A 56,724-nucleotide genomic window follows, 5' to 3' on the forward strand; every position below is an offset into this window, starting at 1 on the left:
CATCGTGTCACAAGCGAGATCGAAGAGTCGTCGCCGGCTCTGTCAGAGGAATTCGGTCTGACAACCGCCGAACTCTCCTTCCTTGGGGACAGGCGCCGGGCCTACACCAACTTCGCTGACCGCACGGGGCTGGCATCGGCCAAGGCCCTGGCCGTCACGCTCCTTCAGTCGGAAAAATACGGAACATCGATCAGCAATGCGTTGAAGGTCCTGTCGCAGGAAAACCGAGACGAGCGTATGTCTCGAGCCGAACGGAAGGCGGCCGCCCTGCCGGCACAGTTGACGGTGCCGATGATCGTGTTCTTCCTGCCAGTCCTTTTCGTGGTGATCCTGGGTCCGGCGGGGTTGAGGATCTCGGACATGTGACCGATCGGCGCACGGCGGCGGGCCAGCCGGCCCGCCGGTTCGGATCGGTGTCGTTCGATGGGGGGCGTTCCATTTGCCCGCTGTCATGACAGCGGGACAGGCTCATGTTATAACATATATCGATTGACCAGGGGTGGTTCGGGATCTGATCCTAGCCGTGGTGAGAAACAGTGGCTTGGGCTCAAAGGAGCCCCGGCTTGGGAGGTGATCCTGCACCATGATCAACCCATGTTTCGCCGGGTGGCGCCTGCGGGGACGAGGCCGGGTCTCCGCGCTCTTATTGGCCATGTCGGTGCTCGTGACGGGGTGCGATGGTGAGACCCCGATCATGATCGGGGCGGTTCTGCCTTTGTCGGGGCCTGGGGTGTCGGTCGGCCAGGACATTCGCGACGGTCTCGATCTGGCGATTGAGCGGGTCAATGATCGGGGTGGGGTCAACGGGCGACCGCTGGTTCTGTCGGTCCAGGACGGTGCGGGTGGGCCACAGGCCGCCTGGGACGCGATTCTGGCGGGGGACCAGGAGCCTCTGCTGACTGTTGCGGGGACGAGTTCGGTCGCCGTGGCCCTGAAGCCTTTGGCGGAAGACCGGGAACGCATTCTGTTCGGCCTCGTGGCCACGGCGCCGGCACTGACGGAGGGTGCCGAATGGGTGTTCCGGTATTGGCTGACGGCCGAACAGGAACTGCCGATCATGACCTCCGTTTTGCCCGATGATGTTGGCGGCGTCGCGGTCTACTATCTCGACGATGCCTACGGTCAGTCCGTGTACGGAAATGTGCGCGAGGTGTTCACCGGGACCGAGGTGGTCGTCACGGGCGTGCCGTTCGCGCCCGCGGATACCGCGTTCGGTGCTGTCGTCGAGGCCGGTCAGGGTGCCGATGTCGCGGTCGTCGTCGGGTTTGCATCGCATATTCGGGGTGTGCTGGCGGCCCTTAAGGACAGCGGTTTCCCGGGGGTGATTGTGTCAACGACGGCGGCAGCCTTGCCGGAGGTTGTGAGCGATCCGGTGTCCGATGACGTTCTGGTGGCGGCGCCCGCGATCTTCAATCTTAGCTTCAGGTTCGCGGACGACGTGAAGCGTCTTTACGAGAGCCTCCATGGCAGACCGTTCAATCAGTACGTGGCCAACGGATATGATTTTATCATAATGCTGGCGGGACTCCTGGACGGGACGCCCGCCGACCGGGATGCATTGCGGGAACAGTTGCGGAAGGGCTTCGTTTACTCCGGGGTGTTCGGGAACGTGACGTTGCCCGCCGGGGCCCATGACATCGCCTTCCCTCTGTTTCCGGCTCGGATCCGAGACGGTGAGATCGTCTATCGGTAAGACAGCGCATGGCGACTCCACTGAATAGACTGAGTATCCGCGCGCGGCTGGTTCTGTTGGTCGGGGGCGCGCTGATCGTGTTCGCTCTGACGGGCGCTTACGCCGTGCGGTCGAGTATCGACATGCTGGAACGGATGCATGGCGAGCGCGTGGTCGAGACGGGCGAGGTGATTCTGGCCCAGATCGGGGCGAACGTGGCGTCGCGTCTCGATCAGATCGTCCGAACCGCGCGCACGCCGGCTGTGGGGGCGGCGCTGCGCGTGGCCAACGCGACGGACGGCGGACGGTCTGTGGATCCCCGGATCGGCCTGGGGGCCGAGGCCTCCCGCTCTCTGCGAGAGACGTTCATCGAATTCGATGAGCGCATCTTCGCGCGGACGGTGTTCGCGTCGGTTCTGGTGACAGGGCGGGACGGGGTCGTGGTGGCCGACACCGCCGCGTCCGAGGGACCGACGGATTTTGCGGATGCGGTCTGGTGGCGCGAGGCTCGCGAGTCCGGCCGCTACGTCGGGGGCATGGTCTCATCGTCCAACACCGGGACGGCAGGTTTGGAAGTGGCGATGCGGCTGGATGATGGCAACGGGCGCATGGTGGGGGTGGCGCGTGCCGTTCTGTCGGCGACCTGGATCACCCGGGAGGCCGCCGCCGCGACTCAGTTGCGTGACCTGGTGGATATTCTGCTGACGACGCGGGACGGGCGCCTGATCTTCTCTCGCCGGCCGTTCCGGTTCCTGGAGGATGTCTCCGATCAGGCTTTTTTCCGGCAGGCTTCCGGGCCGCGCGCGGCGGTCACTCTGACCACGGGAGGGCGGTCCCGTCTCGTGGCGCATGCGACCAACGCCAATGCCCAGGCCATCGGACCGCTGGGATGGTCGCTCTTCATCGTGGCGGATCGCGATGTGGTGTTGAGGGAACCGCATGACCTTTCGGTGCGGTTGACGATTCTTCTGGCGGTGGGCGCGGTCGTGGCGTTGCTTCTGACCGCGCTGTTGTCCGTCTCTCTGCTGAGCCCACTCGCCGCCTTGCGCGGTGCGGCGCGCGCCATGGCCGGCGGGGATCTGAGTGTCAGGGTGGAGCTGTCGGGCCGCGATGAACTGGCGGACCTGGGCGCGGCGTTCAACAACATGGCTGATCGGTTGCAGGCAAACGAGGCGGCGTTGCGCAGTCTGGCCACGACGGACGCCCTGACCGGCGTTCTGAACCGTCGCGGGTTCGTCGCTCGGGGGCGGGCGGAGTGGGGACGGTGCCGCCGCTATGGTCGGTCTCTGGCGGTGCTGGCCGTGGACATCGACCACTTCAAGGCCGTCAACGACACCCATGGCCACGATGTCGGCGATGCCGTTCTGGTGCATGTGTCGGCCCTGTGCGCCGGCGGTATGCGCACGTCGGATCTGTTCGGGCGTCTGGGCGGAGAGGAATTCTGTGCGATCCTGCCGGAAACCTCGCTGGAGGCCGCGCGCGTCCTGGCCGAGCGGCTGCGGGCCGGCGTGGAGCACGCACCGTGTCCGGTGTCGGGACTGATGGTTTCGGTGACGATCAGTATCGGTCTGGCTGTCGGGGCGGAGTCCGATGCCACGTTGGAGGCCCTGATGAAACGGGCCGATCAAGCCCTGTATGCGGCGAAACGAAACGGGCGCAACCGTGTCGAGACTTCGTCCTGACAAGAGATGGAGCGCAGAAAAACGAACGGGGCGGCGGAAGGGAGTTGCTCGCGCCGGCCCCTATCATGTGGTGCGTGATGGTTGAACCGGCTCACGGCATCCCGTTCAGACGCAGGACGGCATGGCCCCAGTCGGCGGAGGCCGGCGCCGCGATGGCGCTGCCCTGCGCTGTCAGCACATGTTCGGGGCCCGAGAGCAGACCGTGACCTGTGGTGATGGCCACATGCAGGACCATGCTCAGGCCGATGACCGCGACAACACCTCCCAGGTGTTCGAGCGGTGTGCAGGCTTCGCGTCTCATTTCCATCTCCGTTCGCATGCGATCTCCGGGCTTGGGCAATCCAACGCAATTCGGTTGGTTTTTATTTCATTTTGTCATTTGAGCAACGGTACCGGTTCGGGGCGATGTGTGCAACCCTCTGAAATGCCCAATGTTTCCAGGCGTGGCCCGCGAGGACGACGGGAAGAGGGCGATGAGGGCATCGCAGTATTGAGGCGGCTGAAAAGCAGTGATTTTTATTTGTTTCCAATGCATTGATATACCCTGTTGTGTTTCCAGATAAATCCACGAATCCACGCACGGGATCTGCTGCTTTTCCCGCCTCTGTCGGTGGTCGGGGCGGGGCTGTCGCGTGTCGAGTGACGCCTCGGCCGCCCCTGAAAAGCGCATGGCAGCCAGAACCCATTGGAATGAGTTAACGGGGTGTTCTGGCTTGTATTCAGGGTACCGAAGAGCGAACCTGTGCAGTTAAGATCATGTATCAATCGAAAACGGCGTCCGAGTCGCTTTCGAACGCGTTTCCTAAATCCGCAAGTCGCGTGGGGGAAATGCTTGGCTTGATCCCTGAGGGCCGGGGCGCGTTTCTGTCCGTGCGCCGGTTGCTCCCGTCATGCGCGACGGATCAGCCGGTCAATGACGAGACGGACGAGGGGCGGGCGCATCATCGCCACACGGCTGTCAAACGGATCATACCCGGCGCGGCGCAGGGTCCGCAGGCCGTGGCGGGCCAGAATGATCTGGCGAGCCATGGGGCGCGCCCGGGGGTCGCTGACGGTTGCCCGGTTTCGTGCGGACGCGAGGTCTTCCTCGGCCACGGCCGCCATGGCCTCCACGCCGGCCCGGATGCCGCGTCGGTCCCGGTCCTCCCCGGCCAAGACGGCGGCGGGCGTGATGCCGGCGTTCAAAAGGGTCTGCTCGGGCAGGCGCGGGCGTCCGGCGGCGATCAGGCCGGGTGTCGCGCGCGCCATGGCCACCAAGCCCCAGGCGGTCCCGGCGTGGCGGGCCATCTCGCGGCTGGCGGCATCCTCCACCCCTAGAAGGCGAACGGCCAATTCGCTCAGCATGCCGGATGTCCGTTCGGCGAGGCGCCTGACGCCCTCGGCGTCGCCCGGGGGATCCGGGGCGAGATCGTCGGCGCAGGCGTCCACAAGGTCCACCAGCAGGGTTTCGCCCCTGACGTTCAGCGCGGGCAGCACATGCGCCGCCACGGCCTCGGCGACCGGATTTCCGCGCGCCGCCGCCGCCGGGTTTCCGGCGGACACGAGATCGCGCCAGTACTGTAGGCGGAAGGCCCCGGCCATCGGTTCACTGGCGACGATGGGCACGCGCGCCAGTTCAACATGGCAGGCGAACAGGGCGAACAGGGCCGGCTGCGCCGGGGGCGGCGCCAGAAGGGCGAGGATGAAGCGGGCGTGATCCTGGCGGCGGACCTGTTCGGCGGCCGGGGACAGCACGGCATGTCCGGTGTCGCGGCGAACCGGAATTGCGGGGCCGCCACCTTCACAGGTCGGGGAGGGGCGACTATGTACGTTGGTGTTCCGATCCGTCACCGTTTGGTTTCACCCTTTCTTTCAGACGAGGTTGATAATGCCGTTCGAACTGCCTGCCCTGCCGTATGACCGATCCGCGCTGGAGCCGCACATGTCGGCGCAGACGCTGGATTTCCATCATGGAAAGCACCATCAGACCTACGTCACCAACCTCAACAACCTCACCAAGGACACGCCGATGGCCGGCATTGGCCTTGAAGAGGTGATCATGCAGTCTTGGGCCGACAAGAACACCGGCGTGTTCAACAATGCCGCCCAGGTCTGGAACCACACCTTTTTCTGGGCCGGCATGAGGCCGGGCGGCGGCGGCGCGCCAACGGGGGCGATCAAGGACAGGATCGACGCCGCGTTCGGCTCCTACGACGCCTTCAAGGATGCGTTCAAGCAGGCCGGCGCCACTCAGTTCGGGTCCGGCTGGGCATGGCTGGTGCTGGAGGGTGGCGAACTGAAGGTCACCAAGACGCCGAACGCCGAAACGCCGATGGTGAATGGTCAAACGGCTCTGCTGACCTGCGATGTCTGGGAGCACGCCTACTACCTGGACTTCCAAAACCGCCGGCCGGACTTCCTGACCACGTTCCTGGACAATCTGGTCAACTGGGACTTCGTGAACGAAAACCTGGCCAAGGCGTAAGGGGCCGCCGAAGCGGTTTCGGGCGGGAGGACATCTCCCGCCCGGCGCCAAGGCGTTGCCGCGTTACGGTGACGCCGCGTCGGCGGTCCACCCGGGCGTGGGGACGCCCCAGATGTCGGCGGCGTAATCCGCCACCGTGACGTCGCTGGAGAACTTGCCCATCCGGGCGACATTGAGGATCGCCATCCGGGTCCATGCGTCCGTATCCAGGTAGGCGCGCCCGACCCGGTCCTGACAGGCGATGTAGTCGGCATAGTCGGCGAGCAAAAGGTAATGGTCGCCATGCCGGGTCAGGCTGTCCACGATGGGGCGGTAGCGATCCGGCTCGGCATGGCTGAACCCGCCCTGGCCGATCATGTCCAGCACGGCGTGCAACTCCGGATCGCCGGTGTAGTATTGCCACGGATCGTGGCTGCCGTTGTTGCGCAGGTGCTCGGCCTTCTCCACCGGCAGGCCGAAGAAGAAGATATTTTCCTCGCCCACTTCCTCACCGATCTCGACGTTGGCGCCGTCGCGCGTGCCGATGGTCAATGCGCCGTTCAGCGCGAGTTTCATGTTGCCGGTGCCGGAGGCCTCCGTGCCGGCGGTGGAGATCTGTTCGGACAGGTCGGCGGCCGGGATGATGTGCTCGGCGACGGAGACGTTGTAGTCGGGAATGAACACGAGACGCAGGCGGTCGTTGGTGGCCGGGTCGGCGTTGATGACGCGGGCCACGTCGTGGATCAGACGAATGATTAGCTTCGCCATGTAATAGGCCGGGGCCGCCTTTCCGGCGATGATGACGGTACGCGGCGGGGCGTCGCCGGCGCGGCCCTCCTTCAGGCGCAGATACAGCGTGATGACGTGCAGGACGTTGAGAAGCTGGCGCTTGTACTCATGGATGCGCTTGACCTGGACGTCGAACAGGGTCTCCGGGTCCAGTTCCATGCCTAGGCGGGCGTCGATGTAGCGGCACAGCGCTTCCTTGTTGAGGCGTTTGACGGCCCGGAAGTCCTCCTGGAACGTCGCGTCCTCGGCCAGCGGCAGCAGGCCGCGCAGGTCGTCCAGGTGCGCCACCCAGCGGTCGCCGATGTGTCGTGTGATCAGGGCCGACAAGGGGCGGTTGGCCGACCGCAGCCAGCGCCGGGGCGTGATGCCGTTGGTCTTGTTGACGATGCGGTCGGGGAACTCGCGGTGCAACTCGGCGAAGATGCCGGCCCGCATCAGGTCGGTGTGCAGGGCCGCGACGCCGTTGACCCGATGACTGCCGACGAACGCCAGATGCGACATGCGCACGCGCCGCTCGCCGCCCTCGTCGATCATGGATAGGCGACGGACGCGGTCGTCGTCCACTTCCTTGGCGCGCGCCCGCACGCCCTCCAGGAACTGGTGATTGATCCGGTAGATGATCTCCAGGTGCCGGGGCAGCATGTTTTCCATCAGGCCGACCGGCCATGTCTCCAGGGCCTCCGGCAGCAGGGTGTGGTTGGTGTAGGCGAAGGTGCCGTTGCAGATCGCCCAGGCTTCATCCCAGCCCAGACGGTGCTCGTCCACCAGGATGCGCATCAGCTCGGGCACCGCCAGGGCCGGGTGGGTATCGTTGAGCTGGATGGCGACCTTGCGGGGGAAGGTGGTGAAGTCGTCGTGCGTGGACAGGAAGCGCCGCACGATGTCGCGCAGCGAGGCGGCGACGAAGAAATACTCCTGCTTCAGACGCAATGCCTTGCCCATGCTGGTGGAGTCGTCGGGGTAGAGCACATGCGACAGGCTCTCGGAGAAGCTTTGTTCGGCGACGGCGTTGATGTAATCGCCCTGGTTGAAGTGGCGCAGGTCGAATTCCCGGCTGGCCTGGGCCGACCACAGGCGGATGGAGTTCACCGTCCAGCATTCGTGACCGGCCACCATCAGGTCGTGAGCCTCGGCCAAGACTTCCTCGCCGCCCGCCCAGCGGCGGCCGACATGGCCGTGTTGGTCGCGGGTGTCCTCCACATGGCCATGGAACCGAACCGGCATGATGACGTCCGGGCGGTCGAAGGCCCAGACGTTGCCATAGCGCAGCCAGCGTTCCGGCATCTCCACCTGCTGGCCGTCCTCGATGTACTGCGAGAACATGCCGTAGTCGTAATAGATACCGTAGCCGAAGGCCGGGATGGACAGCGTGGTCATGCTTTCCATCAGGCAGGCCGCTAGCCGTCCAAGCCCGCCGTTCCCCAGCGCGGCTTCCGGCTCGCACTCTCGGATGGCTTCGAAATCCAGGTCCATGTCGGCCAGGGTGTGGCGGGCGAGGTCCAGCGAACCGGTGGCCAGCAGGTTGGCGTCCAGCGAGCGGCCGACCAGGAACTCCATGGAGAGGTAATAGACCCGCTTGGCATCGTTGGAGTAGGCGCGGCGCGTGCTGTCCATCCAGGTTTCGACCATCAGGTCGCGGGTCGCCAGCGCCAACGCCAGATACCAGTCCAGGTTGGTGCTGCCCACCGGCCCTTTGCCGAGAGAATGCCTGAGGTGGTCGTGGAGCCGTCGCTTCAGGTCGTCGATGTCCGCTCGGGGTGGTGCCGGGCTCTCGTCGTGCAGGGCCGTCCGCAGTGAATCGTCCGCCATGTCCCACTCCCTTCGCACACCGACACACCCCGATCTGGCGGGGTTCGACTACCCTACTCCCGGCGCGGGCCGGGATCACCCGAAACGTGCGGCTCCGAGGTCACGAGATAACCTTTCAGGGCTGCGCGGACATGGTCGGGCAGGGGGCGCGACTGCCCGGCGTTGGTGTCGGCCCAGACGCACACGTTTTCGGCGGTGCCGAAACACTGGTCGCCGATGAACAGGCCTTGTCCGATGACGCAGGACGTGCGTCCGATGCGCAGAACGCGGGAGCCGATGTCCACGTCGGCCGGATAATAGGCGATGCTGATGAAGTCGAGGGTCAAGCGGGCGATGACCCAGCCGATGCCGGTGCCCTCGACGGAGCCGGGTGTCAGGGTGTCGAGGAAGTGGACCCGACCGGACTCCAGATAGATGGCGAACGAGACGTTGTTGACGTGCCCAAGGCGGTCGAGGTCCTGGAAGCGCACGATGTCCCGGGTCCAGAAGCGGTACGCGGCCCGGTCGCGCGCGTCGGGCAGGCTCGCGGCCGCGGGGCCGCTCTCCGGTCCCTCGGGCGCGCGAGGAAGGGTGGGCAAACAAGGCGAGCGTCCGTGCATGAGGGCTCTCCGCGAAAGGGGGTGGTCGCGCCGGGACCGACGATCTACATCGAAGGGTGATCAGTACTCTTTCAGCGCGAGGTCCCGCAACGTGCTCTTGCATCTGTCCACATGGCCGGAGGTGGAAACGTATCTGTCCCGGCGCCAATCGATCATCCTGCCGATCGGCTCGACCGAGCAGCATGGTCCCACCGGCCTGATCGGCACCGACGCGATCACCGCCGAGGCCATCGCGGCCGAAGTCGGCCGCCGCTCCGAAACCTTGGTCGGCCCAACGATTCCCGTTGGCATGGCTCACCACCACATGGCCTTTCCGGGCAGCATGACGGTGCGACCCAGCACCTTGATCGCCCTGATCCGGGACTATGTGGTCGCGCTGTCGGCCCATGGTTTCCGGTCGGTCCTGTTCATCAACGGGCACGGCGGCAACATCAACAGCGTCCAGGCCGCGTTCTCGGAGGTCTACGAGGAGATGCGGGCCGCGCGCGGCTCCGATGCCCCGTCTCTGCGGTGCGCGTTGAGCAACTGGTTCATGCTGCCGGGCGTGCAGGCGGTGCAGAAGGAACTGTTCGGCGACCGCGAGGGCTGGCACGCGACTCCCAGCGAGGTGTCCGTGACCTGGGCGGTGCATCCGGATCAGGTGCGCGACGCGCCGCTGGATCCGCTTCCGGAGACGTCTTCCACCTTTTTCGACAGCCGCGATTTCCGCGCTCGATTCCCGGACGGGCGCATGGGCTCCGACCCCGCGCTGGCGACGGCGGAGCATGGCCGGCGCTTCATCGACGCGGCGGCGGCGGAGATTCTGGGGCGTCACGGGGCTTTCCTGGACGGAGCGTGATTGATCGGGCCCTTTGCGGTGGCAGGGCGCGGTCCCATATGCCTCGCATGAGCACGACCACGGACCAGACCCGGCCCCCCGAGACGCCGGCGGAGAACGCGCCGCGCGGGGATCTGACCACGTACTACAACGGCGCCTGCCCGGTGTGCCGCACCGAGGTGGAGCACTACAAGGGGATCGATGCCCGCCAGGGGCTCGGCCTGGGCTGGCACGACGTCAGTCAGGGTGTCGGCCCGTTGGCGGCGCACGGCATCGATCCGGATTCGGCGACGAAGCGGCTGTACGCGATCGATGAGGGCGGGCGCCTGCATGCCGGCGTGGACGCGTTTATCATGGTGTGGCGACGCTTGCCGCGCTATCGCTGGCTGGCCCGCGTTGTCGCGGCGCCCGGCGTTCGGCAGATCGCCGGCGCGGTTTACGAGGGCCTTCTGGCGCCCGCGCTGTACCGCTGGAACCGCTGGCGCCGCCGCCGCTGATGTGGCTGACGGCCTGATTTAACGGGGAAATCCAGTAGAATTTGACAATTCCCCGATTGTTCGCTGGATTAAGGGCGACTCGTTCCGGGGGCGCGTTGACCCCGGGTTCGTTCCGATGATCCGCAACGGAGGCAACCGTGCCCATCCAGTCCAAGCATCCCGAGACCCTCGCCGTTCACGCCGGGTTCCGCGACGCGCCCGGCACCCACAGCGTCGCGGTGCCGATCCACCAGACCACGTCTTATCAGTTCGAGAGCACGGAACACGCCGCCAACCTGTTCGCGCTCAAGGAACTCGGCAACATCTATAGCCGGATTATGAACCCGACCTGCGATGCCCTGGAGCAGCGCGTGGCGGCCCTGGAGGGCGGCGCGGCGGCGCTGGCGTTGGCCTCCGGGCAGTCGGCCAGCACCTACTGTGTGCTCAATCTGTGCGAGGCTGGGGACAACTTCGTCACCTCCACCGACCTGTACGGCGGAACCTGGAACCTGTTCGCCAACACGCTGCGCCAGATGGGGATCGAGGCCCGGTTCGTCGACCCGAGCGATCCGGAGGCCTTCCGCCGCGCGGTGGACGACCGCACCCGGTTGTTCTACGCGGAAACCCTGCCGAATCCGAAGCTGAACGTGTTTCCCATCGCCGAGGTGGCGGCGATCGGCCGCGAGCTTGGCATCCCCCTGGTCGTGGACAACACCGCCGCGCCGGTCATCTGCAAGCCACTGGAGATGGGCGCGGCCATCGTCATGTATTCGGCGACCAAGTACATGGGCGGTCACGGCACCAGCATCGGCGGCATCGTCGTGGACGGCGGCAATTTTGACTGGGAGGCTTGGGGTGATCGCTTCCCAACCCTGAACAGGCCCGATCACAGCTATCACGGCGCGGTCTGGACCGAGGCCGTCAAACCGCTCGGCCCGATTGCTTTCATTATCCGCATGCGGGTGATTCTGCTGCGCGACATCGGTGCGGCCCTAAGTCCGTTCAATGCCTTCCAACTGATCCAGGGCGTGGAAACGCTGCCGTTGCGGATGCGTCAGCACTGCGAGAACGCCATGCTGGCGGCGCGGTTTCTGCGCGACCACCCAAAAGTCTCGACGGTCATCCACCCCAGCCTTCAGGACGGCGAGGCGCGCCGCCGCGCCGATTCGGCCTTCAAGGACGGGTTTGGCGCCCTGGTCGGATTCGAACTGGAGGGCGGCGCCGAGGCCGGCCGCCGATTCATCGAGGCGCTGGAGATGTTCTATCACGTCGCCAACATCGGGGACGCGCGCAGTCTGGCGATTCATCCCGCGACCACGACGCACTCGCAGTTGGGGCCGGAGGACCAGCTTGCATCCGGTGTCTCGCCGGGCTATGTCCGTTTGTCGATCGGGATTGAGCATCCCGACGACATCATCGCGGACTTGAGCCAGGCATTGGAGAAAGTGTGAGCGGACTGACCGTCGTCAATGGCCTCGGGCGTTTTCCGAGGACCCGGCCGCGGCGCCTGCGCGGCGCCGCCTGGTCGCGCAATCTCGTCGCAGAGACCCATCTCAGCGTTTCGGATCTGATCTGGCCTGTCTTTGTGCTGGACGGTGAGGGCCAGCGCGAGACGGTGCCCTCCATGCCCGGGGTGGAGCGGATGAGCATCGACCTCCTGGTCGATGCCGTGGGTGAGGCCTCGAACCTGGGCGTCAAGGCACTGGCGTTGTTCCCTAAGGTGGACCCGTCGCTGAAGACATCGGACGGGCGCGAGGCCACCAAGGCGGACAACCTGATGTGCCGGGCGATCCGGGCCCTTAAGGCAGCGCATCCCGATGTCGGGCTGTTTTGCGACGTGGCGCTGGATCCGTACAACAGCGACGGCCATGATGGCATCGTGCGGGATGGGATCATCCTCAACGACGAAACCGTCGAGGTCTTGGTCAAGCAGTCGCTGGTCCAGGCCGCCGCCGGGGCCGACGTGATTGGGCCGTCCGACATGATGGACGGGCGCATCGGCGCGATTCGTGACGCGCTTGATCAGGCCGGGTATACGCACGTCCAGATCATGGCTTACGCCGCCAAGTACGCGTCGGCCTACTACGGGCCGTTCCGGGATGCGATCGGATCCGACGGAGCGCTCAAGGGCGACAAGAAGACCTACCAGATGGACGCGCGCAACACCGACGAGGCGCTGCGCGAGGTGGCCATGGACCTCGACGAGGGTGCCGACTCGGTCATGGTCAAGCCGGGCATGCCGTACCTGGACATCGTCCAGCGGGTGCGTGAGACGTTCGCCGTGCCGACCCTGGTCTATCAGGTCAGCGGCGAGTACGCGATGATCAAGGCGGCCGCCGGCAATGGCTGGCTCGACAACGATTCGGCCGTTCTGGAAAGTCTGATGGCGTTCAAACGGGCCGGCGCCAATGCTATTTTTACCTACGCCGCTGTCGAGGCCGCGCGCCTGTTGAGGCGGGAATAGGCCGGCGGGCGCAGCACCTGAGTCGACACCTCTGTTCATAATGGTTCGAATCTCTTAGGGTCTGGGAACTTTGGCGTCCCGTCTCGCGGAGGGCAGGGCGCCGGGTCTTCTCCGTTGGTGACGCCGGACTGTCGTGTGATGCGGATCGATATCGTTTTCGACACGGTGTGTCCGTGGTGCCTCGTCGGCAAGCTTCGCCTGGGACAGGCCTTGGCGATGCGGCCGGGCGTCGCGGTTGACCTGCGATACCATCCCTTCCTGCTCAATCCGGACATGCCGGAGGAGGGCAGCGACCGCTCCGTCTATCTGGAACGAAAGTTCGGTGGCCCGCACCGAGCGCGCCGCGTCCTGGAGGCGGTGGCGCTGGCTGGCCGCGAGGCAGGGGTGACCTTCAACTTCGACGCCATCCGGCGCATGCCCAGTTCTGTCGGAAGTCACCAGTTGCTCCAGGTGGCGTGGGCCGTGGGCGCGGTCGAGCCAACGCTGGACGCCGTGTTCCGTGCTTTCTTTCAGGAAGGACGGGACATCGGTGAGCGCGCGGAACTGGAGCGGATCGCCCGATCCGTCGGTCTTCCGGAGGCCGTCGTGGCGGAGGAGTTCGAGCGAGCCTCCGGCGCGGCCGAAGTGAAATCGGCCAACGCTCGGGCGCATGCCATGGGCATCAACGGTGTGCCCAGCTTCATCTTCAACGACAGCTACGCCATTGCCGGAGCCCAGGAACCGGATGTACTCCTGCGGCTGATTGACCTCGCGTTGGAAACCGAGGTGCGCGATCCGGTGACGGTCATGTGAGGGAACTGCCGGCCGCCGGCGTCTCTTCGATCCGCTCCATCTCGCCATGTTGTCCCAGGCCGGCGATCAGGGCGGCGACGCTTCGTCCGCTGACCGGATGCCGCCAGTCGGGTACCACATCGGCAAGCGGAAGAAGCACGAACGCGCGATCCGTCATGCGCGGGTGCGGGAGGATCGGCGCATCGTCGCGGACCAAGCCATTCATGTCGAGCAGGTCAAGATCCAGCGTCCGGGCGGCGTTGGGGGTGCCGTCGCGTTTGCGGCCAAAGTCGGTCTCCAGGGCATGCAGACGGCACAGCAGGTCGGCGGGGTCGGCGGTGTCGCATGTCGCCCGCGCCACGCCATTGACGAACCAGGGCTGATTCGACGGCGGCACCGGCGCGCTGCGATACCAAGGCGAACGCGCCAGCAGGCGCAGGCCGACCTCCGGAAACGCCGCCAGGGCGCGCTCCAGCGTCTCGCGGGGGCCGCCGGCCGGTCCCGGCAGATTGGAGCCCAGGGCAATCAGGATCATGGACGTGTGAACCAACCGCAGAACCACCTTTCACTCTTGCGCAACGCCGGCGAACTCCCTAATTTTGTTCCGGTATAGCCAGCATGTCCGCTGGTCCGGCGCATTACCGCGCGATATTTCTCGAACATTGTCGACAATTTTATTGTCGCAAAGTCGTGCATTAGGGATCTTTCTGTATGATTTTCTATCCTCAGGAACGGATTGGCCTGTTCATCGACGGCTCCAATCTGTACGCCGCCGCCCGCTCCCTTGGGTTCGACATCGACTACAAACGCCTGCTTGATCTGTTTGCGGCCAAAGGTCGCCTGATCCGAGCCTTCTACTACACGGCGCTGGTCGAGGACCAGGAGTATTCGCCCATCCGGCCTCTGGTCGACTGGCTGGATTATAACGGATACACCATGGTCACCAAGCCGACCAAGGAATTCACGGATGCCATGGGCCGGCGCAAGATCAAGGGCAATATGGACATCGAACTGGCCATCGATGTCATGGAAATGGCCCCGCATCTGGACCATATCGTTCTCTTCTCGGGCGACGGGGACTTCCGTCGTCTGGTGGAGGCGGTGCAGCGAAAGGGCCTGCGTGTGACCGTGGTCAGCACGGTGCGCTCGCAGCCGCCCATGGTTGCCGACGAACTGCGCCGGCAGGCCGACAATTTCCAGGAACTGCAGGACCTGGAGCCCAGCATCTGCCGCAGCCAGGTGCAGCGAGAGCCGCGCGAACCCCGTGAACCGCGCGAGCCGCGCGCCGAAACGCGGGAACCCCGCGAGCGCGCCGAATCTCGCGAGCCATCGCCGATCCTCAGCAGCCAGGATGTGGACACGACGCCTCGGTGAGGGGTGAAGCTGTGGAGCAGGGGAGGGTGCCCGCAGCGGACTGCACGCTGTGTCCGCGTCTGGCGGCCTTTCGTGCCGGAAACGCGGCGGCGCATCCCGACTGGTTCAACGCCCCGGTGCCCTCGTTCGGGCCGGCGGACGCGGGACTGCTGGTGGTCGGTCTGGCGCCGGGGGTGCGCGGCGCCAACCGGACCGGACGGCCGTTCACTGGGGACTTCGCGGGTGACCTTCTGTATGCGACGTTGCTGGAGCACGGTCTGGCCGACGGGGTCTACGCGGCCTGCGCCGACGATGGGCTGACGTTGTCAGGCTGCCGCATCACCAACGCGGTGCGCTGTGTCCCGCCGGAGAACAAGCCGACGACCGATGAAATCAACACCTGCCGGACGTTCCTGAAAGACGAAATCGCCAGCTTGCCGCATCTGCGGGTGATTCTGGCGCTGGGCAAGATCGCTCACGATGCCGTGGTGCGGGCCTTGGGCCTGCGGCTGAGCGCCCACCCGTTCGCCCACGGCCGGGACCATGCGCTGCCGGACGGGCGGCACCTAATCGACAGCTACCACTGCTCCCGCTACAACCAGAACACGCGACGCCTGACGCCGGAGATGTTCCGGCAGGCAGTTCGCCGAGTGCTCGCCTATCTGTAGGTAGAGAAAAGACCGCTGAACAGGGAAGCCCCTCGCGCGACTGGGATCGCGGCCCGGCTGTTGACGGTCACGCTCAGGCACACCGGTGTTCCATCGGCGCGGACGCCCGCTGCCGTGAAGTTCAAGACACCGAACTCGGATCCACCCTTGTAGCCGACCCAGGCCCAATGCTCCGCCGTGACCGGCGCGGCGGGGGTCGCGGCCAGGATGGGGCTTCCTTTCAGGGCTTCCATCAGGTCGCACAGTTCGCGTGTCGACGCGAACCATTCGACGGTCCATGTTGGTCCGGCGACCAGCTTGTCGACAGATGGAATAGGATGGCTGCGGGCCGCTTTCACGATCTCGCGCCGCTCGTCCTCCGCGGCCGTTGCGTAGCGGCGGCGCAGATCGGCGGCCATGTCGGTCTTCAGCCTGAACGCTTCGCCCGTTGTCAGGAACGGCCTGTTGTGCGCACTGAGGTTCTCCACCCGGTTGCGCCCGAGAACACGGATGAGCGCGTCGGTGGCTGTGTTATCGCTCTGTTGGATCATCAGCGCGGCGAGCGTTTCCAGCGTCACCGGGGTTCCCACCGGAACGGTTTGCAGCACGCCGGTCGGCAGCGAAAGGTCGTCCGCTGCCAGCCGAACGACATCGTCCCGGCGAATGTCGCCGCGAGAGACCGCCTGCTCGTAGGCCGTCAGGACAAAGAGCTTGAAGGCCGATCCCACGGCAAGCCGCTCGTCGGCGGAGCGGGTCACGCGCTCTCGGCCATCGACCCGCGCGAAGACCGAAACGGTGTCGCCCAGCCCGGAGAGCGAGTCGATGATCTCGCTCGTGTTCGACGCCGTTGCGGCGGGCCGCCCGAAGTACAGGACCCCGATTTGTCCCCGCGCGTTGAGTTTGATCCGGACCGGAATCGTGGCGTGTTCGAGGCCAATCACGCCGGCTCCCCTATTGACCTCAACCGAAACGACCGGTCCGAAGTCTCGGGTCAATTGCGCAACGATCTCTGAGAGCTGGAAGAGGGGAAGCTGTGCGCGGAATGTTGGCGTGAACCAGGTCTCCCGGATGGGATCGTCCCGGAACAGCCGCTCGATGGCCGCTGTTTCGGACAGGTGCCCGCCGATCCCAGGGGCCGGGCTCATGAGCAGAACAAAGGCAAGGAAAGCGCCGGCCACCCGCGACTGGTTTCGGCTTGCCATGTGAACGTGGTCTCCACCCTGCACAAGTCTTTTCGGGTGCTGGCAGGGCTGGGTCCCGTGCTGACGCTTGTCAAGGAACCCCTCCAGATTGTGCTTCAGCCCGACGCCCCAGGGACGCAGCCAGTGGGGCTGGCGCGCCCTACAACCGCTTGATCGCAATGCCGTGCCGGCGCAGGGCGTAACCCACTTGGCGTGGTGTCAGGCCGAGCAGGCGGGCGGCCTTGGCCTGCACCCAGCCGGTCTTTTCCATGGCTGCGACCAGCCGTTCGCGATCGGGCAGGCGGCCGGAGGACCCGCCGCCGTCGTCGGCGTTCGGCGCGGTGTCATGGGGCGCCATATCGCGCGGGCGCTCTGCCGGTGTCGGGATCGGCGGGGCAGGGCGCGCCGGTCCCTGGCTTGCGGGTCCCGGGCTCGCGGGGCCCTGGACGGCCGTGGTCCCGGTGGTGCACGAGGCACATCCGGGTCCGGTGCCGCCCGACGTGCCGGACGGGCAGGGGGCACCCGGAGTCGGCGATGCCAACCCGCCGACGGCTTGCGTGGGACCCTGTACCTCGCGCCACAAGGCCGAGGACAGGCACCCTGCCTCGCGGCAGGCGAAGTCCTGGGCGCCGATGACATCGCCGCGCACCATGGTGGCGACCCGGGTGATGCAGTTCTCCAACTCGCGGACATTGCCGGGGAAGGCGCAGCCGCGCAGCAGGTCCAGGGCCTCCGGGGCCAGCCCCAAGTTGTCGCCATTCTCCTGGTTGAAGCGGTCGAGGAAGTGCCGGGCCAGGGGCTCAACGTCCTCCGGCCGGTCGCGCAAAGGCGGCAACACCAGGGTCACGACGTTGATGCGGTAGTACAGGTCGGCGCGGAACTCGCCCCGAGCCACGGCTTCTTCGAGGTGGCGGTTGGTGGCGGCGATCAGGCGCACGTCCACCTTGCGGGTCTTCGACGAGCCCAGGCGCTCGAACTGGCCTTCCTGGAGCACGCGCAGCAGCTTGGCCTGGAAGGCGGCGGAGATCTCGCCGATCTCGTCCAGGAACAGGGTGCCGCCGTCGGCCATTTCGAATCGGCCCTTGCGCTCGCTGTTGGCGCCGGTGAAGGCGCCCTTGTCGTGGCCGAACAGTTCCGACTCCAGCAGCGTATCGGGCAAAGCGGCGCAGTTGACGCAAACGAAAGGCTTGTCAGACCGAGGACTAACCTGATGGATGGCGCGGGCGACCATCTCCTTGCCGGTGCCGCTCTCGCCACGCACCATCACCGATGCGCGCGTCCGCGCCACATGGCGAACCTGATCGAGCACGGCCCGCATGGCTGGGCCGCGCCCCACGATTTCCTTGAAGCGTGGCGTGCGGCCATTGCTGCTCCCCGTGGCCGTGCCGCCGCCGCTGCGAGCCTCATGACGGGCCAGCTTTTCCAGGCGCGCGGCGTCGGCCATCAGGGTGCGCCGGTCGGCAGCCACAAGCCGATGCAGCTGCACCGTCTGGCCGATCAGGTTGCCGACCATGCTGAGGAATCGCAGGTCCTCGTCAAAGGAACGGGGCGGCGGGCCGTCCCATTCGCGTTCCACGGACAGCGTGCCCAGCGCGCTGTCCCCCGCCCGAATCGGAACGCACAGAAAGGAGACGCGGTCGGTTTCCAGGCTGCCGGAGTGGTCGGCATAGGAGGAAAAGCGGTCGTCATCGCTTAGGCGGCCTACGAGGAGCGGCAGATTGGAGCGGTACACCTGATCGGCGGCCTCCAGGGGATAGGCGCCCCGGCCCTTACGGGCGGTTTCCAGGGATTGGCCGACGATGGCGACGAGGCCGAGAGGCGCGTCTTCGCCGGGGCTCTCTGTCGCCGGCTCCGTGGCAAGGGCGATGGTGCCGCGTCGCATGTCCAGGTACGACGACAGGACGTTCAATACATCGCGCAGGGTCTGGTCGAGTTGCAGCGTGGCCGACAGGATTTTGCTGATTTCGTACAGCGTCAGCAGCGGCAGGCTGCCGGACACCACTGTCGTTTCGGTGGGGGCCGAGGGGGCGGGCGATGTGAACGGAGGGGCTTTGGCATCCATCAGCGATGCTCCGGGACAGGTCGATTGTGCACTGCACCATGGTGCGACGATTCTGCCTTAATATCAATCACTGTTGAGGGCGCTTGGCAATCTTGCCTAAGCCATAGGCAGAATCCGGCTTTTCAGACGAGAGCGCGCGTGCTCGGACCCTGCCGCCAAAAAAAGGAACGGGTGCGAGCTGCCGACACCGAGCCTAAGGACAGCCGCCAGTCTGACAAGAATAGCCGCTGATTGGGTCGCCCACCAGTCCCACCAGTCCAGCCGGGAACAGCCTCCGGCCACGTCTGGTGTCGGGTGCGCTCGACGGCCGCGACGCGTTCGCATCGCATGGCGGAGACCACGGCCCAAGTCCGGGGCGTCGCGGCTCGGTCGGGGCCCCGAAGATACGGCAGAGTCGGAAGAATGGCCCGGGGGCCAATCCCAATGGATGTCCAGACCCCTGGCCCGAAGCACGAGCGCACTCTCCGAAACGCGCCTTGGAGCCGCCTGTTTCCGTATCGCCGCCGTTCCGGAGTCGCCGCCCAGGGGCGCGGGAACGCGAACGGGGGCGCCCATGGCGCCCCCGCTGGAGTGAACCGACAGAGCGGCCCTGTTTACCCGAACTTGAACTGGATGCCGTAGCCGCCGCGCGGATAGTTCCAGTCCAGTTCGCCGCTCTCGGCGGTCAGGACACGGCAGGTGCCGCATTCCATGCAGCCGTCCGGCATCACCTCGACCTTGCCGTCCTCCGACATCTGGTAGCAGCCGGCCGGGCAGACCTTGACCAGGGTCTTGAGAACCTCCGACGGGACTGTGTGCGGTGCAATGCAGACGTGCGGGTTGCCTTCGTCCACTTTGTAACGGTTCTGGAAGAGCTTGTCCTCGACCTTCACCGACGGGCTTTCCAACATCACGCACCTCCTTGTGAATGGGCCGAGGGTCGGCCGATTTGAACCATCGTTGAGACCCAATCTGTCACATTCCCCTCGAGGGGGGACCCTTTGTGTCTCCGTATCCCGGTACCTTGTAATAAACAGTCGCGCCCATGGGAAGCCCTGTTCGCTCCGGTTTGAGTTCGGAACTGGACTGGGAAGCAACGGCGCGGCCGGGGATGATGCTTCTGTGTACGCCAAATGCGGATTGAACTCAATTATTTTCTTTCGCGGGTGCGGTACGCGGGCGGTGATGAACCGCCCGCGTGCGCGCCCTCTTACCGGGTCAGGTCGTAGCTGATTCCGGTCTCTTCGGTGTCGCGGTCCAGCTTGTCCAGAACCGCGTCGAGCAACGTCACCAGAACCCGCAGGCCGCCCTGATAGCCCAGGGTGGGGAAGCGGTGGTGGTGGTGCCGATCGAAGATCGGGAAGGTCAGCCGGATCAGCGGAATGCCGAGATCCTGTTGCAGGAACTTGCCGTGCGAGCTGCCGATGACGAACTCGGCCGGCTCGGTGGCCAACAGCGAGCGCAGGTGCCACAGGTCCTTGCGCGGCCACACCTGGGTCTCGGTGCCGAACGGCGAGTCGGCGAGCAGCGCCTTCATCTTCTTTTCCCACGCCGGGCCGCCGTTGGTGGACAGGCAGTGGACCGGCTCGACGCCCAGTTCCAGCAGGAAGGCGGTCATGCCGTAGACGAAGTCCGGATCGCCGAACACCGCCATCTTGCGGCCGTGCAGCCAGGACTGACTGTCCGTCATGGCATCGACCAAACGCCCGCGCTCCAGCTCCAGGCTTTCCGGAATGGCCTTGCCGGTGATCTCCGAGACGGTCATCAGGAAGGAGTCGGTGGCGCTGACACCCATCGGGTAGTGGAACGACTGGGTTTTCTGGCTGGTGCTCTCCTGGACCATCTCCAGGGTCTTCTCGCTGCACCAGTGCTGCAGCGACAGGGTCGCCTTGGCGTTGCGCGCGGCCTTGATCTGCTCAATGGTCGTGCCGCCCGCGTACATGCGGAAGGTGCCGTCGGTGGGCGTGTCGAACACATCCGAGACGTCGGAGAGGAACGTGAATTCGACCCCCATCTGGTCCAGGATCCGGGTCAGTTCGCGGTTGTTGGCGACCGCGTAGCCGTCGAAGCCGGGGACGATGTTGATGGCCTCGCCCGGGGTCGCGTCACCCTCTTCCTGCTCCCAGAAGTAGGAGACGATGTTCTTGACCATGACATCGTAGCCGTTGGTGTGGCTGCCGACGAAGGCCGGGGTGTGGGCGAAGGGAACCGGGAACTCCTTGCTGAAACCGTTCTTTTCCTTGGCCTGGATGATGAAGGAGTTGAGGTCATCGCCAATGACCTCGGCCATGCAGGTGGTCGAGACGGCGATAATCTTGGGGTCGTACAGCGCCGACGCGTTGGCCAATCCGTCCACCAGATTCTGCAGGCCGCCGAAGACGGCCGCATCCTCTGTCATGGACGTGGACACCGCCGAGCACGGCTCCTTGAAGTGGCGCGCCAGGTGCGAGCGGTAGTAGGCCACGCACCCCTGCGAGCCGTGCACCATCGAAAGGCACTGGTCAAAGCCGGCGGCGGCGAACACCGCGCCCAGCGGCTGACAGGCCTTGGCGGGGTTCACGGTCAGAACCTCGCGGGCGAAGTTCTTCTCGCGATAGTCCCAGGTCTTGGTCCAGTCGGCGATCTCCTGAACCTTTTCCGGGGGGTGCGGACACTCAAAGGCGTTCCGCTTGTTTTCAAACATCGCCTCGTATTCCGGCTCCCGGAACAGCGTGGCATGATCGAGTACGCGATCTGCGTTCTGTGGCATTGTCGGAGGTCTCCACGCTTGACGTAGGTTGGGGTGAGCGACGCGAACCCCAACAAGAGTTGGCACCGTTGGGGTCGGCGCTGTCGCGCCTTACCCCAACCTACGGACGTTTCAGGAGGCGGCCTTCCAGGGCGCCTGGGGCAGCTTCCAGACCGGGCTGTTGATGGCCATGTCCATGTCGCGGGCGAACACCGCGAAGCCGTCGTAGCCGTGGTAGGGGCCGGAGTAGTCCCACGAGTGCATCTGGCGGAACGGCACGCCCATCTTCTGGGTGGCGTACTTTTCCTTGATGCCGGAGCCCACGAGGTCGGGGCGCAGCTTCTGGATGAAGTGGTCCAACTCGTAGCCGGTCACGTCATCGTAGATCAGCGTGCCTTCCTTCACGTAAGGGCTGGTGCGCTTGTAGTCGTCGCCGTGGGCGAACTCGTAGCCGGTGGCGATGATCTCCATGCCCAGATCGTCGTAGGCGGTGGCGACGTGCCGGGGGCGCAGGCCGCCGACGTAGAGCATCACCTTTTTGCCTTCCAGGCGCGGCTTGTACTTGGCCAACAACGCATCGACCATCGGCTGGTACTTGGCGATGACCTCCTCGGCCTTCTTCTGGATCGTCTCGTCGAACTGGGCGGCGATGGCGCGCAGCGACTTGGCGATCTGGGTCGGGCCGAAGAAGTTGAACTCCATCCAGGGCACGCCGTAGGTCTCTTCCATGTGGCGGCAGATGTAGTTCATCGACCGGTAGCAGTGGATCAGGTTCAGTTTCGCCTTCGGCGCGTGTTCCATTTCCGACAGCGTGCAGTCGCCGGACCATACCGCCACGACGCGCAGGCCCATCTCCTCCAGCAACCGGCGCGAGGCCCAGGCGTCACCGCCGATGTTGTAGTCGCCGATGACGTTGACGTCGTACTCGGTGCCGCCCTCGGTGTTGGCGTTGTCCTTCAGCACCCAGTCGCGGATGGTGTCGTTGGCGATGTGGTGGCCCAGCGACTGGGACACGCCACGGAAGCCCTCGCAGCGCACCGGCACGATGGTCTTGCCGGTATCCTTCATCTTCTTCTTGGCGACGCCCTCGATGTCGTCGCCGATCAGGCCGATCGGGCATTCCGACTGGATCGTCACACCCTTGTTCAGCGGGAACAGGCCCTCGATCTCGTCGATCATGATGCCCAGCTTCTTGTCGCCGCCGAACACGATGTCACGCTCCTGGAAGTCGGAGGTGATCTGCATGGTGACGAAGCGGTCAACGCCGGTGGTGCCGGTGTAGTAGTTGCGCCGCTGGGACCAAGAGTAGTGGCCGCAGCCCACGGGGCCGTGGGAGATGTGCACCATGTCCTTGACCGGGCCCCACACCACGCCTTTGGAGCCGGCGTAGGCGCAGCCGCGGATGGTCATGACACCGGGGATGGACTTGACGTTGGATTTGACACCGCAACTCGGAGCGTCCTCGCCCTCGCCGGTGCGGGCGATGGTCAGGTGCTTGGAGCGGCGCTTTGCGAACTTGTCGGGATAGGCGGACAGGACCTCGGCGATCATCTCTTCGCCGGAAACGGTGCCGCCCGGGGCGTCCAGAGGGGTCATCTCGTCCTCCATGGGAACAGACTGAAAGTGATACAGGGACGGGGGGGGGGGAGGGGCCGAACATCCGACGATCAGCCCTTCCAAGACCCCGGAAAACGCGGGGTGGGGCGGTCCCGTTACGCCGTGACCTCTTCCTTGGCTTCCAGGGCGGCGATCTGCTCTTCCTCGGACTTCATGATGCCGAACTCGATCAGCATTTCCTCGAGCTCGTCCATGGTGATGGGGGTGGGGATGACACCCTTGCCCGAGTTCTCGTGGATCTTGCGGGCCAGTTCGCGGTACTCGGCCGCCTGGTTGGAGTCGGGCGCATACTGGATGACCGTCTGGCGGCGCAGCTCGGCGTGCTGCACGACGTTGTCGCGCGGCACGAAATGGATCAGCTTGGTACCCAGCTTGGCGGCCAGGGCCTCGGACAGCTCCAGTTCCTTGTCGGTGCGGCGCTCGTTGCAGATCAGGCCGCCCAGGCGCACGCCGCCGGAGTGGGCGTACTTCAGGATGCCCTTGGCGATGTTGTTGGCGGCGTACAGCGCCATCATCTCGCCGGACATGACGATGTAGATTTCCTGGGCCTTGTTCTCGCGGATCGGCATGGCGAAGCCGCCGCACACCACGTCGCCCAGCACGTCGTAGGACACGTAGTCCACGTCCTCGTAGGCACCATTCTCTTCAAGGAAGTTGATGGCGGTGATCACGCCACGGCCGGCGCAGCCGACGCCGGGCTCAGGGCCGCCGGCTTCGGTGCACTTGATGCCCTTGTAGCCGATCTTGACGACGTCCTCGACTTCCAGGTCCTCGACCGAGCCGGCCTCGGCGGCCAGATGCAGCACGGTGTCCTGAAGCTTGGTGTTCAGAATCAGGCGGGTGGAGTCGGCCTTCGGGTCGCAGCCGACGATCAGGATCTTCTGGCCCATCTCGACCAGAGCGGCCAGGGTGTTCTGGGAGGTCGTGGACTTGCCGATGCCGCCCTTGCCGTAGAAGGCGATCTGACGCAACTGGCTCATGAGGTCTCTCCTGTTCTTTGGTAGCTCGGGAACCGAGGGTGGTCGGCCGGTTCGTTGCCTGCCCCTGTCACAGCAAGGGTCGTGCCAAGTCGGAGGCCAGGCTTGGGGTGCATGCTTTATTTAATAAAAACAGGACGCTAGAGGGGTGTCGCGGGGCGCGGCGGGCGGTGGTTCGAACTGTTCGGAACCCGACAAAGCGACGACGCGGGGTGTCGGGATCCGACACAGGCCTGTGTGTCGCGTGGTCCGGCGTTGGGTTTCAGCGGCCCGGAATTTGACGGTTCGCCTGCACTGGTCGATAAAGGCCCTAGGTCGGCATGGGGATTGCTAAGGGGGCGGGCATGAGCAGTGGGACCACGACGAAGGCTTCACCCGACACGGCGGATGCGGAAGCTTGGCAACAGACTGTTTCGGAAGACGCGGAGCCGATGGTGCGCCGGCCGCTGGGGCACAGCAGCAACATGGTGGGGTTATCCACCGCGTATCTGGCCAGTCCGGACTTCAACGCGCGGCCGCAATCGCTGGAACTGCCGCATGTGCGGGCGACCTGCGGGGCTCTGTTCGAGATGCTGGGTGAGGCGGAAGACATGGCCGATGCCGTCAAGGCCTTCCATGCCTACATGGCGGCCACGTTCTGTCTGGAGGCGGAACAGCGCGATCCGTTGGACAAGCCTGGACGGAAGCGGCCGGACGACGGCACGCGCCGGTTCCGCTCCAGCTACCTGCGTCTTCTGAAGGGGTGGGTGTTCGATTCCGCCTCGCCCGAGGGCGCCGTTCTCAAGGGCTGGGTGGAAAGCCGCTTCGGCCTGCTGCCCACATGGCACGGCGCGCCCATCGAATACATCCCCAGCCCGGCCTGGGTCCGCTATGTCGAACAGAAGATGAGCAGCCGCTTTCATGGCAACTCGATCCACTGCCAGCTCGATCTGGTGTTCACGTTCTGTCAGTGGATGATGCGGCGTTTCGTTCTGAAGGGGCGCGAGCACATCACCCTGTACCGGGGGGTCACCACCGTATGCGGGGGCGAGGACCAGATCCTGGAACGCCTGGACAAGCGGCGGGCCGTGGCCCGGTTCAACAGCCTGACGTCGTTCACCGGGGAACGCGACATCGCCGACTGCTTTGGCGACAAAATCCTGACGGTGCAGGTGCCGGCGACCAAGATTCTGTTCTTCGACAAGCTGCTGCCGCGTCATCCGCTCAAGGGCGAGGCGGAATATCTGGTGATCGGGGGCGACTACGAGGTGGAGATGTCAACGTTATGAGCGCACAGGACCTGTTCGGAGATATGGCCACCCTGGAGGACCGGGCACTGGGGGCGTATCTGGGCCTTGCCGTGGGCGACGCCCTGGGCGGGACCGTCGAGTTCATGACCCGGCGCGAGATCGAGCACAAATACGGGGTGCACAGCCGCATGATCGGTGGCGGCTGGCTCAACCTGAAGCCCGGGCAGGTGACCGACGACACCGGCATGGCGCTGGCGATGGGCCGGGCGCTGATCACCTCCGGCGGCTACAACGGCGAAGCGGTCGCGGACTCGTTCGTGGCTTGGCTGAAGAGCAAGCCGGTGGACTGCGGCAATACCGTCAGGCGCGGGTTGCGACGGTACATCAATCAGGGGACGCTGGAAGGCCCCTATAACGAGGGCGACGGCGGCAACGGGGCGGCAATGCGGCTGGCGCCGCTGGCCCTCATATCATTCGGCGCCGCAGACGAGGACATTGAGGCGTGGACGGTGGCCCAGGCGCACATTACGCACCACCAGGGGCGCTCCGATGCCGCCTGTGTCGCGCTGGTGCGTATGGTCCACGCCGCTCTGCGGGGGGAGGGTGTCAGTGGCGTGCGCGCCGAGGCGACGCGCCTGATCGAGGCGCACCCGAAGTTCGGTTTTTCGCCGTATCGGGGGCACAGTTCAGCCTACATCGTGGATACGGTGCAGACCGTGCTGCACTTCTATTTTTCCGCCGACAGCTTCCGGACCTGTGTGACGCAGACCGTCAACCAGGGTGGGGACGCCGACACCACCGGAGCCATTGCCGGCATGGTGGCCGGGGCGACGTACGGGGCCTCCGCCATTCCCTCCGCTTGGAAGGGCAAGCTGGACAGGACCGTGGCCGCCGAGGTCAAGGCCCAGACGCGGGCGCTTCTGATGCTGGCCCAGCGCCGCGCGGACGGATAGGGCAGGCGCCGTCACGGCCAATCGCCGCCGACGGCGCCCGTCCCGATCAGGCTTGGAACAAACCTACCACCAGCAGCCTCCGCGGCCGCCCATGCCGGTGCCGGCGCCACCCCGTCCGGGGCCGCGCCCGCCGCCTTGGTTCATGCCCTGGCCGCCGCGGCCTGTTGCCCCGATCTGCCAATTGGGCCGCAGGGTGTCATCGCGCAGTGCGTAGTGCATGTCTCCGACGGTGACCGTTCGGGCCACGTAGGCATCGGCCGGCATGGCCTCCGTTCTGAAGGCCGTGACGGCCACCGACTCGCCAGGCCGCAGGGTGTCGAGCAGATCCGGCAATGCGGCGACCGGCCCGAGATGCACGTTAAGGGTGGTGTTGTCCGGCGTTTGCAGGGTTATGTGTGCGCCGATGGCGGCGCGCCCGGTGGTCATGGCGCATCGTTCGGTCACGACCTCCCCGACGACGCCGGACAGGTCAATGACGGGCAGGGCAAGGCCTTGGCGCGCGACACCCTGTGTGTCGCCGAGTCCTTTCTGTGCCTGCACCGAAGATGGCACCGCCACGACCATCAGCAGCGCCGCGAGTGCATATATCAACCGGTTCATGGCAATCTCCCGCGTTCATCGGGCGTCCACGGAACCTCTGATTCACCGTCTTGGAAGCGACGGCCGGAATGCCCTGTCCTCAGGATCCCAAACCGTCCCGGGTCGGACCTGCCTGACACCGCGCCCTCGCGCCACCGGGATCCGAGGTTTCGTGACGACAACACCGTTAGTTTACCACGCCAGTCTCCTAGAGGTGATGCGGTTCGGTCAGGGCTGGGGCACCCAAATGGCAGGGATCTCTTGTGCCCGGCGCGGTTACCCGGGGCGGGCGAAGGCTTTCAGTTCCGGCAATTCGAGGACGTCGAGCGCGCGTTCGTGGGTGGCTTCCAGCACCACCGGTGGCGCCAAGCCGACCTCAAACGCGTCCAGCCAGCGCGTGGTGCACACGCACCAGCGATTGCCCGGCTGGAGACCAGGAAACCCGATTTCCGGTCGCGGACTCAGCAAGTCGTTGCCGGACCGGCGGCTGAATTCCAGGAACTCCAGGGTCATGACAGCGCACACCGTGTGTGAGCCGGGGTCGTCCGCGCCCGTGTTGCAGCACCCGTCCCGATAGAATCCGGTCAGGGGGCGCAGCGAGCACGGTTCAAGCCGGCCCCCAAGGACATTGCGGGCGATGGTGGTATTCTCGTCCTGTGTCATGCGACGCACTCCTCCCCCGAGTGCTTTGATCCAGACAAAAGACGCCGCGTGCATTAATTGTCTGGATCAATGCACTAAATTCAGACAGTCGAGCAACGCCCCTTGCCTTCAAGGGTATAACGTGTGACGGCGTCGCTGCTCTGGGTCTTCAGAGGACCCATCTCACCCCCTATATTGGGGTAGGGCGGCGCCGCGTCATCCCGTGGTCGCGCTCGGACGTCGCGAAAAAAAGGCGATGGGTTTGATCGATTCTGCCGCGTTGTTGTGGGTCATGTGGTGCTGCCCTTGCCCCGGCGGCCTGTGCGGTCCAGATAGCGGGGGCGGGAAGGGCGTGCCGCCCGGCGCGATCCGTCACCGCACCGTCTCTTGCCGGGCGCGTTGTCCTGGCCTAAACACTCATTCGGATGACTCAAGGAGAAGGCCGTGCGCAACGGCGCCGCACCGACACCCGTGACCCTGCCGCCACCCCGCCACATCGGCGCGGTCAACTGGCGCGGCGCCTGGGAACTGTACCTCAAGGAGGTGCGGCGGTTCCTCAAGGTCTACATGCAGACCATCATGGCGCCCATTGTCACCACCCTGATCTTCCTGGCCATTTTCGTGCTCGCCCTGGGGCGCGACATCACCCAGCACGTCCCCGGCGTCTCGTTCATGGAGTTCCTGGCCCCCGGTCTGGTGATGATGGCCATGGTGCAGAACGCGTTCGCCAACACGTCGTCCTCGGTCATTATCTCCAAGGTGCAGGGCAATATCGTCGATGTTCTGATGCCGCCCCTGTCCGGCGGCGAGATCCTCGCGGCCTATGCCTTGGGTGGGATGACCCGGGGTGTCCTGGTCGGGGTCGCCGTTCTGGCGGCGATGGCCGCGTTCGTCACGATCCATGTCCATAGTGTCGGGCACATCCTGTTCCATGCCGTGGGGGCCTCGCTGATGCTGTCGATGCTGGGCATCATCGCCGGCATCTGGGCGGACAAGTTCGACCACATGGCGGCGGTGACCAATTTCATCATCACGCCGCTGTCGTTCCTGTCGGGCACGTTCTATTCCATTGATCGCCTGCCAGAGAACTTCCAACTTTTCGCCCACGTCAATCCGTTCTTTTACATGATTGATGGCTTCCGCTATGGCTTCATCGGCCACGAGGACGCCATGCCGATGACGGGACTGGTGGTGGTCGGCCTGACCAACGTGGCGCTGCTGGTGATCGGGTACGCGATGCTCCGGTCCGGCTACAAACTAAAGGCCTGAAACCGTGGATCCGCTGTCCGCCGCGCCCGTTCTGGCCACCGTGCCGTTTCCGGCCATCGATCCGGTAGCCATTCAGATCGGTCCCCTCGCCGTGCGCTGGTATGCGCTGGCCTACATCGCCGGGCTGCTGTTGGGCTGGCTGTGGCTGCGCCGCCTGGGCCGCCGGCCGCCGGCGGTCCTGACCCACGATCAGGCTGATGATTTTCTGGTCTGGGCCTCGCTGGGCGTGGTGCTCGGGGGGCGGTTGGGTTACGTGCTGTTCTACAACCTGTCGTACTTCCTGGGGCGACCCTCGGAAATCCTGATGGTCTGGCAGGGCGGCATGTCGTTCCACGGGGGTTTTCTGGGCGTCATCATCGCCCTGCTGATCTTCTGCCGCCGCAAGGGAATCCATCCGCTGGCCATGGGCGATCTGCTGGCCTGCATCGCGCCCATCGGGCTGTTCTTCGGCCGCATCGCCAATTTCATCAATGGCGAGTTGTACGGGCGTCCGGCGCCGGACCTGCCGTGGGCCATGGTGTTCCCGACCGCCGACGGCCAGCCGCGCCACCCCAGCCAGCTTTACGAGGCGGCGCTGGAGGGTCTCCTGCTCTTGGTCGTGACCGCTGTTCTGTTCCGTGTCGCGGCGGTGCGCGCGCGCCGGGGCACGTTGATCGGCGTGTTCATGATCGGTTACGGGGTGTCGCGCTTCCTCGTCGAGTTCGCGCGGGAGCCGGACGCACACCTGGGATATCTGTTCGGGGTCATCACCATGGGTCAGGTTCTATCCCTGCCCATGATCTTGGCTGGGCTGGGCTTTCTGGCCTGGGCCTGGAGCCGGCCGCCGGCCTGGACGCCGGATCGGGCGGCATGACCAAGGCGTTCGAGGATCGCCTGCGCGGGCGAATCGCGGCCGAGGGGCCATTGCCCGTCGAGACGGTGATGGCCGAGGCGAATGCGGCCTATTACGCGCGTGGCACGGCCATCGGTGCCGCCGGAGACTTCATCACCGCCCCGGAGATCAGTCAGGTGTTTGGCGAGATCTGCGGCCTGTGGATGGCCGTGGTCTGGCAGATGGTGGGGATGCCCCGTCCGTTGACGCTGGTCGAGTGCGGCCCCGGACGCGGCACCCTGATGGCCGATGCGCTGCGCGCGCTGGCGCCGGTGCCGGCGTTCCGCGCGGCGCTTGAGGTCCATCTGGTGGAGACCAGCGCCGCATTGCGCGAAACCCAGCGGGCCGCCCTTGGGGACGCCGTGACCGCCTGGCATGACGCGCTTGACACGCTTCCGGAACGACCCTTGTTCCTGATCGGAAACGAATTTCTGGACGCGCTCCCGGTGCGGCAGTACGTTCGCGTTGACGACGGCTGGCATCTGCGCCGGGTCGGACTGGCGGAGGACGGTCGGTTCGTGTTCGTGGTGGGTGAGGCGGTCACGGCCGATGATCTGGATCCGAGGGTGCGCGCTGGCGCGCCCGATGGTGCCATCGCCGAGGTCTGTCCGTCGGCGCGGGCCTTCGTCACCGATGTGGCGCAACGGGTGGTCGCGTCGGGGGGGGCCGCGCTTCTGATCGATTATGGTCACGCGGTCGCGGCCGGGGGGGAGACTCTCCAGGCCGTCAGCCGCCACCAATACCGTTCTCCGTTGGAGGGGCTTGGAACCGTGGACCTGACAGCCCATGTGGATTTTCAGGCATTGGATGAAGCGACCCGGTCGGTCGGGGCTCGGACCCATGGTCCGGTCGAACAGGGGGCGTGGTTGCGCGCCTTGGGGGCCGAGGCCCGAGCGGCCGCATTGTGTCGCAATGCCACGCCGGGACAGGCGGATGCCGTCCGGGCGGCCGTCCGTCGCTTGGTTGATCCCACGGAGATGGGCAGCCTGTTCAGGGTTTTCGCCGTGACCGGGTCGGGGGCGGGTCCACTGCCCGGTTTCGAGGGGGGCTTGTCATCATGATCACCGTATCCGCGTTGAATGCTTTGAGCCGGGTTCGCCATGCGTTCTTCACCCGGGAACCGGGGTTGTCCGAAGGCCTTTATGCCAAGAACAACTGCGGCTTTTCTTCGCGGGACGATGCGGCGACCGTGGCCAAGAACAGGCAGCGGGCGGTGGAAAGCATGGAAATGCCGCCCGAGGCCCTGGTTACGGTCAACCAGCAGCACACCTCCGACGTGGTCGTGGCGGAGGCGCCGTGGCCCCAGGATCAAATGCCGGTCGCGGACGCCATTGTGACCACGCGGCCGCGTTTGGTGTTGGGGGTCCTCACGGCGGACTGTGCCCCGGTTCTCATGGCCGATAGCAAGGCCGGGATCGTTGCCGCCGTCCATGCCGGCTGGCGCGGCGCGCTGGGCGGCGTGCTGGCCAACACGGTCGCGGTCATGGTCGAGCAGGGAGCCAAGCCTGATCGGATCATCGCCGGAATCGGGCCGTGCATCGGTCAGCGCTCCTATGAGGTCGGACCCGAGTTCCCGGCGCCGTTCCTGGAACAGGACGAGACCAACGGTGCGTTTTTCACGGCGGCCCGGCGCGATGGGCATTTTCTGTTCGATCTGCCGGGGTTCGTGGCCAAGCAACTGTCGCGGGCCGGGGTGCGCGACATCATGCCGACCCCGTGCGATACCTGTCGCGAGGAGGCGCGGTTCTTCAGCCATCGTCGGGCCACGTTGCGGAGCGAAGGGGACTACGGTCGGCAATTGTCGGCCATCGCCCTGGAACGCTGAGCCAACGCGGTCCCCCACATGCCCCGTCGCTGTTTTCCGCTTTAACCCCTTCCCGACCTCCCCCATAAATGGGAGAGACCTTGAAACGGTTGGCGCCTGCCGGATGTCCTCCTGTTGAAAGGCGGAGGGCGGGGCCGTGCCCCGTTCCTGCGGCGCGGGCGGACGTTGGCGGACATGTGTGAAGGCGATAGGGAACGTTGAGGGGCGTGCGATGCCGGGGACCGAGGTACGTTGGGCGGTGCTGGGGAGTGTGCTGCTTCTCCTGACCGCGTGCGGTATACCCCAGCCGTTTCGCCATCAGGCCTACGCGCCGCAAGGAAATCCTCTGGTCACGCTGCGCTCGGGCGTTGGCGTGGCGGTCCCGCCTGTCCTGGGCGTGCCGCGCGCCCTGGGGGAGCTGATGGCCGAGGCCGTCGCCCGGCGGCTGACGGCCTCCGATATCCCGGCCATGGCGGTGGAGAGCCCGGCGGCGGATGCGCCCGGACTGGTGCTGGTGGGGTGGCTGGTCGGTCAGGACGCGACCGACATCGGGACGAGCTTCACCGTGCGTTGGAGCTTGCTGGCATCCGATGGCACGGTGATCGACGAAACCACCCGCGACATGGCCATGCCGATCGAGGTCTGGGCCACGGGTGGCGAGCAGGTGGCCGACCTTGTGGCCGGGGACAGCCGGGCACCGCTGGTTGCCCTGATCGGGTCCGAGGCCGACACGACGGGTCGGCGCCGGACCGCCCGCGACGTCACTCCGGACACGGCGGCAGCGGAGTCTGAGGCGGTGGCGGGCGAGGGGGACGCTTCCGGTGACAAGGCCGAACCCGACGCCGACACGGCGGACGCGACGGCGACGGCGTCGGCTCAGGATACGGCGACGCGTTCGTCCTCTCCCGGGCCGGCCCGCTCGGCTTCGGAGCTGGTCATGGCGCCGCCGGAAGTCACGCGGGCGCCGGGGAACGGTAAGGAGGCCCTGGAGCGCGCCCTGACACGGATATTCGAACAGAGCGGTGTGCGCATCACTGAAACAGCGTCGCCGGATCGGCTGGTGGTGCGGGGCGCCGTCGAGGTGCTGCCCATGCAGTCCCTCGACACGGAACAGGTCTCCATCGCTTGGGAGGTGCTGGACGGCAGCGGTCAAACCCTGGGCCGCATGTCCCAGGAAAACGCCATTCCCATCGGCAGCCTGGATGGGGAGTGGGGGGATGTGGCTGCCTTGATCGCGGAAGGCACCGCTATGGGGGTTGGCGAGATCCTGGTGCGCAAGGGGATCGTGGTGCCGCCGGGCTCGTGACAGCTTCGTGAAAGCCGTATTGTCGGCCGGCGGAGCGGTTGATATAGTCCGCCCCGCGCGACGGGGAGCCCTTGGCCCTTCGTCGTGATCGCCCCTCTCGGGAGCGTCGCTCCACCAGGCGTCGTTCCCGCCGGTGCCCCCGCTGCCGGGTGTGCGCCGACTGCTTTCGCCCGTCGCCTCAGCCCATCGCCTCCGGGGACCCTGGCCCATGAAACTCGTGGCCTGCAACGGCAACCGTCCGCTTGCCGAAGCCGTTGCCGCTTATCTCAATATCGAACTGACCAATGCCTCTGTGCGTCGGTTTTCCGACATGGAGGTTTTTGTCGAGATCCACCAGAACGTCCGTGGCGAGGACTGTTTCGTCATTCAGCCTACGTCCTACCCCGCCAACGACAACCTGATGGAGCTGCTGGTCACGCTGGATGCGTTGCGCCGCAGTTCCGCCCGACGCATCACGGCGGTTATTCCGTATTTCGGCTATGCCCGTCAGGATCGGAAGACATCGCCGCGCACGCCGATTACCGCCAAGCTGGTGGCCAACGTGATTGCCGTGGCCGGGGCCAACAGGGTGGTTACGCTGGATCTGCACTCGGGTCAGATTCAGGGTTTCTTCGACATTCCGCTGGACAATCTGTTCTGCGCGCCGGTGTTCTCCAAGGATATCCTGGACCGGTATCCCGGCGAGCGGCCCATGATCGTCTCGCCAGACGTCGGCGGCGTGGTCCGCGCGCGCGGGCTGGCCAGCCGGATCGAGGCCGATCTGGCCATCATCGACAAACGGCGCGAGCGCGCCGGGGTGTCGGAGGTCATGAACATCATCGGCGATGTCAGGGACCGCACCTGTATTCTGGTTGACGATATCGTCGATTCCGCCGGTACGCTGTGCAACGCGGCGGTGGCGCTGAAGGAGGCCGGGGCCACGGCGGTCAGCGCCTATGTCAGCCATGGCGTGCTGTCCGGGGGCGCGGTGGCGCGGGTGACCTCCTCGCCGCTGGACAGTCTGGTCATCACCGACAGCATCCAGGCGACAGAGGCCATGCGGCTGGCCAAGAACGTCCGTCAGATTACGATCGCGCCCCTTCTGGCCGAGGCCATCCAGCGCATCAGCGACGAGCGCTCGGTGTCCAGCCTGTTCGATTGAGCGCCCGGGGCAATCGGGTGAACGCGCTTCGGTCTCTTCGTCCATCGCGCGGCGCCTTGATCTGTCATTGCGAGCCCGCGTCGCCAGACGCGGGCGAAGCAATCTAGAGCGGATGCATGCGTATTGAGCCCTGGATTGCTTCGTCGCTTCGCTTCTCGCAATGACAGCTGGGGGCTCGTCGTTGGGGTCTCGCTTCTGTCGAGCGCCCGGTTCCGACGCTACTCTTTTTTCACACGACTACCCTGATTGAGGGCCGCCGCTGCCACGCGGCGGTGAGGAATGCGGGCTAAAATCCGTCGGTTCTGATCGAGGCCATGACCTTTCGGGCATCGGCGCCGGCGCCCATGTCCTCCAGGATCATGTAATACCCCTGGGCGACGCTGGCTTTCATGGCCGGCAGGGTCGAACGCGGATCGTTGAACAGGAGCGCGCGGGCCCGGTTCAGGTCGTGCAGGGCGAGCGCGAACTTCTCCAGGTATTTGGCCTTCAGATCCTCGACGCCGGCCCGCGTGCGGTTGAGGTCGCGGCGCAGGTCATCCCGCTCAGCCCGCAGCGCCGCCATGGCGTGGTGAGCGTCATCGCGTTCGGCTTCCGTTTGGGCCAGCGCGGTGCGCGTGTCGATCAGTTCGCTCCGGATTCGCTCAAGCTCGTCCTGGGTTCGGGACAGTTCCACCGATGTGCGCGCCTGCCGGCGTTCACGATCCGTGAGGATGCGGCCCATGCGCCCCATCGCGGCGCGCTGGTCGCGGATGGTGCCCAACGCCTCCGTCATCTGCTGGTTCAGGGCCCGCATGTCGCGGCGGGTTTCGGCCATCAGGGCGGCGTCGTCGAGGCCTCCGGCGGCGGTAATCGCCTTGATGCGCCGGAACATGCGCACGAAGCCGGCGATGAGGGACGTCTGCACCGGCACATCGGGCATCAAGCCAGCGTCGAGTAGGCGGCGCTTCAGGGCGCGATCCGCGCCCAGGATGGCCACGGCTGACGACAGCGTGTCGTCAAGCGCGTCGTCGCCGATCTCCGCCGTCAGTTCGGCCCAGGCCCGAATCACTTCGGGCTGGCGCGGATCCCCCAGGGGGAGACAGCCGCCGTGGCCGTCATCCAGCGCCGCCAGGAGTCCGTCGGCGAGGGCGCGCGTCGCGTCCGATGTCGGCGGGGCGGTGTCAGCGGGCATCGCCATGGCTCTTGGTCCGGACGCGCATGATCTCGCTCTCCAGTTCGGCGATATAGCGCGACGCCTGATCCAGCAGATCGTTCAGGCGACGATTCTCGGTGCGCAACTGGGCGACGATCCGACTGGCGTACAAGGCGTTGCGCACCGGGTCGTTATGAACCTCCGCCGGGTCCGAGCCCGTTGTGCGGCGGGAGGGCACGCCGTGGCCCTGGGATGGGTCCCGCTCCCCATGGGTGTATACGGAGACAGACCCCCCCAGAAGGTCCTCGATGGATCCGCCGGCGTCTTCAAGATGCGCGCGCGCGTGTTCCAACGCGCTCAGCGCCTCCGGGCCGTCCGCGCGCAGAGCCAGGGCCATGATCTTGCGAAATCGCTCGCGATCGAAGCGGGACCAGTCCATTGACATTCCAGGCCTTTATCAATACGGGCCAGATCGTGCCCCGAGCCAACGCCGGGGACGCCCATTGTGACCCATGCGGAGCGGCCCGTCGAGGGGAGCGCTTGGTGCAATGCACACTCGACAGGCGCTTTACGTTTACGTAAACTGTCGGCATGAGTGAACAAGCCGCTGAACAGACCTATAGCATCGCTGAGTTGTCCAGCGAGTTCGGCGTGACCGCGCGGGCCATTCGCTTCTATGAGGACAAGGGGCTTCTGACGCCCCGACGCGAGGGGCAACGACGGATCTACACCGAGCGCGACCGCGTGCGCCTGCTGCTGATCGTGCGGGGCAAGCGCCTGGGATTCTCCCTGGGCGAGTGTCAGGACATTATCGACATGTACGGCGCCGAGCCGACCGAAGGGGCCCAGTTGCGCCGGCTGATCGAAACCATCCGGCAACGCCGCCGCTCTCTGTTGGACCGCATGGAGGACATGCGGCTGACCCTGGACGAGCTTGACCAGGTGGAGGCCCAGGCTCGGCGCATTCTTGAGGGCGGGGTACGGGGTGCATCGATCACGCCCGCCAAAAGCCGGCCGCCGACCGAGAGCGACGAGGCGGAGCGGGGCGCGAGGTCCCGGCTTACTTCGAACTCATGAACGCCTGGATGTGGGTATCCAGGAGGTCGGAGTTGGCGACGATCTGGTTCAGATCCTCAGCCGACTTGACGGACCCGCGATCCTTCAGCGCGTTCAGGTCCAGCATCGTCAGGCGCAGGGCCTTCGCGCCGTCGGGCGTGCTGAAGGCGGTTTCGAAGAACTTCCGCCCATAGCCCTTCTTGTTCCAAAGCCCCTCCAGGATGAAAAACACTTCCGGAAGGCTGGGGCGCCGGTTCGGTGGAAGGGCGTTCCATTCCTCAGGGGACAGCAGGAACAGAGATGTGGCCGACTCGTCCGTGAAGTAGCCGCTGTAGCGTTGACACAGGTTGGTCATCTGTTCGACGCGGGCCTGCCGGGGGGCGACATCCAGGGTCCGGAGCTCCGGCACGGCGTTTCCGTAGGCTTTCAGGAGTGGTGCGGGAGCTTCCATCAGACGGGCGAACTCGGTCCCCAGGACACCGCGCAGGACCCGGATGTCCGTATTGTGGACACGGCTCTTGACGCGGGGCAGGCCGCGCTCTTCCCGCTCCGCATTGACGCGGTCGGTAACATCCTCGACGGTCCATGCGCCGACGGCCCGCACGGCCTCAGGCGTATGCAGCATCAGGACATCCTGGCCGATGTCGCGGGCCTGTTCGGGGACGGTGAAGGATTCGCCCAGGGCCAGCAGAATTGAGGGATCGCGGTTCATCAGGCTCGGGAATTCCTGGTCCAGCGTCTCTCGAAGCGCGACCATGACGGGCGGGCTAATCCGCGCCAGCGCCTCCAGCATGCTTCCATCGGTCGAGAACAGGGCCTTCTTGACGTTCCCTTCGAATCCCCGAAGGACCTCGTTGATGACGAGCGTCTTCATCGAGGCCACAAGGCGCAGGCGGGGCAACTGGCCGGCGTCGGTGATGTGTTCGGCGACTCGGTCGTAAACCTTGGGCAGACGGCGCAGGATGAGGCGGGCGGCGCGGTCGATGAAATAGTGCCGAACGTGATCGATGGAATACCCGCAGGCCGGTACGATCACCTTGCCTCGCGACGGGGGAATGAGCTTGCCGTTTCCGGCCCGCAGGGCCAGCGCGCCCGATTTCCAGGCATGATCGAAGACCTCAAGGCCGCGTTCGATGGTCAGATCGTTGTTCACCGCCTGTTCGAATGGGACGCCATCGAGCAGGCAGCGGTCTTCGCCCGCGGTCTCGCCTTCGGATTCGGTGGCCTTTCGCGTCTCGCGCTCGACCCGACACAGAGTGGGGTAGAGGGCGGCGACGGCGCGGACCATCCGCAGATTGCGATGGCGCTCGCCGCGGGCGTCCCATCCTCGGGCCATGCCGCGCAGGAATCCGGGCATGGTGCCAAGCCACGCACTGTCGCCGTGGCTTGGCTCGATCGTCAGTCGGTCCTGTGGTTCACCCATCGGCGCTCTCATGCTGCCGCATGTGGGACACCAATCCTTCGTGCGCCCCATCACGCTACGACCCGAATCATACCAGTAACGGGTTCATTTTCAATATGTTTTCGGCGGTTCTTGCGGCGCCGCATCGGGTGTTGGCGCGTGACGTCGGTGATTGACGTTTACGTAAACGTCATATACGGTATCGAATAGTATCACCCGCCACCGGTTCCGGACCCGCAGCCTGAGGAGACCCCGCCGTGATCAGCTATCCGACCCTGAACTTCGATCTTGGCGAGACCGCCACCATGATCCGCGACACCGTGGCCGCCTTCGCCGCCGAGGAAATCGCACCGCGCGCCGCCGACATCGACCAGACGAACCTGTTCCCGGCCGACCTGTGGCGCAAGTTCGGCGATCTCGGCTTGCTGGGGATCACGGTGGACGAGGCCGACGGCGGCTCCGGCCTGGGGTATCTGGAGCACATGATCGCGGTCGAGGAGATCAGCCGCGCGTCGGCGTCGGTGGGGCTGTCGTACGGTGCGCACTCCAACCTGTGCGTCAACCAGATTCGCCGCAACGGCAACACCGAGCAGAAGGCGCGCTATCTGCCCAAGCTGATTTCGGGCGAGCATGTGGGCGCGCTGGCTATGAGCGAGCCGGGCTCCGGGTCCGACGTCGTCAGCATGCGCACCCGGGCGGTGAAGAAGGGTGATCGCTACATCCTCAACGGCAACAAGATGTGGATCACCAACGGCCCCGAGGCCGATACCCTGGTGGTCTATGCCAAGACGACGCCCGACGCCGGGCCGAAGGGCATCACCGCGTTCCTGATCGAGAAGGGCTTCAAGGGCTTCTCCACCGCGCAGAAGCTGGATAAGCTGGGCATGCGTGGCTCCAACACCTGTGAACTGGTGTTCGAGGACTGCGAGGTGCCGGAGGAGAACATTCTGGGCCAGCTTGACAAGGGGGTCCGCGTGCTCATGAGCGGCTTGGACTATGAGCGCGCCATCCTCGCCGCCGGCCCGTTGGGCATCATGGACGCCTGCATGGATGTCGTCTTGCCCTACGTCCACGAACGCAAGCAGTTCGGCCAGCCGATCGGCGAATTCCAGCTCATGCAGGGCAAGCTGGCCGACATGTACACCACCATGAACGCCGCCAAGGCCTATGTGTACGCCGTCGGCAAGGCGTGCGACCGGGGCGAGACCACCCGCAAGGACGCCGCCGGGGCCATTCTGTTCGCCGCTGAGAAGGCGACCTGGATGGCGCTGGAGGCGATCCAGTGCCTGGGCGGCAACGGCTACATCAACGAGTACCCCACCGGCCGCCTGCTGCGCGACGCCAAGCTGTACGAGATCGGCGCCGGCACCAGCGAAATCCGCCGCATGCTGATCGGCCGCGAACTGTTCGCCGAGACCGCGTGAGGCTCTTGTGACCCCCACCCTCGCCGATCACGTCGCCGCGCGCGGCGCCCGCCTGCTGTTCGCCTGTCGTGTCGGCGAGGCGGTGGACGGCACCGTGGCCGCGCCCAACGCGCCGGCACCGGCCGGCGTGCGGTTTGTCTACGTCCGGCCGGCCGACTGGTATCTGACCCTGGCGGAGGGGCCGGACTCGCTGGACGGTCCCGATGCGGAGACTTGGGGGTGGGACCTGCGCAAGGGGCTGCGGCTGCTTTTGCGCTCCAACCCGATGGTGTGGTCGTGGCTGGCCAGCCCGGATGTGATCCATGATCCGGAGGGGCTGGGCGAGGACCTACGGCGGCTGGCGCAAGAGGGGTATTCCCGCCGCGCGCTGGGCCACGCGCTGTGGGGCGAGGCCCGCAAGGCGCTGACGGCGTTTCTCGACCGGGGCGAGGCCATGACCGCCACCAAGTCGCTGAAGGCTGCCCGCGCCCTGTTGGCGCTGCGCTGGTTGGAGGGGCGGGCGACCCTGCCGCCGCTGGCGCTCGACGCGCTGCTCGACCAGGACGCTATGCCCGCCGATGTCCGGGCCGAGATCGACGCCATTCGCGCCGCGCCCGTGGCGCGGCATCCGGCGCTGTATCGCTGGATCAACGACGAACTTGACACCGCCGCCGCGCGCTGCGCCGCGCTGCCGGAGGGCGCGCCGGATCCGGCCGCCGCCGATGCCCTTTACCGCTCCCGGGTCATCGGGAACAATGCCCCGGACGGGTTCGGTGCGGGGCCGGATCGAAACCCGCCCCAAAGACACCCCGCGTCGCCATAAGGAGACCCGTCCGCATGAGCACAGATCCCATTGTCATTGTCGGCGCCGCGCGCACGCCCATGGGCGGCTTTCAGGGTGAGTTGGCCGGCATGACGGCGCCCGATCTTGGTGCCCATGCCATCAAGGCCGCCATGGCCCGGGCCGGCGCCTCTGTCGACGACGTGGACGGTGTCCACATGGGCTGCGTGCTGCCGGCCGGGCAGGGCCAGGCGCCGGCCCGTCAGGCGGCGCACGGGGCCGGGTTGCCGTGGTCCGCCGGCTGCACCACGGTCAACAAGATGTGCGGCTCGGCCATGAAGGCGGCCATGATCGCGCACGATGAACTGGCGGTCGGCTCGGCTGACGTGATGGTCGCTGGCGGCATGGAGAGCATGACCAACGCGCCCTATCTGCTGGACAAGGCCCGGGGCGGCTATCGCATGGGCCATGGCGCGGTGCGCGACCATATGTTCCTCGATGGGCTGGAGGACGCCTACGACAAGGGGCGCCTGATGGGCACTTTCGCCGAGGACTGCGCGCAGCACTATCAGTTCACCCGCGAGGAGCAGGACGCCTTCGCCATCTGCTCGTTGGAGCGTGCCCAGAAGGCCACGGCCGACGGCGTGTTCGCCCGCGAAATCGAACCCATGACGGTGAGGGCCGGCAAGGGCCGCGACGCGGTCATCGACACCGACCAGAATCCGCGTCTGGCGAAGCTGGAGAAGATCCCGACTCTGAAGGCGGCGTTCCGCGACGGCGGCACGGTGACCGCAGCCAACAGTTCCAGCATCTCCGACGGCGCCGCCGCGCTGGTGATGACCCGGGCGGCCGTCGCCGAGGCCAAGGGCTGGACCCCTTTGGCCCGTGTCGTCGGCCATGCCACCCACGCCCGCGAGCCGAACTGGTTCACCACCGCGCCCATCGGCGCCATTGAGACCCTGATGGAGCGCACCGGCTGGTCGGTGGAAGACGTGGATCTGTGGGAGGTCAACGAGGCCTTCGCCGTGGTGACCATGGCCGCCATGCGCGACCTGGACATTCCGCACGAAAAGATGAACGTGCACGGCGGCGCCTGCGCGCTCGGCCATCCCATCGGCGCGTCGGGGGCGCGGATTCTCGTGACCCTGCTCAACGCACTGAAGGAACATGGCCAGCGCCGGGGCGTTGCCTGCCTGTGCATCGGCGGCGGCGAAGCCACGGCCATGGCGGTCGAACGGATGGCCTGACGCCCGCCCCGTCTCCTCCCTCACGACACAACGGAGGTCATCATGCCCACCGTCTTCATCACCGGCGCCAGTCGCGGTCTCGGCCTGGAATTCGTCCGCCAGTACAGGGCCGATGGCTGGGATGTCATCGCCACCTGCCGCGACCCGTCGGCGGCGCCAGACCTGACGGCCACCGGGGCCGAGGTACACGCCCTGGATGTTGCCGACGACGCGGCGCTGTCCGCGCTGGGGCGCGCGCTGGCCGGGCGGACGTTCGACGTGCTCATCAACAACGCTGGCATCTATCCGCTGAAGGGACCGCAGGGCTCGTTCGGCGATATCCCGGTGGACCCGTGGATGGAGTGCCTGCGGACCAACGTTGTCGCGCCGTGGAAGGTCGCCGAGACCTTCGTCGCCAATCTGGAGAAGGCCGAACGGCCGGTGCTGGCCACCGTGTCGTCGAAGATGGGCAGCATCGCCGACGCCAGCTCGCCCGGCTCGGTGGTCTACCGCTCGTCCAAGGCCGGGGTGAACATGGTCATCAAGGGCCTGTCCATCGAACTGGGTCCGCGCGGCATCATCTGTCTGTCGATGCATCCGGGCTGGGTGCAGACGGACATGGGCGGCCCGCACGCCCTGATTACCCCCCAGGAGAGCATCACCGGCATGCGCCGGCTGATCGCCAACGCCAGCCCGGCCGACAACGGCTGCTTCTACGCCTATGATGGACAGGAGGTCCCGTGGTGACGGTTTGGCCGGCCCGGCGGGAGGGGGGGCCATGGAACTGACCGAGGATCAGACGCTGATCCGCGATACCGCGCGTCAGTTCGCCCGCGACCGGCTGGCGCCGAATGCCGCCGCCTGGGACCGCGACCACGCGTTCCCGGCGGAGGCGTTGGCGGACATGGGATCGCTCGGCTTCCTGGGCATGCTGGTGCCGGAGGCGTGGGACGGCGCCGGCACCGATCATGTGGCGTACGCGCTGGCGCTGGAGGAGATCGCCGCCGGTGACGGCGCCACCAGTACCATCATGAGCGTGCACAACTCGGTCGGGTGCATGCCGATCCTGAAGTTCGGCACCGAGGCGCAGAAGGACCGGGTCCTGCGGCCCATGGCGCGCGGCGAGAAGATCGGCGCCTTCTGCCTGACCGAGCCCCAGGCCGGATCCGACGCCGCCAACTTGAAGTGCAAGGCGGCGCGCGACGGGGACCATTACGTCCTCTCCGGTACCAAGATGTTCATCACGTCCGGGGCCAACGGGCATGTCGCCATCGTCTTCGCCGTCACCGATCCGGCGGCGGGGCGCAAGGGCATTTCCGCCTTCATCGTGCCCACCGAGTCGCCGGGCTGGGAGGTGGTGCGCGTCGAGGACAAGCTGGGCCAACATGCCTCCGACACCTGTCAGATCGCGCTGAACGACGTGCGCGTGCCAGCGGACCTACGCCTGGGCGAGGAGGGCGAGGGCTACCGCATCGCGCTCGCCAACCTGGAGGGCGGGCGCATCGGCATCGCCGCCCAGTCGGTGGGCATGGCGCGCGCGGCGTTCGACTACGCCCGCGCCTATGCCGCCGAGCGTACCGCGTTCGGGACCGCCATCGCCAACCATCAGGCCGTGGCCTTCCGGCTGGCCGACATGGCGACACGCATCGAGGCGGCCCGGCATCTGGTGCTGGAGGCCGCGCGCCTGCGCGACGCCGGCCGGCCGTGCCTGCGGGAAGCCTGCATGGCCAAGGTGTTCGCCAGCGAAATGGCGGAGCGGGTGTGCTCCGATGCCATCCAGACGCTGGGTGGGTACGGTTACCTGTCGGATCATCCTGTGGAGCGCATCTATCGGGATGTGCGGGTGAGCCAGATCTACGAGGGCACCTCGGACGTCCAGCGCATGGTGATCGCGCGGGAACTCATGAAGGACTGAGGGGAGGGGGGAGCGTCATGCCGGAACCGATCGATTTCTATTTCGACTTCTCCTCGCCGTACGGCTACGTGGCGGCGCACCGGATCGAGGATCTGGCGCAACGCCACATCCGGGCCGTCACCTGGCGGCCGATCCTGCTGGGGCCCGCCTTTAAGATCTCGGGCAACCGCCCTTTGTCAGATCAGGCGCTGAAGGGCGACTACATGTGGCGCGATGTGCCGCGCCTGTGCCGGCGCTTCGGCATCCCGTTCGCGCGGCCGGAGCCGTTCCCCATCGCCACGGTGGCGGCGGTGCGGGCGGTGTACTGGCTGTGGGACCGCGATTCCGAACAGGCGGTGGCCTATGCCAAGGCCGTCTACCGCGCCTATTTCGCCGACGGGCGCAACATCGGCGAAACGGCGGTGGCCCTGGCCGTGGCCGGCGAGGTCGGCCTTGACGCCGAGTCCCTAGGCGCGGCGCTCCAGGACCCGGCGCTCAAGGACCGGACCAAGGGCGAGGTCGAGGCCGCGATCAAGCTGGGTGTGTTCGGCTCGCCGTTCTTCTTCGTGGACGGCGAGCCGTTCTGGGGGGGCGACCGCCTGCCCCTGATGGACGAGTGGTTGGCGCGGGGGGGATGGTGATGGGGTCGAGGAGCCCTCTACCGTCCCCCGGCCAGAGCGATCAGCGGGGACACCTATGTGTTCTTGGGGCCTCAGGACCCTTCATCGGGAGTGCTCTCCGACGGAGACGGCGGCGGGACAGTCCGGGGGGCCGCGACCAGCTTACGTTGCAGGGCCGTTATTTCTTGCAAAATAGTAGTGTTGGCGAGTTCCAGTTGATAGCGCTGGGCCCGAACAGTGTCGCTGTAGCCCTTCAGTCCATCCATCCTCTCATTGTTGGCATTGTACTGCGTCGTCAGTTCGTCGATGCGGACCTGGATGCTTGTGAAGTTTTCGGGGTCCTTCGTATCGTAGGCCAACCGCTGTATTCCGTAATAGAAAGAGCACATACGGTTATACTCTTCTACATCACGAATCATGGCCCGAACACTGTATTGGTCGAATGTTTCGCCTCTTTTATCCAAAATGCCATCAAGTTTTTCATTTCTTTCTTCTATTATTTTCTGAAGTACCGCTGGCGCCAGGAAATTGAACATGATTTTCTCGTTCGCGGTGCTCTGCGCCAGCGTGATCCCGCTGGCCGTGGTGGCCATCACCTGCGAGGCAAGAGAACCGGTGACGATTGCAGACACGCCCGCGAGAACGCCGCTGATGGTCGTTGTCGTCGCATCAACCACGCTGGTCACATGGAGGATGGCAGCCTGATGGCGAATGCAGTTGCTGTCGGACAGCAAAATCAATTCGTCCATCAGGGCGTTGCGGAATACAGCTTTTTCAGCGTCGTGCTTTGCATTGGCGAGAATATGACCGATTGTGCACTGTTCCGCTCCAAGGCTTATGCTGTACTCAGCCAGGCAGTCAGTGTCCGTATTGAACGGAAGAACTTCTCCATACCGCGAAAGGGTTCTTTGTCCGTGGTTGGTGACCGGGTCGTTCGTGTAATAGTCAGTGATCTGCGAACACCCACCCAGCATGAGGGCACACACAGCGCCAGCACCGAGCATGTGGGCGGCCGGGTTGGCGTGCAGGCCGAACGTCAGGTTTCCCATTGCGAAATCTCCCCCCGCAATCGTCGCCGCGGCCCCCTTGTCCGGCGGTCGTTAAAAGACCGTCTGGCGCGCATGCGAACGGATTATAGTTCAAAGATTGCAGAATCTCAACGAGATATAGGAATTCATCCATGACCGTCCTGAAAAGTTCCATCAGCACCCGATCCGCGGACTTCCGCGAGAACGCCGAGCACATGCGCGCCCTGGTCGAGGACTTGCGCGACAAGGTGGCCGTCATCAAGCGGGGCGGCGGTGAGCGCGCCCGCGCCCGGCATCTTGACCGGGGCAAGCTGTTGCCGCGCGACCGGGTTCGCACGCTGCTGGACGTGGGCTCGCCGTTCCTGGAGTTCTCCCAGTTCGCGGGCTGGAAGGTGTACGGGGACGATGTGCCGGCGGCCGGCGTCATCACCGGCATCGGGCAGGTCGAGGGCGTCGAATGCGTCATCGTGGCCAATGACGCCACGGTCAAGGGCGGCACCTACTATCCCATGACCGTCAAGAAGCACCTGCGCGCCCAGGAAATCGCGCTCGAAAACAACCTTCCGTGCGTCTATCTGGTGGAATCCGGCGGCGCCTTTTTGCCGCTCCAGGACGAAGTGTTCCCCGATAAGGATGACTTCGGGCGTATCTTCTTCAATCAGGCCAACCTGTCCGCCCGGGGCATCCCCCAGATTGCGGTCGTGATGGGCAGTTGCACGGCCGGCGGCGCTTATGTGCCCGCCATGTGCGATGAAAGCATCATCGTGAAGAACCAAGGCACCATTTTCCTGGGCGGGCCGCCCCTGGTGAAGGCCGCCACGGGCGAGGTGGTCACGGCGGAGGACCTGGGGGGCGCCGACGTTCACTGCCGCACGTCGGGGGTCACCGACCACTACGCCCAGGACGACACCCATGCCCTGCATTTGGCCCGGCGGGCGGTGGCCAACCTGAACCGCCGCAAGCGCGTCGATCTGGACATCCGGGCGCCCGAGGATCCGCTGTATGACCCGGCCGAGGTCTACGGCATTATCCCCAAGGACACCCGCAAGCCCTATGACGTCCGTGAGGTCATTGCCCGGCTGGTGGACGGCTCGCGCTTCGACGAGTTCAAGGCGCTGTACGGCCAGACGTTGGTGACGGGCTTCGCCCGGATCATGGGCTATCCGGTGGGCATCGTCGCCAACAATGGCATCCTGTTCTCGGAAAGCGCCCTCAAGGGCGCTCACTTCGTCGAGCTGTGCAACCACCGGGGCATTCCGCTGATCTTCCTGCAGAACATCACCGGTTTCATGGTCGGTCGGAAGTACGAGAGCGGCGGCATCGCCCGCGACGGCGCCAAGATGGTCACGGCGGTGTCGTGCGCGGCGGTGCCGAAGTTCACCGTCATCATCGGTGGCAGCTTCGGCGCCGGCAACTACGGCATGTGCGGCCGTGCCTACGCCCCGCGCCTGATGTGGATGTGGCCCAACGGTCGGGTCTCGGTGATGGGTGGGGATCAGGCCGCCAACGTGCTGGCCCAGGTGCGGCGCGACGGCCTGGAGGCGCAGGGCAAGGAGTGGTCGGCCGAGGACGAGGAGGCCTTCAAGGCGCCCATCCGCGAGCAGTACGAGACCCAGGGACACCCGTTCTACGCCTCCGCCCGGCTGTGGGACGACGGTATCATCGACCCCGCCGAGACCCGCATGAGCCTCGCCCTGGGCATATCGGCGTCGCTGAACGCGCCCATCGGCGAGACGAAATACGGCGTGTTCCGGATGTAGATCCGTCGCCGCTTTAAAACGAGCCGGGCGATCCCGTTCCGAAAACGCTATCTCTTTAGGACGGTGTGAAGACTTGCGGGATGTAGGCGTCGTCATTGCGAGGACAGCAGTGACGAAGCAATCCAGGGCGAATACGTCTCTCCGAAGCCCTGGATTGTTTCGCCGGCGTCCGAAGACGCCGGCTCGCAATGACGGGTTTGCGAGGGCCTCCGAGAGCGGCCCGCCGATCCAGTCCAGTCTTTGCCGCGCCTTGCGAAAGGACTTTCCTTGATGACCAATTCCTCCTCTTCCTCCAACGAAGCGACCGATTCCCTGCGCTTGGAGCGCGATGACCGAGGCGTGGCCACCGTCACCCTGACCCGGCCCGCCGTCCACAATGCCTTCGACGATGTTCTGATCGCCCGGTTGACCGAGGCCTTCACGGCGCTCGGGCGTGACCCGGCCGTCCGCATCGTGGTTCTGGCGGCCGAGGGCAAGAGCTTCTCCGCCGGGGCCGACCTGAACTGGATGAAGCGCATGGCCGGCTATTCGCGCGCAGAGAACCTCGCCGACGCCAAAGCGCTCGCGGCCCTGCTGGAGACCATCGACACCTGCCCGAAGCCGACGCTGGCGTTGGTTCACGGCGCGGCCTTTGGTGGTGGTGTGGGACTGGTTGCGGCGTGCGACATCGCCATCGCCACGGCCGGGGCGACGTTCTCGCTGTCGGAGGTCAAACTGGGCATCATTCCGGCGGTCATCAGCCCTTACGTGCTGGCCGCCATCGGGCCGCGCGCGGCGCGCCGCTACATGCTGACGGGCGAGCGGTTCGACGCCGAGGAGGCCCACCGCATCGGCCTGTTGCATGACGTCGTGGGCGCCGAGGAACTGACCGGGGCCGGCGAGTTGATGATCCGCGTGCTGCTTCAGGCTGGCCCGGCCGCCCAGGCGGCGGTTAAGGATCTGATCCGCGCCGTTTCGTTCCGCGCGCCCGACGCGGTGATGGACGAGACCGCCGGGCGCATCGCCGACATCCGCGCCTCCGCCGAGGGGCAGGAGGGACTCGGTGCTTTTCTCGAAAAAAGAAAACCGTCCTGGATGAAGGAGTGACCGGGCGATGTTCAGCAAGATTCTGATCGCAAATCGCGGGGAAATTGCCTGCCGGGTTGCTCGCACCTGTCGCCGCCTGGGCATTCGCACCGTCGCGGTCTATTCCGACGCCGATGCCGAGGCGATGCATGTGGACCTGTGCGACGAGGCGTGGCGGTTGGGGCCGCCCCCGGCGCGGGAGTCCTATCTCCTGGGAGACGCCATCCTGGAGGCGGCGCGGGCCACCGGCGCCGAGGCGATTCATCCCGGATACGGGTTCCTGTCGGAGAACGCGGGCTTCGCCCGTGCCTGTTCCGAGGCTGGGATCGTGTTCATCGGCCCCACGCCGGAGGCCATTGAGGCGATGGGTTCCAAGTCTGAATCCAAGCGTCTGATGGAAAAGGCCGGGGTGCCCCTGGTGCCCGGCTATCATGGCGCCGACCAGTCCATGGAGGCGTTGCGCGCGGCCGCCCACGACATCGGCTATCCGGTGCTGGTCAAGGCGTCGGCGGGCGGTGGCGGCAAGGGTATGCGCGTGGTCCGCGCGGCCGACGCGCTGGAGGCCGCCATTGAGGGCGCGCGCAACGAGGCGGCCGGGGCCTTCGGCGACGATACGCTTCTGATTGAGAAGTATCTGGACGCGCCGCGCCACGTCGAGATCCAGGTGTTCGGGGACACGCACGGCACCGTCGTGCACCTGTTCGAGCGCGATTGCTCGATCCAGCGCCGTCATCAGAAGGTTCTGGAGGAGGCCCCCGCGCCCGACCTGCCGGCGGAGACGCGCGCCGCCATGGGGGCCGCCGGCGTGGCGGCGGCCCAGGCCATCGGTTATGTCGGCGCCGGCACCGTGGAGTTCCTGTATCAGGACGGGCAATTCTATTTCATTGAAATGAACACCCGGCTTCAGGTGGAGCATCCGGTCACCGAGATGATCACCGGTCAGGACCTGGTCGAGTGGCAGCTTCGGGTGGCGTCCGGCGGGACCTTGCCGCTGGCCCAGGAAGAGCTGTCCGTCAGTGGCCACGCCATTGAAGCGCGGGTCTACGCCGAGGATCCGGCCAACGACTTCCTGCCGTCCATCGGCCGGCTGCGTCACCTGCGCCCGCCGTCCGAGGGTCCCCATGTCCGCGTCGATACCGGGGTGCGACAGGACGACCGCGTGTCGATGCACTACGACCCCATGATCGCCAAGCTCGTCGTCTGGGATTCGGATCGCGCGGCGGCGGTCAGGCGGTTGCGTGCGGCGCTTGAGGCCTATCAGGTCGTGGGTGTGTCCACCAACCTGGAGTTCCTGGGGAGCGTGGCCGCGCATCGCGCATTCGCCGCTGGCGAGGTTGGCACCCGCTTCATCGAGATGCACGAGAGCGATCTGTTTCCGGCCGCCGCGCCGGCCGACGACGGGGTGCTGGCCCTCGCGGCGCTGGACGTTCTGCTGCGTCGCCAGACGGAGGTGGCGGCTGCCGCGGCTCGGTCGGGCGATCCGTACTCGCCGTGGCACGGGACCGACGGCTGGCGTCTCAACGACGACAACTACCAGCGCATGGTGTTCTTGGATGCGGGAGAGGGCCGCCCGGTCACCGTTCACTATCAGCGCGATGGGTATCGGCTGGATCTGCCAGGTGGCTCGGTCATGGTGCGCGGCGAAATCGATGCCCAAGGGGATCTGGTCTGCGATATTGACGGGTTCCGCCGCCGCGTCACCGTGGTTCGGCAGGGGCTCGACCTCGTCATCCTGGATTGCGGCCGGCACCACTGCCTGACGCTGGACGATCCCGCCGCCCGGGCGGCTGATCGCGACCAGGGTGGCGGCGGGTTGGCGGCGCCAATGCCGGGCAAGATTGCCCGCGTGCTGGTCGAGGTCGGTCAAACTGTAGAAAAGGGAACCGCTTTGGTGGTATTGGAAGCCATGAAAATGGAGCATACCATCACGGCGCCGGATGATGGCACGGTGGTGACGCTTCACTTTGAGGCCGGCGATCAGGTCGATGACGGGGCCGCTCTGCTGGAGTTCGAACCGGGGGGAGGGTGATGTGTGATGTCCCAGGGACAGGGGGAAGGGGCACTGAACGACGTGCTGGTGGAGTTTGCCTGTTGTGTCCGGGACGCCCAGGAGCTTGGACGCCGTCTCGGGTATCTTGCGGCGGGCGTCGAAGAAATCATTGAGGACGTCCGCGACTTCCATGCCGCCGTGGATTCGCTCATCGCCGGGCCACCGGGTCTGGGATCATCCCGTCGGCTGCGTGCGGCGATGACCGACGATGACCGGCAGCTTCTTCGGGAGGCCCGGGCCGCGCGTGATGCCCTGATGTACGATTTTTTCATCGACCATCCCATTGAGGCGGGCGGCGTCATTGATCCGGCCGCCCTGACACGAGCGACGGCCGTGCTGGACTCCATTGCGGACACGTTGCGACGCGCACACGATCTGGCGGCCCGTCTTGAAACCGCGCCCGCAAGCAACGCTTGATGATCGGTGGAGACGGGACGGACTGACGTGATTATTCCGAGTGTCGCGGGCTGATACTCGATACGCGGGCTACTGCTTTCATGGAATACCCGGGCGGCTTGAGGATGCCTCCGTGACAGGATCATTTTCCCTTGACTCCTGAGGGGTGCCCGACAGTGTTGGCTCAAGGGTGGTCGTCGATCCGGGTCGTTGTGCCGAAGGATGCGGGATGCAACTGTATAGTCTGGAACGGCTGAATTTTCTGATCGTGGACGACAACAAGCACATGCGTGCGCTTGTCAAGACGATCCTGCATGCCCTGGGGTCCAAGCAGGTGCAGGAAGCAGCCGACGGTGCGGACGCGTTTAAGGAATTGCGCCACTTTCCCGCCGACATCATCATCTGCGACTGGAACATGTCGCCGCTGGACGGCCTGGACTTCGTCCGTCTGGTCCGCACCGGCAAGGACAGCCCGAATCCCTTCGTGCCCATCATCATGCTAACGGGTCATACGGAAATGCATCGGGTGGTGGAAGCGCGCGACGCCGGCGTGCACGAGTTCCTGGCCAAGCCGATTTCGGCAAAGTCGTTGTATTCGCGCGTCAAGGCCATCATTGATCGCCCGCGCCCGTTCGTGCGTACCAAGACCTACTTCGGGCCGGATCGCCGTCGTCGGAAGATCGAATGGAAAGGCGTGGAGCGGCGCAAGGCGAACCAGGAGGCCAAGGCCAAGGCGGCCGAGGGGTCGGAAGATGCCTCGCTGTCTCAGTCGGAGGTCGAGGCCCTGTTGCGCGGGATGTAGGGCGCGGGCCGACCGAACCGTGCGACCCGGGATCGGGCGGCCACAGCGGGAGAGGGTTATGGGTGATAGCAGCGACGACCAGGACGCAACGTTCATCAAGCCGCCGGATACGCTGACCACCAAGGTCCGCATGGGATCCGGTGGCGTGGACATGGCGACCCTGGAAAAGGCCGAGGCCATGATCGCCAACCTCCAGGGGGATTACCTGGAGTGGGCGGCCGAGGATCTCGCGAACCTGGATCAGGCGCTCGCGCACTACATGTCCAATCCAGAGGATGTCGCCGCCGCGAACGCGGAGGTCTTCCGAGTCGCCCACGACATGAAGGGGCAGGGCGGCAGCTTCGGATACGGCTTGGTGACAGAGGTCGGGGACCGGCTGTGCCGCCTCCTCGATAGCATCAAGGGACCTCCGACGGAGGCCCAGGCAAAGGCGCTGACCCTGCATTTGGAAGCCATGCGGATCATCTTCGCCCAGCGCATGGAGGGGGACGGCGGCTCCGCCGGCCAGGCCCTTGTCGCTGGTCTGGAGCAGGTCGTCCGCAAGCTGTCGTCCCGAGACCCCGAGACAAGGGCCTGATCCGCCGTGCGTCTATTCCGCGACGCGGCAGGATAGCTCCATTCTCGATCCTCCCCCGTGCGAGGGCGGGAACCACGGCGACTCGACGGCTTGGGGGATCGCGCTCGGCCGCCCCGGCCGGATGCGGTGGCGATGCCTTGCGGCCGTTCCGCATGGGCCCCATATCGAAGCTGTCGGCGGTTTTGTAGCTAAAATGATGCGTGTCAGCGATCCGCCCTTTGTCGGGCTTGCCGCGTGACCTTACAATGAACGGCGTCGCGGCGGTGCTGCGCCGTGCGTTGGATTTGGGGCGGAGCCAACGGACGCTGGGGTTGGTGACCGTTGCCGTGGCGCGCGCCGGATCAATGGCCCAGGGTTTATTCGAAGCGGACTCAGTACATGACTGTTCCAATGCAGGGATCGGACACCGGTGGCGGGGGGGACGGCAACGGCGGCCCCAATACGGGTGTGGTCATCAAGACCCGTCCCAAGACCAAAAAGCCGGCCATGTACAAGGTTTTGATGTTGAACGACGACTACACGCCTATGGAGTTCGTCGTTGAGGTGTTGGAGCGGTTTTTCGGCAAGGACCGGGAAGAGGCGACCCGGATCATGCTGCACGTTCACCAGCGGGGTGTCGGTGTCTGTGGCGTCTATACGTACGAGGTGGCCGAGACCAAGGTGACCCAAGTCATGGATTTGGCGCGTAGAAACCAGCACCCCTTGCAGTGTACCCTGGAGAAGGAATAGCCGCCCATGCTCTCCCGCAACCTGGAAATGAGCCTTCATCGGGCGCTGGCGCTGGCCGCCGAACGCAATCATGAATATGCCACGCTGGAACACCTGCTGCTGGCCCTGGTGGATGACAAGGATGCGACCGCCGTTCTCAAGGCCTGTTCCGTGGATACAGAACGGTTGCGGGAGCAACTGGTCGGATTCGTCGACACCGAGTTGACCGGGCTTGTCGTCGACCGCATGGACGGGGACCCCAAGCCGACCGCCGGGTTCCAGCGCGTGGTGCAGCGCGCGGCCATTCACGTGCAGAGTTCCGGGCGCGAACAGGTGACCGGCGCGAACATCCTTGTGGCCATCTTCGCGGAACGGGAATCGCACGCCGTCTATTTCCTCCAGATGCAGGACATGACCCGCCTGGACGCGGTCAACTACATCTCCCACGGCATTGCCAAGGCGCCGGACAAGGCGGACACGAGGCCGCCGCAGGGCACCCAGGAGGGGACGCGCGAGGAAGAGGTGGTCAAGAAGGGCCAGGAGGCCCTGGACGCCTATTGCGTCAACCTGAACCGGAAGGCGGCGGACGGGCGGATCGATCCGCTGATCGGGCGCGACCTGGAGGTCGAGCGCACGATCCAGATCCTGTGCCGGCGCACCAAGAACAATCCGTTGCTGGTGGGGGAACCCGGGGTGGGCAAGACGGCCATCGCCGAGGGTCTCGCCAAGCGGATCGTCGAGGACGAGGTGCCCACCGTTCTGCGCGAGGCCACCATCTTCGCCCTGGACATGGGCTCGCTGCTGGCCGGAACGCGCTATCGCGGGGATTTCGAGGAGCGCCTGAAGGCCGTCATCAAGGAGTTGGAGGAGTTCGAGGGCGCGATTCTGTTCATCGACGAGATCCACACCATCATCGGGGCCGGTGCCACCTCTGGTGGGTCCATGGATGCGTCCAACCTGCTCAAGCCGGCTCTGGCCTCCGGGACCCTGCGCTGCATCGGATCGACCACCTACAAGGAATTCCGCAATCACTTCGAGAAGGACCGTGCCCTGGTGCGCCGGTTCCAGAAGATCGACGTCAACGAACCCAGCCTCGACGACGCCATCAAGATCGTCATCGGGCTCAAGCCGTACTACGAGGAACACCACCGCGTCCGCTATACCAACGACGCGGTGCGCGCCGCAGTGACCCTGTCGTCGAAGTACATCAACGACCGCAAGCTGCCGGACAAGGCCATCGACGTCATCGACGAGGTCGGCGCCTCGCGCATGCTGGTGCCGGAAAGCCGGCGCCGCAAGACGGTGACCGCCAAGGACATTGAGGAAATCGTGGCCAAGATCGCCCGCATTCCGCCCAAGGCGGTGTCGCGCGACGACCAGACGGCGCTGGCCAATCTGGAACGTGATTTGAAGACCATGGTGTTCGGTCAGGACAAGGCGATTGATGCCCTGTCCAGCGCCATCAAGCTGGCCCGGGCCGGTCTGCGCGAACCAGAAAAGCCCATCGGCTGCTACTTGTTCTCGGGGCCGACTGGCGTCGGCAAGACCGAGGTTGCGCGCCAGTTGTCGCGCACGCTGGGCGTCGAGCTGACCCGCTTCGACATGAGCGAGTACATGGAGCGCCACTCGGTCTCCCGCCTCATCGGCGCGCCGCCGGGCTACGTCGGCTTCGACCAGGGCGGCTTGCTGACCGACGCGGTGGATCAGCATCCGTACTGTGTGTTGCTCCTCGACGAGATCGAAAAGGCCCATCCCGACCTGTTCAACATCCTGCTGCAGGTCATGGATCACGGCAAGCTGACGGATCATGCCGGCAAGACGGTGGACTTCCGCAATACCATTCTCATCATGACCACCAACGCTGGCGCGCAGCAGTTGGCCAAGGCGGCCATCGGGTTCAACCGCGCGGACCGGCAGGGCGAGGATCAGGAAGAAATCGAGCGGATGTTCTCGCCCGAGTTCCGCAATCGGCTGGACGCTGTCATTCCCTTCGCCAGCCTCTCCGGAGAGGTGGTCGGCAAGGTGGTGGACAAGTTCATCATGGAACTGGAAGCCCAACTGGCCGACCGGGATGTCGTCATCGAACTGTCGGACGAGGCGCGCGCATGGCTGGCCCGCAAGGGCTATGACAAGCTGATGGGCGCGCGTCCGCTGGGACGGTTGATCCAGGAGAGCATCAAGAAGCCGCTGGCGGAAGAGTTGTTGTTCGGCCGTCTGACCAAGGGCGGCCAAGTGAGGGTCAACATCGCCGACAACGCGCCTGTTTTCGAGATCGAAACCTCTCGGGACAGCAAAGGCGGCTCCTCCGGACCCTCCGATGGCGGCGGGGACCCGCGCGACGGAGGCCGTGGCAAGACGCCGGAAATGGTGGAGTAGTCCGGCACGGCGGGCGCGGAGTCTGCCCGGAAGTAACAAGGAAAGGCGTTGGCAGGATTCTCCGCGTGGGAACCGCCAGCGCCTTTTCATGTGAGACGCGGCGGATCGAATCCATTTGTGCCGTGTGGATGAATTGTGCTCAAATCTCAACGGTCATGGCCCGTGGCCGTGGACCTGGGCGGATCGCCGGCTGGTTGGCGCGTGGCGGCCGTGCGGGTTCGCCTGCGAAGGCCGGCCGGGCGGTCGTGGGGTGGGGACGGCTCCGGCGGGGCGGACGGGCGATTCCCATCAAGGGCTGAACCATGACGTTCCGCAGGACATGCGCCAATCACACCATACAGTCGCTGACTCCTGGCGTGCCGCGGCGCCGCATCGCGCGCGGGTCGGCCAGCGGCAGCCCGGTACAGGGCATGAACCTCGGCGGTGCCGCGCAGGCCGTGGCGCGCCGCCGTGCGCTGGCCGGCATGAACCGGAGGATTGGCGCGCACGACAGCAACATCTTCTCCCAGTCCCGGGACGGCGGTTTTTCCGGCTTGGCGGCCCAGGGACTTGCGCCGGACAGCGCTGATTCGGTGCGCGGGCTTGGCCTCAGCGACATGGCCTGCATAACGCGCGCCGGCTTCAAGGTTGTCTTTCTTCAGATTGAGGCCGAACACAACAAAGTCGTCACGATGGTGCATGCCCTCATCGAGGTGTATTTCCGCCCTCCCAGTTATGTGATTGGCACGGTTCCGTTTCTGATCGGCAGCGTCAATATCGTGGCGAAACTGGCCGGGCCGCGATCCCTGTCTTCGGCGTGCCAGTGGACGACCAACATCACGGTGTCCTGTCCGTATCATCAGGGAAATGCCGATCAGCTTCCGACCGAGGTGAAGGAGATCGGTGTTGGGGCGTTCATCACGGGCGTCATCCAGACGCTGTTCGGGACCAGCCACGGGTTGACCCTGTTGGGGCTGGAGGGCTTTCGGCTTCCTGAATGCGGCGGAGAGTCAAGCAACGTCATTGTCATGGCGCGGTGACTCGCCAGGAGGGCGTGGCGGACCGGGCGGGTCGTTACTTTGTAAGGTTGATCAGCAGTTCTCATTTTGGCCGTACGGCCTCCGAAGGGAACGGCTGTGAGTCCCAGGCGCGAACCGAACGCCCTCCCCTGGATAGGCTATCATATTCACTCTTCTTCCCGCCGAAGCGGCGGCTCTTCGCTCGCGCGACAATGTGACTCGTCATTGCGAAGCCTCGTCGCAAGACGAGGGTGAAGCATTCCAGAGCGTAAAACACAAAGACTCGCCCTGGATTGCTTCGTCGCTCCGCTCTTCGCAATGACGATGGGTAGACGAGAAGTGTGAATCGGATAGCCGAAGGGGGGAGGAGAACAGGCCGGCACCGGCCGCAACCGGCGTTCTCCCTCCATCCTGAGAATTGCTGAAGGTTGATCGGCGGTTTTGCAACGCGGCCCGGAACGTCGTACGATGTGCGATGGAGACGATCCTTTTTTCGTATCCGGATTGCGATGAGGGGAACGGGCATGGGCGACGGCCAGGCAGCGGCCGGTAAGGTGGCGCGCAAGCGGTCTTTCTCGATCGAGAAGCACCTCAAACGGGGCGAAGACGGGGAATTGGCCTTCGATCTTGGGGCGGCGGCCGAAACCGGCGGGATCCGGCTGTTGGTGCAGGAAATCCGCGCGTTGCGCGCGGATATGGCGGAGGTGAAACACAGCCTGTCCGAAGGCGCGGCCAAGGCTGGGCCGTCCGCCCAACCGGAATTGGACCCGGGCCGGCATCCCGGGGCGTCGGAGGGGATCGAAGGGGACGAGGCCCAGATCCTGCGAATCGAGGTGGCGCGGATGGTGCGCAGCCTTGCCACGGCCAAGCGGGAGATCGCGGAAATCAAGCATCCGCTTCGGGAGCCGGATGACGACCGCATGACCAAGGCGGCGAGCGAACTGGACGAGATCGTCTCCGCCACCGAGGACGCCACCAACTCGATTCTGGATTCAAGCGAGGCGATCACCGCCCACTGTGCAGCCATCTTGTCCGAAATCGGCGACATGGACACCATTGCCCCGCGTCTGCACGACGTCAACGATCATGTCGCCCGCATCATGGAGGCCTGCAACTTCCAGGACATCACAGGGCAGCGCATTTCGAAGGTTGTCAGGACCCTGGAGTTCATAGAGGACCGCATCAAGACCATTGTGGAGGACTGGGGGCGTGACGCCTTCCTCGACCTGCCGTTGCCGGACGATGACGCGCCGTTGGACGAAGGCGACGAAAGTCATCTGCTGAATGGTCCGCAGTTGCAGAACAAGGGGTTGAGTCAGGGCGATATCGATTCCCTCTTCGACTGAAGGGATCCCGGCGCCGCCGTGCGACGCCGATCCACAGATGGCCGCTCTTTGGGCGGCCGGGGCCGTGGAGCCGCGCGCCCCGAAGGGCCGCCGCGGCGATCCAATCAAAGATTCAACAACATCAGTTCGGCGGCTTGACCCCAAGCCATCAGCGTCAATCCTCGCGTCGGCCGGTATTTTGCCTCAGTTTAGGCTTGATCGTCCCTACATCTAGTGATTCTCTTTCCAGGGGGCGGTGATGGGG

Annotated in this window: 53 protein-coding genes (1 of these 53 only partly in view); 36 read left to right on the top strand and 17 right to left on the bottom strand. The window is 65.6% G+C overall.

The genetic code is table 11. The annotated features are described in order from the left end of the window. The 3 genes from BLS85_RS11720 to BLS85_RS11730 all read left to right on the top strand — a co-directional run. Window positions 1–366: the 3' portion of a type II secretion system F family protein gene (locus BLS85_RS11720; protein WP_092786481.1), read on the top strand. Its footprint begins 600 nt before the window's first position; 366 of the gene's 966 nt are visible here — the last part of the coding sequence; the start codon falls outside the window, past its left edge; it ends in the stop codon at window positions 364–366. Between the two features lie 217 nt (window positions 367–583). Then, window positions 584–1,693 (top strand): ABC transporter substrate-binding protein, encoded by a 1,110-nt coding sequence (locus BLS85_RS11725; RefSeq protein ID WP_092786483.1) that lies wholly within the window; start codon window positions 584–586, stop codon window positions 1,691–1,693. Between the two features lie 8 nt (window positions 1,694–1,701). Beyond that, complete coding sequence (locus tag BLS85_RS11730) at window positions 1,702–3,354, top strand: sensor domain-containing diguanylate cyclase (RefSeq protein WP_092786485.1); 1,653 nt, start codon at window positions 1,702–1,704, stop codon at window positions 3,352–3,354. Between the two features lie 91 nt (window positions 3,355–3,445). Here BLS85_RS11730 and BLS85_RS11735 read toward each other — a convergent pair whose 3' ends face one another. After that, window positions 3,446–3,655 carry a hypothetical protein gene (locus tag BLS85_RS11735; RefSeq protein ID WP_143027174.1) on the bottom strand — a complete coding sequence of 70 codons (210 nt, stop codon included), beginning with the start codon at window positions 3,653–3,655 and terminating at the stop codon, window positions 3,446–3,448. A 587-nt stretch (window positions 3,656–4,242) separates the two neighbouring features. Continuing rightward, window positions 4,243–5,088 (bottom strand): squalene/phytoene synthase family protein, encoded by an 846-nt coding sequence (locus BLS85_RS11740; RefSeq protein WP_176793648.1) that lies wholly within the window; start codon window positions 5,086–5,088, stop codon window positions 4,243–4,245. A gap of 133 nt (window positions 5,089–5,221) precedes the next feature. Between BLS85_RS11740 and BLS85_RS11745 the strand changes: the two genes are divergently transcribed. Next, window positions 5,222–5,818: a superoxide dismutase gene (locus BLS85_RS11745; RefSeq protein ID WP_092786491.1), complete on the top strand. Its 597-nt coding sequence runs from the start codon at window positions 5,222–5,224 to the stop codon at window positions 5,816–5,818. A gap of 63 nt (window positions 5,819–5,881) precedes the next feature. On the opposite strand, the gene BLS85_RS11750 is transcribed toward BLS85_RS11745, so the two are convergent. Together BLS85_RS11750 and BLS85_RS11755 are read right to left on the bottom strand one after the other, a co-directional pair. Beyond that, window positions 5,882–8,395: a glycogen/starch/alpha-glucan phosphorylase gene (locus BLS85_RS11750; RefSeq protein ID WP_092786493.1), complete on the bottom strand. Its 2,514-nt coding sequence runs from the start codon at window positions 8,393–8,395 to the stop codon at window positions 5,882–5,884. Between the two features lie 53 nt (window positions 8,396–8,448). Further along, complete coding sequence (locus tag BLS85_RS11755) at window positions 8,449–8,973, bottom strand: acyl-CoA thioesterase (RefSeq protein ID WP_176793649.1); 525 nt, start codon at window positions 8,971–8,973, stop codon at window positions 8,449–8,451. 112 nt (window positions 8,974–9,085) lie between these two features. On the opposite strand from BLS85_RS11755, the gene BLS85_RS11760 reads away from it, so the two are divergent. The 5 genes from BLS85_RS11760 (at window position 9,086) to BLS85_RS11780 (ending at window position 13,543) form a co-directional block, all read left to right on the top strand. Beyond that, window positions 9,086–9,832, top strand: coding sequence for a creatininase family protein (locus tag BLS85_RS11760; protein ID WP_092786497.1), 747 nt, complete (start codon window positions 9,086–9,088; stop codon window positions 9,830–9,832). Between the two features lie 47 nt (window positions 9,833–9,879). Continuing rightward, a complete protein-coding gene (locus BLS85_RS11765) occupies window positions 9,880–10,308 on the top strand; it encodes a thiol-disulfide oxidoreductase DCC family protein (RefSeq protein WP_092786663.1) in 429 nt (142 codons plus the stop codon). Window positions 10,309–10,451: 143 nt separating this feature from the next. Beyond that, window positions 10,452–11,738 carry an O-acetylhomoserine aminocarboxypropyltransferase/cysteine synthase family protein gene (locus BLS85_RS11770; RefSeq protein ID WP_425438483.1) on the top strand — a complete coding sequence of 429 codons (1,287 nt, stop codon included), beginning with the start codon at window positions 10,452–10,454 and terminating at the stop codon, window positions 11,736–11,738. Then, window positions 11,735–12,751 (top strand): porphobilinogen synthase, encoded by a 1,017-nt coding sequence (gene hemB, locus BLS85_RS11775; protein ID WP_245699200.1) that lies wholly within the window; start codon window positions 11,735–11,737, stop codon window positions 12,749–12,751. The genes BLS85_RS11770 and hemB overlap by 4 nt, the downstream gene beginning before the upstream one ends. A gap of 138 nt (window positions 12,752–12,889) precedes the next feature. Beyond that, a complete protein-coding gene (locus BLS85_RS11780) occupies window positions 12,890–13,543 on the top strand; it encodes a DsbA family oxidoreductase (protein ID WP_092786501.1) in 654 nt (217 codons plus the stop codon). Here BLS85_RS11780 and folK read toward each other — a convergent pair. Further along, window positions 13,536–14,084 carry a 2-amino-4-hydroxy-6-hydroxymethyldihydropteridine diphosphokinase gene (gene folK / locus BLS85_RS11785; RefSeq protein ID WP_342729459.1) on the bottom strand — a complete coding sequence of 183 codons (549 nt, stop codon included), beginning with the start codon at window positions 14,082–14,084 and terminating at the stop codon, window positions 13,536–13,538. The genes BLS85_RS11780 and folK overlap by 8 nt on opposite strands. A 149-nt stretch (window positions 14,085–14,233) precedes the next feature. Here folK and BLS85_RS11790 point away from each other — a divergent pair, with 149 nt between their 5' ends. Then, the gene (locus BLS85_RS11790; protein WP_092786503.1) at window positions 14,234–14,896 is read left to right on the top strand and encodes a LabA-like NYN domain-containing protein; all 663 of its coding nucleotides are present in this window, start codon (window positions 14,234–14,236) and stop codon (window positions 14,894–14,896) included. Between the two features lie 26 nt (window positions 14,897–14,922). Next, window positions 14,923–15,543, top strand: coding sequence for a uracil-DNA glycosylase (locus BLS85_RS11795; RefSeq protein ID WP_245699201.1), 621 nt, complete (start codon window positions 14,923–14,925; stop codon window positions 15,541–15,543). Here BLS85_RS11795 and BLS85_RS11800 read toward each other — a convergent pair. From BLS85_RS11800 to nifH, 6 genes are all read right to left on the bottom strand, one after another. After that, window positions 15,534–16,724 carry a serine hydrolase gene (locus BLS85_RS11800; protein WP_092786507.1) on the bottom strand — a complete coding sequence of 397 codons (1,191 nt, stop codon included), beginning with the start codon at window positions 16,722–16,724 and terminating at the stop codon, window positions 15,534–15,536. The two genes, BLS85_RS11795 and BLS85_RS11800, sit on opposite strands and share 10 nt — an antisense overlap. A 139-nt stretch (window positions 16,725–16,863) precedes the next feature. Further along, complete coding sequence (gene nifA, locus BLS85_RS11805) at window positions 16,864–18,765, bottom strand: nif-specific transcriptional activator NifA (RefSeq protein ID WP_092786509.1); 1,902 nt, start codon at window positions 18,763–18,765, stop codon at window positions 16,864–16,866. 593 nt (window positions 18,766–19,358) lie between these two features. Further along, entirely contained in the window at window positions 19,359–19,655 is a 297-nt protein-coding gene (locus BLS85_RS11810; protein WP_092786511.1) for a ferredoxin family protein, read from the bottom strand. Window positions 19,656–19,954: 299 nt separating this feature from the next. After that, a complete protein-coding gene (gene nifK / locus BLS85_RS11815) occupies window positions 19,955–21,493 on the bottom strand; it encodes a nitrogenase molybdenum-iron protein subunit beta (protein WP_092786513.1) in 1,539 nt (512 codons plus the stop codon). 111 nt (window positions 21,494–21,604) lie between these two features. Continuing rightward, window positions 21,605–23,068 carry a nitrogenase molybdenum-iron protein alpha chain gene (gene nifD / locus BLS85_RS11820; RefSeq protein ID WP_092786515.1) on the bottom strand — a complete coding sequence of 488 codons (1,464 nt, stop codon included), beginning with the start codon at window positions 23,066–23,068 and terminating at the stop codon, window positions 21,605–21,607. 116 nt (window positions 23,069–23,184) lie between these two features. After that, the gene (nifH, locus tag BLS85_RS11825; protein WP_092786517.1) at window positions 23,185–24,069 is read right to left on the bottom strand and encodes a nitrogenase iron protein; all 885 of its coding nucleotides are present in this window, start codon (window positions 24,067–24,069) and stop codon (window positions 23,185–23,187) included. A 341-nt stretch (window positions 24,070–24,410) separates the two neighbouring features. Here nifH and BLS85_RS11830 point away from each other — a divergent pair, with 341 nt between their 5' ends. Both BLS85_RS11830 and draG read left to right on the top strand, forming a co-directional pair. Continuing rightward, the gene (locus tag BLS85_RS11830) at window positions 24,411–25,334 is read left to right on the top strand and encodes an NAD(+)--dinitrogen-reductase ADP-D-ribosyltransferase (RefSeq protein WP_245699202.1); all 924 of its coding nucleotides are present in this window, start codon (window positions 24,411–24,413) and stop codon (window positions 25,332–25,334) included. Continuing rightward, window positions 25,331–26,248, top strand: a complete 918-nt coding sequence (gene draG, locus BLS85_RS11835; protein WP_245699203.1) for an ADP-ribosyl-[dinitrogen reductase] hydrolase — start codon at window positions 25,331–25,333, stop codon at window positions 26,246–26,248. The genes BLS85_RS11830 and draG overlap by 4 nt, the downstream gene beginning before the upstream one ends. A gap of 63 nt (window positions 26,249–26,311) precedes the next feature. Here draG and BLS85_RS11840 read toward each other — a convergent pair whose 3' ends face one another. Continuing rightward, a complete protein-coding gene (locus BLS85_RS11840) occupies window positions 26,312–26,848 on the bottom strand; it encodes a MamS/MamX family magnetosome protein (RefSeq protein ID WP_092786521.1) in 537 nt (178 codons plus the stop codon). Window positions 26,849–27,103: 255 nt separating this feature from the next. Next, on the bottom strand, window positions 27,104–27,490 hold the full coding sequence (locus BLS85_RS11845) for a DUF2237 family protein (protein WP_092786523.1): 387 nt from the start codon (window positions 27,488–27,490) through the stop codon (window positions 27,104–27,106). Window positions 27,491–27,913: 423 nt separating this feature from the next. On the opposite strand from BLS85_RS11845, the gene BLS85_RS11850 reads away from it, so the two are divergent. The 6 genes from BLS85_RS11850 (at window position 27,914) to BLS85_RS11875 (ending at window position 33,860) form a co-directional block, all read left to right on the top strand. Beyond that, a complete protein-coding gene (locus tag BLS85_RS11850; protein ID WP_245699204.1) occupies window positions 27,914–28,738 on the top strand; it encodes an ABC transporter permease in 825 nt (274 codons plus the stop codon). A 13-nt stretch (window positions 28,739–28,751) separates the two neighbouring features. Continuing rightward, the gene (gene lgt / locus BLS85_RS11855) at window positions 28,752–29,591 is read left to right on the top strand and encodes a prolipoprotein diacylglyceryl transferase (RefSeq protein WP_245699210.1); all 840 of its coding nucleotides are present in this window, start codon (window positions 28,752–28,754) and stop codon (window positions 29,589–29,591) included. Beyond that, a complete protein-coding gene (locus BLS85_RS11860) occupies window positions 29,588–30,670 on the top strand; it encodes a class I SAM-dependent methyltransferase (RefSeq protein WP_092786525.1) in 1,083 nt (360 codons plus the stop codon). The genes lgt and BLS85_RS11860 overlap by 4 nt, the downstream gene beginning before the upstream one ends. Next, window positions 30,667–31,434 carry a peptidoglycan editing factor PgeF gene (pgeF, locus tag BLS85_RS11865; protein ID WP_092786526.1) on the top strand — a complete coding sequence of 256 codons (768 nt, stop codon included), beginning with the start codon at window positions 30,667–30,669 and terminating at the stop codon, window positions 31,432–31,434. Before BLS85_RS11860 ends, pgeF begins: the two co-directional genes overlap by 4 nt. Window positions 31,435–31,645: 211 nt before the next feature. After that, window positions 31,646–32,719 carry a hypothetical protein gene (locus BLS85_RS11870; protein ID WP_092786528.1) on the top strand — a complete coding sequence of 358 codons (1,074 nt, stop codon included), beginning with the start codon at window positions 31,646–31,648 and terminating at the stop codon, window positions 32,717–32,719. A 208-nt stretch (window positions 32,720–32,927) separates the two neighbouring features. Then, window positions 32,928–33,860, top strand: coding sequence for a ribose-phosphate pyrophosphokinase (locus tag BLS85_RS11875; protein WP_092786530.1), 933 nt, complete (start codon window positions 32,928–32,930; stop codon window positions 33,858–33,860). A gap of 286 nt (window positions 33,861–34,146) precedes the next feature. Here BLS85_RS11875 and BLS85_RS11880 read toward each other — a convergent pair whose 3' ends face one another. Beyond that, window positions 34,147–35,037: a hypothetical protein gene (locus tag BLS85_RS11880; protein WP_092786532.1), complete on the bottom strand. Its 891-nt coding sequence runs from the start codon at window positions 35,035–35,037 to the stop codon at window positions 34,147–34,149. Beyond that, window positions 35,021–35,431 carry a hypothetical protein gene (locus BLS85_RS11885; protein WP_092786534.1) on the bottom strand — a complete coding sequence of 137 codons (411 nt, stop codon included), beginning with the start codon at window positions 35,429–35,431 and terminating at the stop codon, window positions 35,021–35,023. The genes BLS85_RS11880 and BLS85_RS11885 overlap by 17 nt, the downstream gene beginning before the upstream one ends. A gap of 152 nt (window positions 35,432–35,583) precedes the next feature. Here BLS85_RS11885 and BLS85_RS11890 point away from each other — a divergent pair, with 152 nt between their 5' ends. Further along, window positions 35,584–36,069, top strand: a complete 486-nt coding sequence (locus tag BLS85_RS11890) for a MerR family transcriptional regulator (protein ID WP_092786536.1) — start codon at window positions 35,584–35,586, stop codon at window positions 36,067–36,069. On the opposite strand, the gene BLS85_RS11895 is transcribed toward BLS85_RS11890, so the two are convergent. Then, the gene (locus tag BLS85_RS11895; protein ID WP_092786538.1) at window positions 36,053–37,471 is read right to left on the bottom strand and encodes a hypothetical protein; all 1,419 of its coding nucleotides are present in this window, start codon (window positions 37,469–37,471) and stop codon (window positions 36,053–36,055) included. The two genes, BLS85_RS11890 and BLS85_RS11895, sit on opposite strands and share 17 nt — an antisense overlap. A gap of 284 nt (window positions 37,472–37,755) precedes the next feature. On the opposite strand from BLS85_RS11895, the gene BLS85_RS11900 reads away from it, so the two are divergent. Genes BLS85_RS11900 through BLS85_RS11925 form a run of 6 tightly spaced genes read left to right on the top strand, consistent with a single transcriptional unit; the run spans window position 37,756 to window position 43,395 of the window. Beyond that, entirely contained in the window at window positions 37,756–38,874 is a 1,119-nt protein-coding gene (locus BLS85_RS11900; RefSeq protein ID WP_176793676.1) for an isovaleryl-CoA dehydrogenase, read from the top strand. Window positions 38,875–38,881: 7 nt separating this feature from the next. Beyond that, window positions 38,882–39,676 (top strand): DNA polymerase beta superfamily protein, encoded by a 795-nt coding sequence (locus BLS85_RS11905; protein ID WP_092786542.1) that lies wholly within the window; start codon window positions 38,882–38,884, stop codon window positions 39,674–39,676. Between the two features lie 14 nt (window positions 39,677–39,690). Further along, complete coding sequence (locus BLS85_RS11910) at window positions 39,691–40,881, top strand: acetyl-CoA C-acyltransferase (RefSeq protein ID WP_092786544.1); 1,191 nt, start codon at window positions 39,691–39,693, stop codon at window positions 40,879–40,881. Between the two features lie 42 nt (window positions 40,882–40,923). Then, window positions 40,924–41,607, top strand: a complete 684-nt coding sequence (locus BLS85_RS11915; RefSeq protein WP_092786546.1) for an SDR family oxidoreductase — start codon at window positions 40,924–40,926, stop codon at window positions 41,605–41,607. A 31-nt stretch (window positions 41,608–41,638) separates the two neighbouring features. Beyond that, the gene (locus BLS85_RS11920) at window positions 41,639–42,775 is read left to right on the top strand and encodes an acyl-CoA dehydrogenase family protein (RefSeq protein ID WP_092786548.1); all 1,137 of its coding nucleotides are present in this window, start codon (window positions 41,639–41,641) and stop codon (window positions 42,773–42,775) included. Between the two features lie 17 nt (window positions 42,776–42,792). Continuing rightward, window positions 42,793–43,395, top strand: coding sequence for a 2-hydroxychromene-2-carboxylate isomerase (locus tag BLS85_RS11925; protein ID WP_092786550.1), 603 nt, complete (start codon window positions 42,793–42,795; stop codon window positions 43,393–43,395). A gap of 71 nt (window positions 43,396–43,466) precedes the next feature. Here the strand turns inward: BLS85_RS11925 and BLS85_RS11930 are convergent, their stop codons facing one another. Further along, window positions 43,467–44,423 (bottom strand): hypothetical protein, encoded by a 957-nt coding sequence (locus BLS85_RS11930; protein WP_092786552.1) that lies wholly within the window; start codon window positions 44,421–44,423, stop codon window positions 43,467–43,469. Window positions 44,424–44,554: 131 nt separating this feature from the next. On the opposite strand from BLS85_RS11930, the gene BLS85_RS11935 reads away from it, so the two are divergent. The 10 genes from BLS85_RS11935 (at window position 44,555) to BLS85_RS11980 (ending at window position 56,480) form a co-directional block, all read left to right on the top strand. After that, on the top strand, window positions 44,555–46,162 hold the full coding sequence (locus BLS85_RS11935; protein WP_092786554.1) for a carboxyl transferase domain-containing protein: 1,608 nt from the start codon (window positions 44,555–44,557) through the stop codon (window positions 46,160–46,162). 270 nt (window positions 46,163–46,432) lie between these two features. Then, window positions 46,433–47,248, top strand: coding sequence for an enoyl-CoA hydratase/isomerase family protein (locus BLS85_RS11940; protein ID WP_092786556.1), 816 nt, complete (start codon window positions 46,433–46,435; stop codon window positions 47,246–47,248). A gap of 7 nt (window positions 47,249–47,255) precedes the next feature. Continuing rightward, window positions 47,256–49,256: an acetyl/propionyl/methylcrotonyl-CoA carboxylase subunit alpha gene (locus tag BLS85_RS11945; RefSeq protein WP_092786558.1), complete on the top strand. Its 2,001-nt coding sequence runs from the start codon at window positions 47,256–47,258 to the stop codon at window positions 49,254–49,256. A 6-nt stretch (window positions 49,257–49,262) separates the two neighbouring features. Next, the gene (locus BLS85_RS11950; RefSeq protein WP_092786560.1) at window positions 49,263–49,694 is read left to right on the top strand and encodes a hypothetical protein; all 432 of its coding nucleotides are present in this window, start codon (window positions 49,263–49,265) and stop codon (window positions 49,692–49,694) included. A 208-nt stretch (window positions 49,695–49,902) separates the two neighbouring features. Beyond that, on the top strand, window positions 49,903–50,475 hold the full coding sequence (locus BLS85_RS11955; protein ID WP_092786562.1) for a response regulator: 573 nt from the start codon (window positions 49,903–49,905) through the stop codon (window positions 50,473–50,475). Window positions 50,476–50,533: 58 nt separating this feature from the next. Continuing rightward, window positions 50,534–51,052 carry an Hpt domain-containing protein gene (locus BLS85_RS11960; protein ID WP_176793653.1) on the top strand — a complete coding sequence of 173 codons (519 nt, stop codon included), beginning with the start codon at window positions 50,534–50,536 and terminating at the stop codon, window positions 51,050–51,052. A gap of 378 nt (window positions 51,053–51,430) precedes the next feature. Next, the gene (gene clpS / locus BLS85_RS11965) at window positions 51,431–51,781 is read left to right on the top strand and encodes an ATP-dependent Clp protease adapter ClpS (RefSeq protein WP_425438482.1); all 351 of its coding nucleotides are present in this window, start codon (window positions 51,431–51,433) and stop codon (window positions 51,779–51,781) included. 6 nt (window positions 51,782–51,787) lie between these two features. Next, complete coding sequence (gene clpA, locus BLS85_RS11970) at window positions 51,788–54,136, top strand: ATP-dependent Clp protease ATP-binding subunit ClpA (protein ID WP_092786568.1); 2,349 nt, start codon at window positions 51,788–51,790, stop codon at window positions 54,134–54,136. A 302-nt stretch (window positions 54,137–54,438) separates the two neighbouring features. Further along, window positions 54,439–55,155, top strand: coding sequence for a hypothetical protein (locus BLS85_RS11975; protein ID WP_143027175.1), 717 nt, complete (start codon window positions 54,439–54,441; stop codon window positions 55,153–55,155). 503 nt (window positions 55,156–55,658) lie between these two features. Then, window positions 55,659–56,480, top strand: coding sequence for a protein phosphatase CheZ (locus tag BLS85_RS11980; RefSeq protein ID WP_176793655.1), 822 nt, complete (start codon window positions 55,659–55,661; stop codon window positions 56,478–56,480). Window positions 56,481–56,724: the final 244 nt, after the last annotated feature.

The organism is Rhodospira trueperi, from assembly GCF_900101965.1.
Classification (GTDB): Bacteria; Pseudomonadota; Alphaproteobacteria; order Rhodospirillales; family Rhodospirillaceae; genus Rhodospira; species Rhodospira trueperi.

Coding starts and splice junctions, on each gene's coding strand:
- BLS85_RS11725 (WP_092786483.1), top strand. CDS start 584: ATGATCAACCCATGTTTCGCCGGGTGGCGCCTGCGGGGACGAGGCCGG.
- BLS85_RS11730 (WP_092786485.1), top strand. CDS start 1,702: ATGGCGACTCCACTGAATAGACTGAGTATCCGCGCGCGGCTGGTTCTG.
- BLS85_RS11735 (WP_143027174.1), bottom strand. CDS start 3,655: ATGAGACGCGAAGCCTGCACACCGCTCGAACACCTGGGAGGTGTTGTC.
- BLS85_RS11745 (WP_092786491.1), top strand. CDS start 5,222: ATGCCGTTCGAACTGCCTGCCCTGCCGTATGACCGATCCGCGCTGGAG.
- BLS85_RS11750 (WP_092786493.1), bottom strand. CDS start 8,395: ATGGCGGACGATTCACTGCGGACGGCCCTGCACGACGAGAGCCCGGCA.
- BLS85_RS11765 (WP_092786663.1), top strand. CDS start 9,880: ATGAGCACGACCACGGACCAGACCCGGCCCCCCGAGACGCCGGCGGAG.
- BLS85_RS11780 (WP_092786501.1), top strand. CDS start 12,890: ATGCGGATCGATATCGTTTTCGACACGGTGTGTCCGTGGTGCCTCGTC.
- BLS85_RS11790 (WP_092786503.1), top strand. CDS start 14,234: ATGATTTTCTATCCTCAGGAACGGATTGGCCTGTTCATCGACGGCTCC.
- BLS85_RS11800 (WP_092786507.1), bottom strand. CDS start 16,724: ATGGCAAGCCGAAACCAGTCGCGGGTGGCCGGCGCTTTCCTTGCCTTT.
- nifA (WP_092786509.1), bottom strand. CDS start 18,765: ATGGATGCCAAAGCCCCTCCGTTCACATCGCCCGCCCCCTCGGCCCCC.
- BLS85_RS11810 (WP_092786511.1), bottom strand. CDS start 19,655: ATGTTGGAAAGCCCGTCGGTGAAGGTCGAGGACAAGCTCTTCCAGAAC.
- nifK (WP_092786513.1), bottom strand. CDS start 21,493: ATGCCACAGAACGCAGATCGCGTACTCGATCATGCCACGCTGTTCCGG.
- nifD (WP_092786515.1), bottom strand. CDS start 23,068: ATGACCCCTCTGGACGCCCCGGGCGGCACCGTTTCCGGCGAAGAGATG.
- nifH (WP_092786517.1), bottom strand. CDS start 24,069: ATGAGCCAGTTGCGTCAGATCGCCTTCTACGGCAAGGGCGGCATCGGC.
- BLS85_RS11830 (WP_245699202.1), top strand. CDS start 24,411: ATGAGCAGTGGGACCACGACGAAGGCTTCACCCGACACGGCGGATGCG.
- draG (WP_245699203.1), top strand. CDS start 25,331: ATGAGCGCACAGGACCTGTTCGGAGATATGGCCACCCTGGAGGACCGG.
- BLS85_RS11840 (WP_092786521.1), bottom strand. CDS start 26,848: ATGAACCGGTTGATATATGCACTCGCGGCGCTGCTGATGGTCGTGGCG.
- BLS85_RS11845 (WP_092786523.1), bottom strand. CDS start 27,490: ATGACACAGGACGAGAATACCACCATCGCCCGCAATGTCCTTGGGGGC.
- BLS85_RS11860 (WP_092786525.1), top strand. CDS start 29,588: ATGACCAAGGCGTTCGAGGATCGCCTGCGCGGGCGAATCGCGGCCGAG.
- pgeF (WP_092786526.1), top strand. CDS start 30,667: ATGATCACCGTATCCGCGTTGAATGCTTTGAGCCGGGTTCGCCATGCG.
- BLS85_RS11870 (WP_092786528.1), top strand. CDS start 31,646: ATGCCGGGGACCGAGGTACGTTGGGCGGTGCTGGGGAGTGTGCTGCTT.
- BLS85_RS11875 (WP_092786530.1), top strand. CDS start 32,928: ATGAAACTCGTGGCCTGCAACGGCAACCGTCCGCTTGCCGAAGCCGTT.
- BLS85_RS11880 (WP_092786532.1), bottom strand. CDS start 35,037: ATGGCGATGCCCGCTGACACCGCCCCGCCGACATCGGACGCGACGCGC.
- BLS85_RS11885 (WP_092786534.1), bottom strand. CDS start 35,431: ATGGACTGGTCCCGCTTCGATCGCGAGCGATTTCGCAAGATCATGGCC.
- BLS85_RS11890 (WP_092786536.1), top strand. CDS start 35,584: ATGAGTGAACAAGCCGCTGAACAGACCTATAGCATCGCTGAGTTGTCC.
- BLS85_RS11895 (WP_092786538.1), bottom strand. CDS start 37,471: ATGGGTGAACCACAGGACCGACTGACGATCGAGCCAAGCCACGGCGAC.
- BLS85_RS11900 (WP_176793676.1), top strand. CDS start 37,756: ATGATCCGCGACACCGTGGCCGCCTTCGCCGCCGAGGAAATCGCACCG.
- BLS85_RS11910 (WP_092786544.1), top strand. CDS start 39,691: ATGAGCACAGATCCCATTGTCATTGTCGGCGCCGCGCGCACGCCCATG.
- BLS85_RS11915 (WP_092786546.1), top strand. CDS start 40,924: ATGCCCACCGTCTTCATCACCGGCGCCAGTCGCGGTCTCGGCCTGGAA.
- BLS85_RS11920 (WP_092786548.1), top strand. CDS start 41,639: ATGGAACTGACCGAGGATCAGACGCTGATCCGCGATACCGCGCGTCAG.
- BLS85_RS11925 (WP_092786550.1), top strand. CDS start 42,793: ATGCCGGAACCGATCGATTTCTATTTCGACTTCTCCTCGCCGTACGGC.
- BLS85_RS11930 (WP_092786552.1), bottom strand. CDS start 44,423: ATGGGAAACCTGACGTTCGGCCTGCACGCCAACCCGGCCGCCCACATG.
- BLS85_RS11935 (WP_092786554.1), top strand. CDS start 44,555: ATGACCGTCCTGAAAAGTTCCATCAGCACCCGATCCGCGGACTTCCGC.
- BLS85_RS11940 (WP_092786556.1), top strand. CDS start 46,433: ATGACCAATTCCTCCTCTTCCTCCAACGAAGCGACCGATTCCCTGCGC.
- BLS85_RS11945 (WP_092786558.1), top strand. CDS start 47,256: ATGTTCAGCAAGATTCTGATCGCAAATCGCGGGGAAATTGCCTGCCGG.
- BLS85_RS11950 (WP_092786560.1), top strand. CDS start 49,263: ATGTCCCAGGGACAGGGGGAAGGGGCACTGAACGACGTGCTGGTGGAG.
- BLS85_RS11955 (WP_092786562.1), top strand. CDS start 49,903: ATGCAACTGTATAGTCTGGAACGGCTGAATTTTCTGATCGTGGACGAC.
- BLS85_RS11960 (WP_176793653.1), top strand. CDS start 50,534: ATGGGTGATAGCAGCGACGACCAGGACGCAACGTTCATCAAGCCGCCG.
- clpS (WP_425438482.1), top strand. CDS start 51,431: ATGACTGTTCCAATGCAGGGATCGGACACCGGTGGCGGGGGGGACGGC.
- clpA (WP_092786568.1), top strand. CDS start 51,788: ATGCTCTCCCGCAACCTGGAAATGAGCCTTCATCGGGCGCTGGCGCTG.
- BLS85_RS11975 (WP_143027175.1), top strand. CDS start 54,439: ATGACGTTCCGCAGGACATGCGCCAATCACACCATACAGTCGCTGACT.
- BLS85_RS11980 (WP_176793655.1), top strand. CDS start 55,659: ATGGGCGACGGCCAGGCAGCGGCCGGTAAGGTGGCGCGCAAGCGGTCT.